This is a genomic window from Palaeococcus ferrophilus DSM 13482 (genome assembly GCF_000966265.1).
Taxonomy (GTDB): Archaea; Methanobacteriota_B; Thermococci; order Thermococcales; family Thermococcaceae; genus Palaeococcus; species Palaeococcus ferrophilus.
Genome location: NZ_LANF01000019.1, coordinates 111,902 through 166,204 on the forward strand (window position 1 = coordinate 111,902; position 54,303 = coordinate 166,204).

The following is a 54,303-nucleotide window of genomic DNA, read 5'->3' on the forward strand; positions in this document are numbered from 1 at the left end:
AACTACGCCCCGGACAAGGTTGATAGCGACCAGACCGCGGGTGGGGCCGGACCGTACAAGATAGCGAAGTGGGTGCGCGATGAGGAGCTCGTCCTCGAGGTCAACGACAACTACTACGGTGAGAAGCCCAAGACCAAGAGGATAGTCATCAAGTTCTACCGCGACGCCTCAACAATGCGCCTCGCCCTCCAGAACGGCGAGATTGACATAGCATGGAGGACGCTCAAGCCCACGGACATAGAGAGCCTCAAGAACGAGGGCAAGTTCCAGGTCATAGAGATACCCGGCGCATTCATAAGGTACGTGTGCCTCAACACTCAGAAGGACCCAACGAAGGAGGTCAAGGTCAGGCAGGCTCTCGCCGCGGCCATAGACAGGCAGGACATCTCAAACAAGGTCTTCAGGGGAACGGTTGACCCGCTCTACTCCCTCATACCCAACGGAATGTGGAGCCACAAGGACGTCTTCAAAGAGGTTTACGGCGATGCCAACCTCGACAAGGCCAAGGCCCTCCTCAAGGAGGCCGGCTACGACGAGGGCAACCCGCTCCAGATACAGCTGTGGTACACGCCAACCCACTATGGAGACACGGAAGCGGATCTTGCCCAGGTTCTCAAGGAGCAGTGGGAGAAGACCGGCGTCATAAAGGTGGACATAAAGAGCGCCGAATGGGGAACCTACGTTGACTACGCGAGGAAGGGCGAGATGCAGGTCTACCTCCTCGGCTGGTACCCGGACTACCTTGACCCGGACGACTACACCACACCGTTCCTCAAGAGCACCGCCAACAGCTGGGCCGGAACCGGCTACGCGAACCCAACGATGGACGAAATCCTAAGCAAGGCCCAGAGCCTCGTTGACCAGAACGAGAGGGCAAAGCTCTACGAACAGGCCCAGGACATACTCGCCCAGGATGTGCCCTACATACCGCTGATACAGGGCAAACTCTACGTCGTGGCCCAGCCCGGCGTTAAGGGCGTCAAGATAGGGCCCGACATGATATTCAAGTACTACACCCTCTACAAAGAGGGCTGACTTTTCTTTTTCCTTTCCATTTGTCCGTTTGCTGTGGGGTGGTAGCATGGCAAGAGGTGTCGGTCAGTACGTGTTAATAAGAGGGCTCATGATAATCCCGACCGTTTTGATTCTCTACACTATAGTTTTCATCTTCCTCAGAATTCTTCCCGGTGATCCGATTTTGGCCGTTGTGGGAACCAAGAACATCGCGCCCGAACAGCTGGAACACCTTCGGGCCATGGCAGGGCTGGACAAGCCCCTCTACGTCCAGTATTTTGACTATTTGTGGAGGATGCTCCACGGGGATTTCGGTGTTACCCTCGCCTTTCCAATGGGGAAGCCCGTCGTCGAGTACCTGAAGCTCCGCTTCCCCGCGACGCTTGAGTTAACGATATTTGGCTTTTCAATAAGCGTCCTGCTCGGAATACTCACGGGTGTCCTCGGGGCAGTTAAGAAGGGAACCAAGGTTGACGGTGCCATGAGGCTCTACAGCATCATCGCCTACACGCTCTTCATACCGTGGTTTGGAATAATGCTTCAGTACCTCTTCGGCGTTCACTTTCACCTTCTCCCAACCTCGGGTAGAATAAGCCCCGGCGCGCACCTCAACTCGATAACCGGACTCTACATCCTTGATAGCATCTTAACCGCCAACTGGACTGCCCTCGTTGATGCCCTCAAGCACATAATACTCCCGAGCTTCACCCTCGGCCTCGTGCTCAGCGGTGCCTACACCAGGCTCGTGAGGAACAACATGGTGGACGTCCTCAGTCAGGACTTCATAAGGGCATACAGGGCCAGGGGTGTGAGGGACTGGAAGATAACGTGGTACGCCCTCAAGAACGCCTTCATACCCATCGTGACCCTCATGGGACTCCAGTTCGCCATACTCCTCGGCGGGGCCGTTCTGACGGAGACGACCTTCAACTGGCCGGGAATGGGTACTTTCATCGTTGACAGGATAGACTACCGCGACTACAACGCCATACAGGGAGCGGTGGTGTTCTTCGCCTTCTTCGTGGGCCTCATCAGCCTCATAGTTGACGTGGTCTACGCGCTCCTCGACCCGAGGGTGAAGTACTGAGGTGGTTAAAATGGAGCTGATAAGAAAAATCTCAAAGCCCCTCTTTGAAAAAAGGCCCGGAAGGGGCATGCTCATCGCGGGCCTTGTGATAGTCCTTTCCGTCCTGATAATGGCAATATTCGCACCTCTCATAGCTCCCTACGACCCGACGAAATCGGGAGACGAGTCCTTCGCACCCCCGAGCGGGGCGCATCTCATGGGGACCAACAGGCTCGGTCAGGACGTGTTCTCGAGGATAGTGTGGGGCTCGAGGGTCGTTATCTACGTCGTTATCGTTGCCACGCTCCTCTCGATGAGCATAGGAATCCCCCTCGGCCTCATCTCCGGTTACTACGGCGGGAAAACGGATAGAACCCTGAGCGTTATAATGGACAGCATCTACGCCTTCCCCGCCCTCATCCTGGCAATAGTCATCGCCGTGGTGTTGGGCCCGAGTCCCATAAACACCGCCATAGCCATAAGCTTCGTCTACGTTCCAACCTACTTCAGGATGGTGCGCGGCCAGACGCTGAGCCTCAAGGGCCAGCTCTTCGTTGAGGCGGCGAGAGCGCTCGGAGCCAAGAACAAGGAGATTATGTTCAAGTACATCCTTCCGAACCTCGCCCCCACCATACTCGTAGTCTTCACACTGAGCGTTGCGGATGCAATACTCACGGAGGCCGGCCTTAGCTTCCTCGGGCTCTCGGTTACGCCGCCAACTCCCGATTGGGGCTACGACCTCCGTGTTGGACAGCCCTTCATTCTCGACGGCTACTGGTGGCTCGTATTCTTCCCGGGAATTATGATAATGCTCTTCGCCATGGGCTTTGCCCTCATAGGTGAGGCCCTCAGCGAAAGGATATCCCTTGGAACGAGGTGATGGGAATGTTGCTGGACGTCAGAAACCTTAGCATTCACTATTTCACGCTCTCCGGCAGGGTTAGGGCCGTTGAGGGTGTAAACTTCAGCATCGGAAAGAAGGAGTGGGTGACCTTCGTGGGGGAGAGCGGAAGTGGAAAGTCAACCGTGGCCCACGCCATCCTCAACGTCGTCCCTTCGCCGGGGAGGATAGTGAGCGGGGAGATAATCTTTGAGGGCAGGAACCTCCTCGAGCTCGGAAAGGAGGAGATGAAGGCCATAAGGGGCAAGGAGATAAGCATGGTCTTTCAGGACCCCATGACGAGCCTCGACCCGCTCAGGAAGGTGGGGGATCAAATAGCGGAGGTTCTCGTGGAGCACGGCGTTTCAAAGGAGGAGGCGTACGAGCGCGCGAAGGAGCTGCTTGAAAAGGTGAACCTTCCTGCTGACAGGCTCAACGCCTACCCCCACCAGCTCAGCGGTGGCCAGAGGCAGAGGATAAGCATCGCCATGGCCATGGCCTTCAACCCCAAGCTCCTCATAGCGGATGAACCCACCACGGCCCTTGATGTCATAGTTCAGGACTCCATAATGGATTTGATAGACGAGCTCAAGGCGGAGGGGACGAGCATATTCTTCGTCACCCACGACATCTCCCTGGCCGTGGAGCGCAGCGACAAGATAGCTGTGATGTACGCGGGGAAGCTGGTGGAGTTCGGCCCGACAGATGCCATAATCGAGAACCCGCTCCACCCCTACACAAAGGCCCTCCTCGAGAGCGTGCCCGACCTGTGGAGCGAGGGGGGAGAGATACGCTCGATACCCGGTTATCCGCCCGATCTGAGGGAGCCACCCGCCGGATGCCGCTTCCACCCGAGGTGCCTCTTCGCCATGGAAATCTGCCGCGAGATGGAGCCACCGTACATTGAGTACGAGAAGGGCCATTTCGTGGCGTGCCACCTCCACGGGGGTGTTTCCAATGAGTGAACCTCTCCTCAGGGTCGAAGACCTCAGGAAGTACTTCCCTGTGAAAAGGGGCATCATCGAGACCCTCAAGAAGGCGCCCCAGAAGTACGTCAAGGCCGTTGACGGGGTGAGCTTTGAGGTTACGCGCGGTGAAACCCTCGCCCTCATAGGCGAGAGCGGCTGCGGTAAGACAACTACCGGAAGGGTAGTGCTGAGGCTCATAGAGCCCACCGGCGGGAGGATAATATTCGACGGGACGGACATAACAACGCTTACCGACGATGAGATGAGGCCGTTCCGGCGGAGGATGCAGATGGTCTTCCAGGACCCCTACGCCAGCCTGAGCCCGCGCATGAAGATAGGTGACGCAATAGCCCACCCCCTCATCATACACGGCCTTGCAGAGAAGGAGGAGGCAAAGGAGCTCGCCCTCAAGATGCTCAAGCGCGTTGGCCTAACACCCGAGGACGAGTTCTACGACCGCTATCCCCACCATCTCAGCGGCGGCCAGAGGCAGCGCGTCGTTATAGCCAGGGCGATGATACTCAAGCCCGAGTTCGTGGTCGCTGACGAGGCTGTCTCGATGATAGACGTCTCCATGAGGGCATCAATCCTCGAACTCCTTGAGTCCTTCAGGAAGGAGTACAACATGAGCCAGCTCTTCATAACCCACGACATAGCCGTTGGAAAGCTAATCGCGGACAGAATAGCGGTGATGTACCTCGGCAAGATAGTGGAGATTGGCCCGACGGAGGAAGTGCTGAAGAATCCGGCTCATCCATACACGCTCGCACTGATACAGGCCGTTCCCTCAATAGCCAAGCGCAGGAGGCACGAGAAGCGAATAGAGATAACGGGAGAAGTGCCAAACGCCGTAAGTCCGCCCCCGGGATGTCGCTTCCACCCGAGGTGCCCCTTCGCGGACGAGAAGTGCAGGAGCGAGGAACCCAGGCTCGTGGAGGTTAGCCACAACCACTTCGTGGCCTGCCACCACCCCCTGGGGAGAGAACCCACTAGTGTTTAGGCTTCTCTTAACTTTTATTTTAGATTGTAATACGAAATAGGCTTATTTTTAACGTTCCGCGTGATATTTTACTTGTTTTTGTGATTCCGGGCCATTCTGTTCCGTTTAAGACGTGCGTTTATATACGATAACAACGTATAATATGTTGAGGTAAACAAAATGAGAAGAGCAATTTCCCTTTTTCTGGCGCTCGTCATGAGCGTCGCGATTATGCCCATTCCCCTCGGACTTTCTCCCGTGGAAGCAGCTCCCGCAGGGGGCTATTCAACGGATGTGGGCATAGCCAACCCCTCCGGGGCAGATATAACGGATTACCAGGTCATGATTGACCTTAACGGTAGTAACATTGATTTCTCGGCCGCAAAGCCCGACGGAAGCGATTTGAGGGTGGTAGATAGTGCGGGCAACCCCCTACCCTACTGGATTGAGAGATGGGACGCGGGGAACCAAACGGCCCGTGTGTGGGTCAAACTGGACATTCCCGCTGCAGGAACGAACATAAAACTCAAGTACGGAAACCCGAGCGCCACGAGCGAGAGCGACGGTGACAAGGTTTTCATGTTCTTTGACGAGTTCATTTACGTTGACGCAAACGGAACCGCCGTACTCGACCCCGGCAAGTGGGACGTTCTCTACGGGACGTGGGCGGTAACGAACGGAACCCTCAGTCCAACAGGATACTACTCCTCCACAATAGACACGGTGTACACCAAGGACTTCGTGATGGAAGACGGCATAATAGAGATGAAGTTCTCCCCCTTGAACACAAGGTGCCCCTACTGCTACAACGTTGGCACGTCCGTCCTTGGAAGGTACGACACGAGTACGAGCAACACATACCTCTTCAACGCAGGCGGCTACGGCTACGCATACGAGATAGCACTGTGGCCGAGGATACCCCAGCCCTACTGGACGGTGCTCGTTAAGACCACCAACAGGTACACAGAACTTGACACGGACATAGACTACCGCTTCAAGGTAACCCTCAACGGCCCCCACCTAAGCTTCGACGTTTTGGAGGGATCCCTCGCGGGAACTCATCTGGAAGTCAACGACACAACCATACAGCGCGGTGCGGTGGGTATAGCCACGTGGCAGATGTCCCGTGTTGACTGGATATTCGTAAGAAAGTACGTCGCCGTTGAGCCCGTCGTGATGGTGGGTAAGATGATCAAGGTGGAGGAAGAGGAGGAGAGCCCCTACCAGACGTACCGCATGCTGTCCCTCTTCTGGTACCTGCGCTACACGAGAATGGAGACGGAGTACGGCCCACTCTACGACGATGCCCTCCAGTACGGCGTGGACAACGAGACACTCGCGAAAAGCCAGATGGAGTTCGACACGGCCAAGGAGTATTTCACAAGGATTGACAAAACGAAGCTCCTCCAGGGCAACATACTAACCCTCCCCGACCTCAGAAAGGCGTACCTTCACATGAGGGAGGCCATAAGAATACTGGAGGAGGCAATGGAGTAGCGTTAGGCCCTCAACCTTTTATCTATTTTCAGCATCTCCCTCCACTGCCTTCCGGGCCAGTAGATTTGACCGCAGTTTTTGCAGACGTAGAACTCGTCGTACCGCTCGTAGACGCTCTCCGGAACTTTGCCTTTGACGTAATCCTTTGAGACCCTTCTTATTGGGCCATTGCACTTGGGACAGCGGGCACTGGGGGGAAAGAGCTCCCTAAATGTCACACCCCTTCTCTTGAGCTCCCCGACCTGTTCCTCGAGGTCGTTTGAGCCGAGAAGAATAACCCTGCCCCCTAGCTTCTCCGCCCTCTCGGCGAGACCGCAATCCCTTGTTAGGATTACCCTGTCCTCTTCAAGGGCTACCCTGATTATCTCGTCGTCCTCCTCCACGCCGTAGAGGGTGTCGTAGCCGTAGAGCCTCAACCACCGCGCTAATCTCCCAAGCATCATGTCCGCTATGAACCTCATCCCAATCGAAAGGTATTAATCCTCCCGGATTAAAGTGTTTCCGGTGGTGTGATGCACTACGAGGAAGTCGAGACCTTGATGAGACGCTCCCATGACTACATGGAGCTCGCTAACTCCGCTTTTGAAGAGGAAAAATACGACGCCGCAATTTTTCTCTCGGAGCAGGCGCTCCAGTTTTATCTCAAAGCTCTGCTGATTAAATACGCCGACCTGAGGCTGAGGACTCACTCGGTAAGGGAGCTTCTGGCGGCCCTTGGGAAAGTCCTTGAAGCGGAAGAGAAGGTTGCTGACTTCACAAGGTCGCACCGGAGCCTCCTCAGGGAGCTTGAGGATGCATACACGGGCACGAGGTACGAGCCGAGGCGCTACTACCGCGAGGACGCTGAGGAGCTTATTGAGTTCGTGGGGGAAGTTATGGACTTTGTGGAGGGCCTTGCAGATGAGTTCGAAAGAAAAGGCACTTGAAGCAATGATCGAGCGCGGTAGAAAGAGGTACCTCATGATAAAGAACTACGGGCGCTATCTCCCCGCGATAAAGAGGGCCTGTGAGGCAGTTTTTGGTGAGTGCGAGCTCTACGTCTTCGGAAGCGTCCTGATCGGGAAGTTCACTGCCGGAAGCGACGTTGACCTGTTGATAAAGGTTAAAAAAGTCCCAAAAAGCCTCCGCAAGAGGGCCGAACTTGAGGCGAGGATAGAGGAGCTCGCGGGCCTGCCCGATTATCACCCCTTTGAGCTCCACATCGTTGATAATGAGGGATTCAGACGGTACAGGGAGCTTTTAAACGTTAAACTCGAGAAGGTTGGATAGCTTGGACGTTGGATCAATCCGAACCTTTTTATCCTGCCCGACCAATACTCGGAGGGTGGTGCCATGCAAGTTCTTGAGCTCGCGAAGCGCAGGAAGACCGTGAGGAAGTTTCTCCCGGATAGGCCCCCAAAAGAGGATATCCTGAAGGCCATAAAGGCGGCAAAGGAGGCCCCCTCCGGGATGAACGCTCAGCCCTGGAAGTTCGTCGTTGTTGACGACGACTGGCTGAAGGCCAAAATCCGTGAAGCCTGCGAGAGGGAGGAGGAGAAGTTCTACTCCCACACCAAAGGAGACCTCATGGCCTGGCTGAACGCCAAGGGCTTTAAGCCAGAGAAGCCCTTCCTGAGCGAAGCTCCTTACCTACTCCTCGTTTTCGGCCACACGAAAGCGCCATACTGGCTCCACTCCACGTGGATAGCCGTTGGGTACCTTCTCCTTGCGCTTGAGGAACTCGGCCTTGGAACCGTGACGTATACACCCCCAAACCCAAAGCCCATCGAGGAGCTCCTCCGGGTGCCAAAAGAGTGGAAGCTCCAGACGATACTTCCCGTTGGCTATCCCGCAGACCCTAAACCGAAGTACGAGAGAAAAAAGCTGGAGGATGTGGTGAGCTTCAACGAGTTTTAGCTTTCTCCTCTCTGTACCATCAGGAGCATCGCCCCGGCCAGGACGAAGAAGGCAAGGCTCACGCCATATGGCAGCGTCGGATGGACGCTCGCAAGGGCCCCGGCCGCGACCGGCGTTACGAGGCCGAGAACCTTCCGGTAGCTTGAAATGGCCGCGTGGAACTCGGTTGTCTTCTCCTTCGGGATGAGCTTGAAGAGCCACGAGCGATAGAATGGGAACCACAGCGCGTTGCCGAAGTCTCCGATGGCGTAAACCGCCAAGGCAAGCCAGAAGGATGGAGAGAGCGCCATCACAAGGGCGTAGAGGGCGTTGAGAAACATCCCAAGGGCTATTGCGTGGAAGCCCTTTCCCTTCGGAACCCTCTCGCTGGCGTAGGTGCCGGCTATTCTGAGAAGGCTGCTCGCAACCGCTATCAGCGTTATCTCGAAGACCGTCTTTTTCAGTACGAACACGACGTAGTTTATGAGGATGAACTCCGGTGCCAGCGCCCAGGCGAGGGTTAAGAGGGTTTCAAACGCGATGAGACGCTTGAACTCACCCGCTTTGAACGTGAACCCTTCCGGGCTTATCCTCTCCTCCTTCCCGACGCTCGGGAGGAAGAGCCAGAGGTATGTAACAGTAACGACCGAGAAGAGGCCGAAGAAGAGGAAGGTCATGCGGTAGTGCTCCGGCTTGTTGTACACATATCCGAGGAGATAGCCCATTATCGGAAAGCTCACCAAGGTCGCTATCTCGGGCAGGCGGAGGTGCCAGGCGAATATCTCCTCGTACTTGTCTTCCGGGTAGATTATCTGTTCGTAGGCCTGGTACAGTGGATAGAGAAGCGTGGAGAGCTTGTCAATCACTTTCCCCCCAAAGAGCATCAGCGGCGCTATTGTTCCTTTAGCGAGGCCGTACATGACGTAGGCTATTCCATCGAGGATGTCTATCGCTATGAGGCCCTTTTTGATGTCCCATCGGTTGAAGAGCCTGCCGAAGAGGTAGGTGAGCGGGATCGAGACGATGTTGACTACCGTGAAGAAGGCCCCGACTTCGAGGACGGAGTAGCCCGTCATCAGGAGGTAGAGCGGGAAGAGCGTCCACGTTATTAGTCCCGGGGCTATGAGCGTGTGGTAGAGCATGTAGGCCTTGGCATCTCTTGGAATCTCGCTCCAGCGCATAAAGGCACCTCCCGAAGGCTTAAAGTGTCGTGCTTTGGGTGAAAAAATTTTAAATAATTTTCGGGGAGAGTAACGGTGGTGCCATGGATGGAAGAAAAGTGAGACTTTGACTCGTGGGCGGAGAGCTACGACGAGGACGTTATGAGCGACGACTGGATACACCGCGATTATGGGAGAGTCCTTCGGCTCGTAGCGGGAAGGGCGAGAGGAGTTGTTGTTGATGTGGGCTGTGGCACGGGCAACATCCTCCGCTTCCTCCGGTGTGAGCGATACATCGGGGTCGAGCCCTCGGAGGGGATGAGAAATGTTTTCCGCGAGAAGTGGGGCTTTGAGCCCATTGACGGCCACTTCCTCGAAATCCATCTTCCGGAGGGGAGCGCGGATACAGTGGTGAGCACCTACGCCTTCCACCACGTCTCGGATGATGACAAGGAGGAAGCGATAAGGGAAATGCTCCGCGTGCTGAGACCGGGAGGTATCCTAATCATAGCCGACGTCATGTTCGAGTCGAAGGACGAGAAAAGGCGCATAGGTGAGGAGGACGGCATACTGGAGGATATCCTCGACGAGTACTTCGCGACCCTCGACCACTTGGGGGCGATTTTTGAAAGGCTGGAAGTTAAGTGGAGGGCTGAGAGGGTGAACAGGTACGTCCGGATAATATCGGCGGAAAAGAGATCCTAACGGAGACTTTTCAAAAAGGAAGGTGGTGCTTTTTCTTTTGAAAGCCTCGCCTTTCAGAGCGGGGAAGAGGTCAGGCACTTCACATAAATCAGCGCCTCCTCGCCCCACTCGGGGTAGGGGTCTATCAGAGCTACCCTCACGAAGCCTTTCTTCTCGTAGAAACGCCTCGTCTCATCGTAGGGCCGGTAGGAGAAATCGCCAGAAGTCTTGACGACGAGGACTTCAAAGCCTCGCTCCCTGGCCAGGCTCTCGGCGAACTTCAGCAGGGCGGAGCCGATGCCCTTTCTTTGGTGTTCCCTCCTTACTGCCATCCAGAGGATTTCCATGGCATTGTCGTTAATCGGTTTTATTGTTATGAAGCCCAGAACGTTTCCGTTTTCTGCCGCCAAGTAGGTCTCCTCTCTCACTAGGTCGCGCTCGATGGCCCTAAGGCCCGCTTCGTTGAACCATTCGGGAAGGCCTTTCGCTATCTCCATGCATGCCAGTCTCTCTTCATCGGTTTCGAGGAGTTTGACGGTCATCAACTTCTCCTCCAGCGCATCGGGCACGGATCGTGCCGGGTGATATTTAAACTTTGTTTGCAACTTGAAATTGGGGGCGAAGATGAAAAAGGCTATCGGCTACTCTACCCTCATCACTGTGTCTATGTACGCCATCTCCGAACTTCTTGTGAAATGCAGTGTTCTCTCAACGCTCAGCGGGAGGCTTGCGGGCATCTCTACCGCGCTTCTCGCTTCGTACCTAGTTTCAAGGGCATTCCATATCAAGTTGCCCGGCCTGAAGTCCAGTGGGGATGGCATTCCCCATGCCCTTGCCCTCATGTTCCCCCTGTATGCCATCTCTATCATCGGAATTCTGTACCTTGGTCCGGCCAAGTTCATGGATGCCGCGAAGCCGGGTTTCGTGGAGGAATGGAGTCCCATTCTCGTGCCGTACTCCCTCGCCTTCTGGGCTCTGAGCGGCCTGATAATGGTGTACTTCTACGATGTAGCTCCCTATGAGCTTTTTAGCGGGCGTGGGAGACTTGCCGGCGTAGTCGGGGCCACCATTGTCTTCTCCCTCAACTACAACCAGCCTCTGATAACGGGCTTCTGGAGCGTGGAGGACATAATCTTCTTTGGCGCGGCCCTTACCTACTCGTATTCCGTCCACAGGGAACCCTCTGCGCTCCTCATTGTGTATCTCCTCTCGGAGGTGCCCCTCTGGTGGTGTCTCTTGGCTCCCTTGGGAGTTTCGGCTTTTGAAGCCTATATTGTCGCTCGCTTCCTGGTCTCAGCGTTTTTCCTTACCGGAATGTTCTTGAAACTGCGTTAACTACTCCATCCATCCTTCAAGGACACGGTTAACCAGCTTAAGGAACTCCTCCTTGCTCCCGCCCTGCCGGTAAAACTCCTCAAGCAGTCCCACGAAGCGCCTTTCTTCTTCGCTGAGCTTCTCGCCCTTCCACTTGAAGATTCTGAAGCGCTCACGAGGAGCTCGACCGTGTAGAACTCCTCCCTTCCCACGGATTTGAGGTCTTTCACGAGCTCAAGGGTGTTTATAGTGTCGTAGCCAAGCCTCTTCCAGAACCCTATCGCGTCCCTGTCCTGAGGGAGGACGAGGGGGTAGAGGGAGGTGTCGTGCTTGAGAACCTCCTTTTCGGCCTTTTCCACGAGCGCTCTTCCAAGACCTCTCCCCCGGAACTCAGGTTTTACGTATATTTCCTCGACCCAGAAGCAGCCTTCTCTATTTGAAAGCCGGATGAATCCTGCTGCTCTTCCATCTTCAAGGACGAGGAATATTATATCATCTCTCCTGAAGTAGCCCTCCGCTTCCTTTCTGTACGATTCCTCATAACTCGTCCTCCAGCCCTGCTTGTCCCTCAGTTCTTTGAAGAACTCGACGTAGAGATTTTGGAAATCCTCCAAACGCCCTTCGTGCAAACGGATGACGTCCATTTCCACCACCCTTACAAAAACAGGGAAATGCGAAAAAATTTGCGGAAATAGAAACGTCAACCCTGAATCGCTCTAAGCCCTTTTCTGAACACCAGCACGTTCGGCTCGTCCGTCTCGTCCCAGAGGCCCAGACCGAGTCTCTTAATGCCGGGTAACACTTCCATCATGCTCGCAGGGAGCATGAGCTCAAATACTTCGTCCCTCTCCTTCGCCACCCAAGCCATAGCTGGAAGCATGGCCCTTATGCACCCGAGGCCGAAGGAGAGCGGCGTGAAAGTGGCCCTTCCTTTCTCAACCAGGAACTTGAAGCCCGATATCTCGTAAACCTCGGCCTTCCTTCTCAGCCACTCAAGGGCCTCCTCGCTCCTGTGGACGAACTTCCAGCCGAGGGGGATGATGCCGAGCGTTAGGTCCTCCATCGTCAGCTCTGCCGGCTCCGGTTCAACCGGCTCAAAGTCCTTAACTTTCGCAGCAAGGCTGAGGAAGCGGATAAGGACTTTAAAGCCGTCCTTCTTCGCCATCGCTATGCTCTCCCTGTTTAGGAAGTAGGTTGCGAACTCGAGGGCGTCTATCCTGCCCTCCTCCGCCAGCTTCCTTCCCATATCCACTATGAAGTTGTGGAGAAGCCTTCCAAAGCCTCTGCCGCGGTAGTTGGGGTGAACCCTCAACCCCTCCATCCAGCCGACTTTGCTGGGAAGAAACGTGAGCTTGGCCGTTCCGATTATCCTTCTATCGAACTCAAGGACGTAGAAGTTCCCGTCTTCGACCCAGCTATCAAACACGCGCGCGAGGTAGTCTTCCCCGCCCCAGGTAAGGCGCGCTATCTCCTCGATGAAGGGTTTATCTTCAGGTTTGGCCTCGCGGATGATGGGTTCCATTGCGGTTCACCGTGATAAACTCTCATTTCTCTATTTTATGCATTATGGCATGAGCGAATATCCCATTTTATCTGCTGGGAAGATGTTCGAAATTTGTTTTTATCTCAATCTTGTATTTTGTCGCTTGCTTTAGAGATCACCCTGTACAATACCATCCCCAGAAAAAACCCGCAGTAAAAAAGGAAGGCAACAACCATCACTCCACCACTCTCATCGTAGTATCTAGGATTCAGCATCCTTGCGATTATGGACTGGGGAAGTATTGTAAGAGGTGTTATCAAAACCGCTAAGGCTCCAAACTCTCCAGCTGGAACATGAAGATATGAAAGAAACAGAAGAGTTGCAAGGGCAGGCACAAAAATGATAATCCCAATGATAGCCAGATCCCCTCTGCCCGCGGTTATTAAATCCCCTACCTTGCTTAGGGAAAACACTGTCAGCTCAATAATCGAGATTATAAAAACAACAGAAAAAGCGTATCCCCTCTTCATCATCGGATTCCTTTGTTCTGTCAGCTTTTCGTTCATGATGTTCCCTCTTTACCTGTTCATCCTGGCATGTCCATTGTTATGAACTCGAACTGCTCTAAGCGCTTGATACAAAGCCGTTCCCATCAGGAATGAAACAACTGGCATAATGTACGCACCAAATATCAGCACCGGATCGTTATCGCTGTAATCGGAATGGCCGGAGAGTGAACTGATGGCAAATGCGAATACTAACGTTATCAATGGGACAGTTAACGCCAAGACTCCGAATTCCAGAGGGGACACTCTCGTTTTCCACAGGAAGGCCAGTGTGAGCACCGAGAGCAAGAGCGTGGGATACACGAGTTCGTAGGCTCCGGAGAGGAGGTACCTTCCTGAAATAGTATCGTAGCTAACCCTCACGAGAGGGAGATTGTCTATGGCATTAGGATAATGCTGGGCAAGCTCGGTGATTCCGAGTATCGTTAAGGTCCAAAGGGGAGAGACAAGGAGTAAAAAGAAAGCTACCTTTTTCATTTTCTCACCCCTTGTTTTGACATGGTTACTTTCTACTGTCTGCAGATTATACTGCTTAAAACTAATTAAACTTTGTTGTTATTGTAGACTAAGGTTAAGTAGAGCAAAACCACCCCCGCAAACGCCAGACCTCCCCCAAGGGCGGCGGAAACCGTGGTACCTATGCCTCCCTCAATCATCCACGCAAAGGTCAACTGCGAGAGCGGAATGACGAGCGTCGCAAGGGCATCGAAGATACCTCTCATTGTTCCGAGGCTTTCGAGGGGGACGTACTTCTGGAAGAGGCTGTCGGCGGAGACGTTAAGGAGCTCCCGACCAAGGCCGAGGACGAAGACCGCTGGAACCAGGAGGTATACTCCGGAAAGGCCAACGAGGAGCAGTGCGATGCTCTGAAGTACCATTCCGGCGAGGAGCGGCTTCCTCACTCCAGCTCCCCTCCTGCGGGCGATGTAGGCTATGAGGCCCACCCCGATAATGCTTCCCACCGTTGTGAGCGACTGCAGAGCTCCGTATAGGAACTCGGCCCTTGCGAGCTCCTTAAGCCGGGCGAACACGAAGATCCTGAAGCTCCCGAGGGCGAAGTTGAAGAGGAGCAGGGACACTAAAACGCCGATGATAAGCCCTCTATTGATGGCGGGGGCTTTGCTTACCTTTTCGCTTCCCTTCGCTGGCAGGGGCGTGGTTTCGACCTCCAGGTAAGGCAACAGGCTCAGCGCTCCCACCATGAGGAGGGCCGCGTCAGCGAGCATCGCCCCCACGCCAAAGCGGTAGGCGAGGGCTCCCGCCACGGGAAAAGCAACCAGGGAAGCGATGTTCCCAACGAGTGAGAGGGTCGCGTTCAGCCCCTGAAGCTCACCCTCCTCAAGGGTCATCGAGGCGATCAGCGAGAAGCCGTAGTAGCGGTGGAGGATATCCAGCGCTGAGATACCGGAAACGATGAGGTAGAAGGCCCATATGTTCGAGGAGAGAGGAACTATCAAAATCACCAGGGATGCCTGGAGGAGGAGCGCCAGAAAGGCGAGCCTCACCTTTTTGGAGGTTCGGTCGAGGGTTCTCCCGAGGAGAGGCGGTAGAAGAACCCACGGAAGGTGCGTGAAGAGGGCGTAGCCGCCCACGCTTACGAGCGAGTTGGTGGTCTTGAGCAGACCCCAGGGTAGAGCGACGGTCTCGATTGCGTCGCCGAACACCCTAAGCCCCGAGGTGAACAGGTGAAGGCGGTAGAGGCGGCGGCTCATGAGATTTAGTGGTCTAGACGTATTAAAAGAGTTTTCTTTGGTCTCTGATCCGCGGGCTCTGATGGCCTTAGTGTTCTTGTGGATAATAACGCGTGAGTCCTCTGAATCTGTTAAGTCCCTTCATTTCGGATTAGCTCGTAGAACAGCTCATCCACGTATTTCCCATCGCTCCAGACGTGGTCTCTAAGTCTTCCCGCTGGGGCAAACGCGTTCTTTTCAAGAACCCTTATCGAGGCCCTGTTGTCGGCGTGCACTTTCGCCAGACCTTGTGAAGGTTCAGGTGGTTGAAGGCGTAGTTTATCAGAAGGGCCACCACTTCGGTTCCGTAGCCCTTACCACGCTCCTCTGGGGCCAGGTACTAGAATACCTCACCCCACCTCGCCTGGCAGTTCACCCAGTTGAAGCCCCCCACACCAACGAACTTTCCGCTCCCGTTTTCAACCACGGCAAAGGTGGGCATTTTGTCTTTGTTCTTCTTCATCTCTTCATAGAACTCCTCTTCTTCCTCCGGAAGGGTGAAGTGGGCTGAGCTGAAGAGTGCCCTGGCGGTGCTCCGCTCGTTGAACCACTCCCAGCTTTTCGGGAGATCTTCCTTGAGGAGAACTCCGAGGGAAACTTTTTCACCTTTGAGAATTATGGGCCGCATCCTCACCACTCCCCAAGTATTTCTAATCCCCTTCGCTCCACTCGTACGCTACTCCACCAGCAAGTTCTATAATCTTCTCAATCAAATCCGGTGGAACCTCCCCTTGCGTTCCAATAAGCTCCTCCCGGAGCTGGAACGCGGTATCCTCTCGTTCTTTCCCACATGATCCGTCAAAGGGGTTCGTAACCACAACCCTTTCGAGCTTCCCGCTCTTCTCATCCACCCATCCTATGACAAACCAGCAGAGGCTCTTCCCGTTTTCGGCGCATTCGAGTTTAATGTCCACCCAGCTCCCGTTGGCCTTAAAGAGGGCAAATGTACTGCTGCACTCTCTGCTCGCGTTCTCTATTCCCAGCTCTCTCAGAAGTTTTTGGCGTTTCTCGTAGGGGAAATGCCCCCCGAGTGCGAACTGCGCCGTGGTTCCCGTAACCCCAAGGACTTCGTGGGTGGTGTGGTTCACCGCGTACTCCACCCATGGAAAGCCCCTCACTGCACTCCAGTTGCTCGGATAGTAGGCTGTAAGCTTAACGTAGACCACGTCATCTTCTTGAGGCTCTCTGAGTTCGTCGTAGTACACCCAGAAACGCCGCTCCCGAGGATCGTAGGAGGCACTGAAACGACCATGAGTTACATGATCCACTTCAATTTTGACGTTATCCCCAAGCTTTTCCACAACATCTGACCTTGTTGCCTTAAAATGGCTTATCGCGGCGTAGATATCGGCCCCGTATTCCACCCAGACAAACCGGGTTATTTCCTCACTCTGATCGGCACACATCTCCAGCTTGTTCTCGAGTTTTCCTATTCTATGGTGGGAGTCAGCGAGGAGAGCTATGAGCACACGGTTACCAGAAGAAATACGGCTCCCCTGAGCTTTTCATCCACTCCAACCACCAAAATTTAATCGAGTTGAGGGTTTATAAAATTACCTTACATTGGTGTATGCTCCTTATACTATGGAAGTAGCTCACTGCCCCCCACTCTCGTCGAAGCCCTTTCGAAGCAGACTCCCCTCTTCACTCATAATTAGGGGGAGCGGCACTTTTTTTACCCATCACGATTGTAGGCTTCGCTCCCACCTTAGCCCCTAAAAGGGCAGGAGTTACGAAAGGATAAAGTTTTTTATTATGTTTGTGCTATAAACTCGATGAGGTGTGGAAATGCCCCCTCAAAAGCACCTCGAAGTCCTCCGCAGGCTCTATGAAAGGTTAAGCCAAAGCGACGTCACATGGGCGGTTACCGGGAGCCTCGGCTTTGCACTCCAGGGCGTTCCCGTTGAGGTTCATGACATTGACATCCAGACTGACGGGGAAGGGGCATACGAAATCGAGAGGCTCTTTTCGGAGTTCGTGGTCGAGCCCGTCAGGTTCAAGGAGAGCGAGAGAATCCGCTCGCACTTCGGAGCGCTGATGATTGATGGGGTTAAGGTTGAGATAATGGGCGAGGTACAGAAGAGGGTGAACGATGAGTGGGAGGAGCCGGTGGACGTAAAGAGGTACAGGCGCTTCGTGGAAGTCGAGGGCATGAAAATTCCCGTTCTCGACTTGGAGTACGAGTATAGGGCCTATCTAAAGCTTGGGAGGATGGAGAAGGCGGAGATACTGAGGAGGTTTTTAGGTAATGGGAAAGAGTAGCTTCCACATTCCCCTCTTTCGATGACAAGCCATTCTCTGCTCTAAATGTGAAGGATTCACAAAGAAAAAGTAACCCCTTGGTCATGTCTCTTCTTTTTCCGCTTTTTGAAGTTACATTTTGAAATTTATGAATATCCACATTTGATATTTATGTATTGCCTGTTAAGGGCCCAAAATTTTTAAATAAATCAAAGTAATATCATGTATTAAATAAGGCCGGCCTTCACAATAACCTACCTGATAGGATTGCGTGCAGATTTCTATTTTTTGAATTTGGGGATACCGGACTCCTGGGTAGATAAAATAAGGGCAAAAGGACGGGGAATACACTCATCTTGGCTGTTAAATTGGAATATCCCAAAAGCCGGGGTGTTGGTGATGTTCCCAAGCAGAAAAAGCAGGCTCCTAAGCCTGTTTTTGATGGGAGTTCTTATACTTGGGGTATTCCAGAGCGGGTGCTTGGGAGGCGGAAACGGAGAAACCGTGGTGCCGGACGAAACATCCGCCGCTGGAGAAGAAGAGTGGGCGGAAACTTCCGGCTCCAGGATTTTAGTCTTAGTGACCCCTCAAGAAGTTGAGCCTGGGGAAAGCGTTCTGATTACCGTGCAGGCACCTGAGAGCACAGAGGTAAGGGTGTCCATTGAGAACGAAAACAGCGGGTACACCAAGACGATTTACGTGGGACCAACTAATACCGATGGCAGTCTTACGCTGGAAGTGCCGATCTCCTCCAAAAACCTCGAAAAAAAGATTGGCAGGAACATTATAATAGTCGAAGCCCCCAGCTTGGGATTATGGGGATCCACTACGTTCGCAATCTCAGGCACCCCATCACCCCCCGTACTTGCCGAGGTACCGATCAAGAGGGGCAACTGGAACCCTGGACAGGATAGAATGGCAGAACTTCAGAAAGGGTTAGTGGAGCTCGCGTACCTGTTCAGCGAGGCAGAGATGGTAACGAACTCCGTCGTCTACGTAGACAATGAAAGGATACCCTATGAAGAGTTCAAGAAGAGAGTGGATGCGGCGATTTATCTATGGGAAGCCGTCCAAAAAAAGGCTAGCGAAGTGGGAGTCTTGGCTGAAGAACTCGCCTCGGAATCGGAGATGCCGACGTCAACCATGGCGCCTTATACTGGGAGCGACTCGTCCGAGGTTCATGCTTTGACTTTTGATGCATACCCAATAACGGGGATTCGGGCTCAAGAAGCTGGGGGAACAATAGACATCGTAGCCCATGCGAGGGACAAAAGGATAGCTGAGATTGTGGAGAACTTCGCCCCAAAGATCGGCGAGTCCGCGGCCCGCAGGAGAGCGGCCCTTATGTGGTTCAACGAATATATTCAGGACGAGGCGGCTTATCAGGCGAAGTTCTACGACGTGGCTTATAAAGTACTTCTGACCCTTGAAACCGCGGGGAAGTTCGCAGAAGGAGCCATAAGCCTGTATTCTGGGTATACAGGACTTCTCAGCGCCAAAACTACCGGAGAGGCCGCATTTAAACTTGGAACGCTCATACTTACAAAGTTTGGTGTCGTCTTCTCCCTTACAGAGCAGGGGGTCAAAATATACACTGGAGGTACCCTTTCAGACGAGAGCTACGCAATCTTTACACCTGGACACTACCTAAACGAAGCTATTGGGATAATCGGAGTCACCACGGGGGAACTCAGCGATCCCGATAACGTTGTTTACATCGCCGGTAAGGTCGGTAACTTGGTGTCCCCACTGGTATCCGAGGGGATAGAGTGGATAATACAAATGGATCTTGACCCTGAAAGCCACAAGCTCATCCTCCACTACTCCGAACTTCTAACGACGTCACCGTGGTCATCCGGTTCATCCTTTGAGGACATGGCTCCCAACATATTCCTTCCGGGGTTCTACGTGACGCCTACGGGGGAGCGCTTTAAGGTTGAGTGGACGTATCCAATTTTTGTGGAGAACCTGAAGAAGCACCTTTCCTCTGAATACGTGGTCATAACCCCCGAAGGCAAGATTAAAGAAGAAAAGACTTCGTCCACTGTATTTGACCCAAGCAAAAAATACAGGGCTGGTTATGTATTCACAATAGAACTTATGGACGGGGGAGTATACGATGTTATCTTTAACACTAGGGATTATGGCGACGGGGTATCTGCCGGTGGCACATACAATGTAAAATACACACATGATATCCTATGGGCAATCCAATACGCAGAGCTGACGGTTACCTTCGATGAAAACTATAGGATCACGTCTTTGAGGTCATGGTATAGGCTGGTTGACAAGGATGAGGGGGTACGTGAAGAGACCACATTATCGTGCAGTGACCTTAGTTTAGAACCCATTCCTGGCAAAGACCATGTGGTATACACCGGTGAAGGGGACGAATTGTCCTCATGCATATTGACTACGACTAAGAGTGAACTGCAGATGAGAAGACCACTCCGTCTACACATTGAGTTTGAGGAGTTGGAGGGGGGATGATGATTTGGTCATAAACTAGGCAGGAAAGTGAAAGCTAAAATCCTACCGCCAGAAGAGGGAAAAGAGGAGACACAGAATGCATACCCCATTGACCTGAACAGAGGAATCGATGCAGTGAGAAACCTGTGGCTGTCTCCTCCCGATGCGGAAATCCCCGAGATGATAGGCTTTGTGGGCGGAAGGGCCTTCATCAAGTTCACAAGGCTCCCCAACGGCTACCAGGTGAGGTACGAGAGTCCTGAGGAGGACAGGTACCCAATAGGAGAACTCACCGAGGAGGAGGCGGTGGAGTGCCTTGAGGACTTCTTTGAGGGGAGAAGCCCGAGGTGGGAGAACAAGTTAGGGGAGTACTGAGGGGTTGGGATGACCTCGTGGAAGAGGGGGGCGCTGGTATCCCTGAGGGCAGTCCTCCTGGTTTCCATTATTTTTGGGGCGTACGCCTACAGGGAGGCGGAGAATCTAGTCCCTGGAAGCGAGCTTCCGGCGGCCACCACCGAAGTTGAGACGGTGAACGGCTGGATCTGCAGTCTGCCCCTGGGGGTAGATGATCGAGCTGAGGGTTATTAATCCTATTCGGGGATGGCGTGAATGAGTAAGCTTAGGTTTTTCCTGGTGGCTGTGCTCCTGGTGCTTTTACTTGGGTGCATTGGCGGAAGGCCCGGAGTAACAAGGGTGGACTTTGAGCTGATAACGGTGATGAAAGAGGGCTCCACGTACAGGGCGGTCGTGTTCGTCAGGTCGGTTGAGCCAAGGGAGTCCATACCGGCTTCGGCTTTTTCAGTGGCCACAAGAAACGGGATATTCTTCCTTGATTCAGAGAACGTTTCATTCCTTGGCTTGGAGGGGGCACCGTACATCGAAGAGGGCAGGATTTTCGTCATCACCCTAAGGAAAGGAGACGGGTACTTCTGGATATACCCAACTCACTACGACGTTGCAATCGAGGGGCACCTCCTGGTGGTCGTGGGCAATTTGACGGAAGAGGAAGCCGGGGAGATGTCCCATTCTCTAAAGCCCCCCATCTTTCCAAAGCATTCCGTGGCCTACAAGGACGGGAGGCTCTTTCTTCTTGAGGACACGGGTTTTGGAAAAGCCGGAGAAGTCATTTCAGGCTTCAAAGAGGAGGAAGCAACGGGGATGGGCAATTTAACCCTGAGAGAGGGTTACTCCCTCAAAAGGATAACCATTGAAGGTGAAGGGGGTAGCGTGCAGGAGATTACGGTTGCCGTGTACAAAGGAAGCCGTGGCTTCTGGGTCGAGCCAGGGAACGAGGAGCAGAGGTCCTTTTTATTCCCGGGGGCCGAGGGCTCCTAAGAGAATGGGAGCGAGAGAGTAGGCTTTAATCTCCAAGAGTCCTGGAGACGGCCTTCGACGTTTTAGAGCGTGTGGGTTTATTATTTCCCTGTCGATTCAACTACCATGATCACCTTCCCGTCTTCCTCCTTCACCCCCTCAACGAGGTCTTCGCTCAAGACCTCCACCCAGCCGCGCTCCCAGAGGAGCCTCTTCCAGAAGACTCTCCCTTTAGAGTCGAGCTTCATAACGAAGGCCCTCCCCTCAACCTCTCCCCCAACGAGAAGGCCATCTCCAAGCGGGAGGAGTGACGTGGCGGCGCCGTTCGGGAGGGTTACCTCCCATTCTTTGCTCCAGACCCAGAGGTCGTCTCCCTTGTAGCCGGCTAAAATGAGCCCGCCGTTCCAGAGGGTTGCAGTGAGGGCTATCCCCTCCTCCACAAGGGTCTCCTTGCCCAGAAGGTTCCCGTCGGAATCGAAGTCAAAGGCAAGGACTTTCCAGCGGTCATCCTTAACGCTCCCGATGAGCATCGGCCTTTCTCCGGGGAGAAGGGATGCCGGAACAACCTCCTCCCAGTTGCCAAAGTCCTTCAGCCACTTCAGTTCGCCGTCCATCGAGAGCTTCCCAACGAAGAAGCCCATGTTTCCGGGCCGTCCCGTGTCGCCGGCTATGAACACTGAATCTCCCGCGGGAAGAATGGAGTAGGTAGTCTCGTTGCCCCGTATCTCAATCTTCCGCTCCCAGAGGACGTTTAACTCCTCATCAAGCCTTGCGACGTAGGCCTTCCAGCCCTCCCCGCCGTCGGGTGTTGCCCTCCCTTCAACGGCCCCTCCGATTAGGTAGCCGCCCTCAATTCTCGCTATCGAGTGCCCTTCCCAGTCGTCTTTTCCACCCAAAAAGCGGGTTTCGAGGATTTCTTCGCCCTCAACCCTAGCCAGCATGATTCTGTAGTTCCTCCCGTCGTGGACGCTCCCGATTAGTAGATCGCTGGCCAAAGCAACCGGAACCGTCTCGATGCCGAATGAGTATCTCTCCATCCTTCGCACCACCCAAATTACAACTTCACGTGGTCTTAAATAGTTTTTGTCGGAGATAACGTCTGTTGGAGAACGTGAGAGAACGCACACGTGTACCATGATAACAACAATAAAAATGAAGTCAGCAACATACGTCTAGTGTTTAAGCAAAATTAAAGAAGAAAGGCCAATCCTCACTTTTTGGCCATTGCGAGCAACATCCTCCATACCCTGACGGTGTACTCCGGTGTGGGCGGGTAGCTCTGCACGACCTCCACTATCTCCGCGTTCTTCTTAAACGTCGGGGAGTCCTCCAGCAGTTTCTCAATTGTCTCTTTGTTCGGTGCTCTCCACATCGTATAGGCTCCGAAGTCCGTGTTGTAGCTTGCAAGAAACTCTACGCCTTCCGGCAATGAGGGTATCCGCTCAAAGAAGTCTGCAGCCTCTTTCACAGCGCTTAGGAGCTCTTCGTCTGGGTACCTGTGGGTTACGAGGTACATCGGCATGGAAACACCTCCAAGCGTTCATTAATATGTTATACGGTGCCAGAGGGAGCATCCAGAAGAGGAGAATCCTCCCGTAATCTTGTGCTCCAGGTATCCTAACACTCCCCTTCTTGTGGGACTTTTATTTGGAACTTGTCCTTGTCATATATAAATTTTTTCATTGATCTACTTGTTACTTTTTCGTATATAATTTTCACATATAACAGCTTTCTGCGGGCTCTGGGAGAAACTTGGGCATGCTTAAAACTTGGCTCTTTCTGGAGTATCCTTAAAGTTTTCTATGTGGTTAACCTAGGGCTTTTACCGGAAGCCTTCTGTGGACATGTATGCGATGCATCTGCGGTTCTAGCCGATGCGGATAATGCCATGCTTGAAGCGCTTCCTAAAACTGGTAAGCTAAGAAGTTTCAAGGAACAGTTAATAGATGCTGAGGGAGTCGAAGGAAAAGATAAAAGAAACAATATTAACCTTGTACTAGCCCTACAACTTTATTGATGTTTTTTGCATAACTCGCAGCGCGGATATATAGGGCATAAGCTAATCTCAGTGCTTCAGTGTTTTCAAATCTTTCAGACTCTATGCTCCTTTTTACTAAGGAATCTGCCGTTTTTATCTCTGAATCAACGAATCTTAAAAGGTACAGAGACAATACGTTACCATTTGCGTTTTTGATAGCCTCATTCAGTGCTTGAACTGCTTGTTTTTTGGCTTGATAAATATCACCGGCAGTTATTGTAGCGTTTGCATACCATGGATCGGGGACCTTTGAAAGGGTATCCAGGCTTTCTGCTAGAACAAATGCATGTATAACGTCTATAGTTGCCGATGCCCTAAATCCCTTGTCAAATCTTGACTCTGCTCTTTTAATAACTCCTTTTGCCTCACGCAAAGTTAGATTTGCAAAGGATTCTTTTGGATAAGTGCTAGTATTAAGCTTCAACATCACTTCTTTATTGAACCTTGTGTAGATCTCCATGATATTCCCTTCTTGACCAGTTCCATCTTTTTGAAGTGAATTTAGCAAGAATTCTGCGTCCTCCAAGTTTCCACGAACTGCTTCTAAAGCGCCCAGTGAATAGGCAATTCTAAGCTCCCTTGGTCTATTGTTCAGGTTCAATATTTCCTGAGCTTGGCTTAGCCAGTTCTCAGCAGACTCAAGACTCCTCTCGACTTCTGCCGTAATAATTAAGGACTGTTCTAGATTCTCTCCATTATACTTTAATCTGGCCTTTAGAAGCTGTATCTTGCTCCCCCAGTTTGGAACTTCGTTAAGAACATCTTTTTCGCTTAATTCTCCTTCCTTAGCTTGAGTATATGCTATGACTGTTGTTGCCTCTACTGAGGCCTCTCTAGCACTTATTAATGCTCTCCATGAGTCCTTTTCAGATTTGGAGATTTCAAGTTTTTTGATGGCACTCTGCATCACTCTTTGGATTTCTCTGTCATTTAATGTGGTTGACTGGGCCTGAGAGATTAAATATTCTGCACGATTAACAGTGGCCTCAAGGAGTGCGTTATCTACGGCAACGGGGCTTGGAATTGTTGGGGTTTCTACTTTTAATGTGGACTCCAATATCTCCTTGTTGTCCTTTGTACTCACGGCATATATGCTTACACTTAATAAAAGAACAAAAACCAATCCGATACCTATAACTTTTTTAATATCCATGACCTCCGCCTCCTTTCACCGATAAATTTCAAAATCCGCGAAAAGCCATATATCAATATCATCTACATGGATAAAGGGGTAATAATTGAATCCTGCTTCAGCAAGAGCATGTACATCCACAAGGTACCATCCTGTGTTTACTGGTGAATCAATATACCAAAGCCAATCTGCTCCTTGTAAACTTGGTTCAGCGTTATATCTAAATATCCCACCTTTCAAATCATTATCTCTTGTAATTTCTATCCTATCTCCTTCATCTAACTTAATTAAGCCCCATGGAGATGGGAAGGGTAAACCAACTTGAGAAATTACAAAATCCCAAAGGACATCTAAAGCATATTGAAGCTCATCAGGTAAATTACTTTGAGTTTGTCCGTTATCAAATCCGACTGGATCCGTAAATCTAACACTAGATGGAGTATTGACTGCTCTTACTGTTATTTTGTGATTTCGTGAGTTTGGATTATATGGTTGCCTTCCATCCCATCGAGTATCATCGTAACTCAATCCAAATGTGGTTGCTTGATGAACCTCAACAGTACTATCCGGAGAAGGAGCTTGTTTTCTTGCTTCACCAGCAGCATCTGCATATGCCTGTACAATAAGCCAATTTTCTCCATTCCAATCATAGTAAACATTCTGACTGTACGGACCGCTAAGTGTCTCTAATGCAGTGGCAATAACAGAACAAAGAGGTAATAGTATTAATATGGCCGCTACTAACATATTGCTTTTACTAACAATTTTCATCCCTCCCTTGGGTTTTCATAACTATTATTGTAATTCCAATTATTTAACCTTTTTGGTTTATAATAGTAAATTTGACTTTGAAAAAAAAAGTAAGCACTAAAAATGCTCATTCCAGAGATTAAAGGAACTTAAAACTTTAGAACTTCAAAAGGTAACCAAATTTTTAATTATTTTTCTAGAATTTAAAAGGATTATTAAAATAAGTTTTCTAAACATTGTCAAAGCAAGTTGAGAAATGAGATTCAAAAGGGGACTAAAACGTAACATTTAACTATCTACAATCCTCCCCCAATCGAAACCACAAATTTTTCGTTTATCCTGAATGAAACAACCATCGTCCTGAAGGAGAGGTAGTCAAGAGGAATGTCAAAGTCCCCGGTTTTTCTAAAACCTGCCCTTATCCTTCCGTTGTGGTTTCTGGATAGTCTTAAAATTTGTTTCTCAATGAGAACCTCCAGACCTTTTGGGTTTAAAGGCTCAACCTCAAAGCTTGAGTCTTCGCCGTGGTTGAAGATTTCGAGCTCAAATGGATTTTCATGGGCAACCAGATCAAAGGCTCTTTCCCCCTCCATGAAGGATACGCCTGCAATCCTCGGCATTGTCCCCTCCTGCCCTGGCTGTCCTCTGAAGTAAATTCTTAGACGGGCACCGCTCGTTATATCCTCAAAAGAAGCTCTGTAGAAGTCCTCCCCATGAAAGCTAACCCTCTTTCTGGAAACTCTGAACTCGAAGAGGGGATGAGCCCTGATAAAGTCCTCGACAAAGCTGCCCCTTCCAAACCTGAAAAGCCAGAGCTGCTTCCTTTTGGAGAGTATCGCCGGATAAAAGTTAAACTTTTTATAGAGGTTCAGCGCTGCGGTATTGTCGTAATCTGTCATCAGGAACTGAATATTGTGCCCTTTGCTCTCGGATATTTTAATGCACTCCTCTACGAGCTTTGTCCCAACGCCTTTTCCCTGGTATTCTGGATGCACCACCAGATTGACGATCTCCGCATAGGGCGGAAAGGCCGTATCAAGGGTCACCTTCCCAACGACCCTGCCGTCGAACAGTGCTACCAGAACTTTTGAATACTTCTCCATGCTTTTCCAGATGTCTACAAGCTTTGGACTGAACTTCCAGCCTAATGTGTCGTAAAGCTCCTCAACGCCATCCGCAAACTCCTCCTTAAACTCAAGGACTTTGAGCTTCATGTGCACCACCAGTTTGATTTTTGAATATCTACTTTTAATGTAGCAGATTTAAAGAGTTGGCATTTTGAGGTCTGTATTCTCTGGAGAGGGATGTTCTGAATGTCCCATTCCCATCGCAACGTTTTAAATTTTTATTCATTGGTGGTAAACGGGCGGTACTGATGAAAAGGAAAGACTTCCTAAAGCTCGCCGCACTCTTGCTGGCCGTCGGTTTTATTACCTCCACCTACGCGTGGTGGGAGTGCAGAAATAATGAAAGGGCCCTTCTTGTGATGGTTTATAGTGATGGTCTGAAGGACGCAAGGGGGCTGTCTGATGCAGGAGTTACTTTCGAGTACCTGCTGAAGGAGAACGCCTCAGACAACCTTATTCTAACCTACGCTCACACCTACTCTGTTAGGGCCGAGCATTTAAAAGACACCGTTGGTGCCCTTTACGCCGTTACTAAAGACGAGAAGTTCTACCCGGCTTTTTCGGCGATGTCTAACGTTCACCTCTTTTTCCAGATCCTCAGCTTCAGCAACTCAACCGAGAGGAGCGCCCTCATCGAGAACAACCTGGAGACGCTCAGGGAGCTTGATGCCCTTTTTAAGGCACTAGCCACCTATCAATACCCAGATGATTTGCCTAAGGAGCTTACGGAGGAATTATTTAAAAAATCTGAGGAGCTGTTGGAACCATGAGGGTAGTCCTAATCCCAATGCGCGTTGAGGACGGAAACTTTGAGAGCAACTGGGAGGAATTCAAAAGGCGTTTTGACGAGGCCTTGGAATACAGCCCCGACTTTCTCGTTTTTCCTGAATACTGCCTTACCGGCTTTGAGGAGTGGGACTTTTTCGGGGCGGAGCTTTACGATGAGATTCTCAGGAGGGTGAGTGGGCTCGCGAGGGAGAACGGCGTTTATGTGGTCTTTGGCTTGCTTGAGCCCTACAAGCACTGTGTTTACAACTCGGCCCTGCTCATCGGGCGGAACGGCGAAGTCCTACTCAAGCACCGCAAGTTCCAGGAACCCTACAAGTTCTGCACGGGCAACACAGTGAAAACTGCCAAGACCGAGTTCGGCAAAGTTTCTATTATCATCTGCGGCGACCTCTACAACAAGCGCATAGCCAAGTGGGTAAGGCGGAAGAAGCCCGACTTTCTCTTCGTGCCCATGGAGTATTCGCCCGAATACGGGGAGCCCAATGAGGAGGACATCGAGGCCATGTCGGAGCGGGTTAGGCTCCTCGGGGTTAGAACGTTCATCGTAAACAGTTATCCTCCGGGCGGTGCGTGGGTATTCGGAAATAATGGTACCCTTGTGGCCCAGAGCGTTGGGGACACGCCCTTAATTTTTAATCTCGTTTAGCACTTTGCTTTTTGTATGCCACAGTGCCCTGCGTGTTTCCTTTGTCTAGAGTGATAAAAATAAAGTCAAGCGAGGAGTATTACAAAACTTAAGATGAAAGCCACAAAATAAAGTCCAAATGCTTTTAACATCGTTCCCTTTTCTTCGGGATAAAATCCTGCAATAGTGGTTTTGTAGAGAAACCAGCCAATGTACGCTAAAAGACCAGCAACAAAAACCAACGCTGCAAGTGTGGTAGTAACATCATTCCTCGGCCCTGCAGTGATTATTGTCTTCGTTATAATGGCTCCAATCGGGGGGAGAATGGCAAGCTTATACGCAATGTTCACTCTCGTCCCCTCCAATTGGACTAGTGGACTATATTTGCTATTTATCCTCTATGACTTATAAAATTTTCCCAAATTGCGGAGAAATATTTTAAATAAGTCAAAACTTTTAGGGGAGTATATGGACCCAAAAGTATTTATAATGTAAAGCTATACCCCACCATTAGGGTGGGCTGGATGGCTGAATTAAAATTCTGCCCGAACTGCGGCCATCCTGTGGAGCCGGGCGACAAATACTGTGCCAACTGTGGCTACCATCTGGAGGAAGCTATTACACGAAGGGAAATCACTGAAACTCCAGGTGAAGAATATGTTATAGGTGGCATTTCGAGCGGTGATCTCCGGAGGGGGCTTCTTGCAGGTTACAGCCTGTACGTCACCAACATGAGGGTCGTTGGGGTCAAAAGCAAGAAAGCGGCTCTTCTGGATTTTGTAAAAAGTGGGGGTTTAGGTGCAATTCCTGCCACTGTGGCGGAGATCAAAAAGGATCCAAACAGAGAAAAGCTTCTCAGAGAACTTGAGAAGGCCAAGAAAGACTTTGAGCTCTATAAAGACAACATAGTGAGCATTGAGATTAAGAAACCTGGCTTCATAAAAGCGGGACACATAATTTTCAGGACAAGATCAGGGGAGGAAGTGAAAATTCAGCTTCTCTCATCGCTTGGGGACAGAGAATACAAGTACTTGGTAGAGCTGTTAAAGCACTTTAAACCCGAATCATTGCTCCTAGCCTAAGGGTTGACCCACGTCCCGGAGGAAGTCACCATGGGGGGCTTCTTCAAGAGGGAAGAGGTTGTTGGAAAACTCGTGATTACACCCAGGGCGGAGGTTATTGGCAAAGTTACAGACATAGCTATAGGTTTAGACGGAAGAGTGGGGCTGAACGTTAGGACGAAGTCGGGAGAGGAAATTATAGTAACATTGGACGAGGTAGATGCCATAGAAGATGTCATCTTACTTAAACTGAAAAAAGAGGGGGAAGTGGATGTTGCAAAAACCAAAGGTAAGATATGCCCGAACTGTGGAAAGTTGAACAGAGAGACTGCGAAGTTCTGCACGAACTGTGGATACCCGCTGGAACCAGAATCTGTGGAATCAACAGCGGGAGTTCAGGATGGACTCGTGGGAATTCTTTGTGAGATAGAGCTCAGTGGCATTTCTACTGATTTAAAAACGTTTACCACGAATAAGGACTCAATAAAACTGGGTAGAAAGTCCCTTAAGGATGCTCTGGCAATTTTTGATCGGTTGCCGAAAGCGTATCCCAAAGGCTACGAAAAGAAAGTTAAGAAGCAGAAGGCCCTTCCACTGAGCCTGACTATTGATAGAGATGAGGGGACGCTTTTCATAACACTCCAGTTTGACGGGACGTACTACGTGGAGGTCGGTGTAAGGGCCTTGGGGGAGGCGATAGCAGTAGCCCCTGAGGCAAGAACCGATGAGGTCAGAGAACTGATACACCGCTTTTATTCCGATCCGTCCTTTTTCAAAGAGGTTGAGGAAATGATAGCCGAAGCCAAAAGGGAGCAGGAGAAAGAGCGCGAAAAAAATGCGCGTTCTGGCCGAGACCTCATACTATGAGGAGGGGGACAGATACCACCTGTGCGTGACGAGGGAAGGCGTAGTCGACACTCGCTCGACTCTTGACTACGAGCACATTATCTGGGGCATGAGGGCTTTCTACCCTTTCAAGGACATCGAGCACATTGTGTTAAAAAAGGGCTTCTTAGGGGCCGACATGGAGATAAGGTACTTTGATAATAAGGGTAAAGTCCGCAAGATTAAGTACTCCATAGAAAAGGGGGACTACGAGGACATCAAAAACGTGCTCCTCCAGCTTGTCCCTAAGAAGGTAATGGTGAAGTAGCTGCCTAAAAGAAAAGGGTAAATACCCCTTTCCCCAAATTTTTCTGGTGGTCTTGTGGAGCTCTACGACGTTAACGAGTTCTGGAAGTTTGACATGCGCGTCGGCCTCGTGAAGAGGGCCGAAAGAATAAAGCGGACACGGAAGCTCATCAAGCTGGAAGTTGACTTCGGGAACGAGGAGCGGACGATAATAACGGGCATAGCCGACCAGTATTCGCCGGAGGAGCTTGAGGGGAGGAAGTTCGTCTTCGTTCTCAACCTCAAGCCGAAGAAGCTGAGCGGTGTTGAGAGCCGGGGAATGCTCCTCCTTGCGGAGAGCGAAGATGGGAGGGTTTACCTCCTCCCGATTCCGGAAGGGGTACCTGTCGGAACGAGGGTGTGGTGAATGCTCTTCGGAATTTCGGGATCTAACACCCCAAACCTTTTGCTCTTGGGAATCAGGTGGGACGGCTCTTCCTCCTACCGAAAGGGCGCGAGGGAAGGGCCGGGAGCCATAAGGGAGGCCACCTCCGGGGAGCTCTACAACAGCTACACAGAGAACCTCGTCAACCTTGCGGAGAAGTGGAGGTACAGAGACCTCGGCGACGTGGATGGGGAATCCTTCGCGGAGGTTCTTAAGAAGGTGAGGAAGCTCGTGGGGGAGAACTACAGCGGTGGGAGGTTTCTCTTCCTCGGCGGCGACCACTCCATAACCTACGCCACCTTTAGAGCCCTCAGGGAGGCGAGCGGTGAAGAGTTTGGACTGATATACTTCGATGCCCACCCCGACCTCTATCCTCATTATGAGGGCGACCCCTACTCCCACGCCTGTCCAGTGAGGCGCCTCGTGGAGGAAGGGTGGGTTAAGGGCGAAAACGTTGTGCAGGTGGGGATAAGGGCTCCAACTACTGAACAGCTCGACTTCGCTAGGAGGGAAGGAATAAGGATTTACTCCGCCTCAGACGTGTGGAGAGGGATTGAGGTGGAGGTGCCCTTCGAGAGGGCTTACCTCTCCTTCGACCTCGACGTACTCGATCCAGCATTCGCCCCTGGCGTTGGAAACCCGGAGCCCGGCGGACTGAGCACGAGGGAGCTCGTGGAAATAATAAAAAGCATTGACGTCGAGGTTGTAGCCTTCGACGTGGTCGAGCTCAACCCGCACTATGACGTGAGCAACGTAACGGCCTTCGCCGCGGCGAAGATAATCAGAGAGGTTCTCGGGAGGTGAGAGGATGTGGCGTCACGCGGTTTTCGTGGATGAGAACGTTGCCTTCTCAAGACGGCCCAGAGAAAAGGAGATCACCGAAATTTCAAAGGATTTCAACGCGGTAGTTGTCCTTTTGGAGGAGGACGAGTTCCCTTACCCTCTCGAGGAATGGGAGGAAAGGGGTGTTGATGTTTTGCACAGCCCCATCCCGGACTTTACTGCTCCCTCCATTGAGCAACTCCTCGAAATCCTTCGGTGGATAGACGAGCGCACCGGGGAAGGAAAAAGGGTTCTAATTCACTGCTGGGGCGGCCTGGGAAGGAGTGGCACGGTAGCAACTGCTTGGCTCATGTACTCCCAGAGGCTTTCTCTTCGCGAGGCACTTAGGGAGGTCAGAAAAAAGAGGCCCGGCGCCGTTGAGACGCGGGAGCAGATGGAAGTTTTGGAAGAGCTTGAAAATGTTTTGAGGGGATGGTAAAATGCTGAAGTGCACGTCCTGTGGAAGGGAGTACTCCATGAGAAAACCCCACCAGAGGTGCGAATGTGGGGAACCGCTTGAATTCGAGCTGATGAAGGGCCTTCCGGGAATAGGAAGGCGGGTTTGGGAGCGATTCTCGGAGTTCTTCCCCTTTGAGCTTGAGCCGGAGCTGAGCCTCGGTGAGGGGGATACGCCGCTTGTGAAGTCAAAGCTCTCCGGGGAGCTTGGAGTGAGGCTCTACCTCAAAAACGAGACCTTAAACCCCACGTGGAGCTTCAAGGACAGGGGTACCTACGTAGGAATTCACAGGGCGCTCCAGCTCGGCTTTAAAAGAATAGGCACGGTCTCGACGGGCAACATGGCGGCGAGTGTGGCGGCCTACGGCGCCAGGGCGGGATTAAAAACGTACCTCCTTGTTTCATCCACCATAGCAGAGGAGAAGCTCAAGGCCTTAGCCCCCTACGGAGCTAAGGTCATCAAGGTTCGCGGCGATTACGGCGAGCTCTACCGCAGGAGCCTCGAACTCGGGAGGGAGAGGGGAATATACTTCATCAACTCCGACGACCCCTTCCGCGTTGAGGGCTACAAGAGCATAAGCTTTGAAATTGTTGAGGAGCTCACACCAGACTATGTCATCATCCCGACGAGCTCTGGAGGACTCTTCAGGGGAATAGTGAAGGGATTTAGGGAGCTCGCGGAGAGCGGTTTGATAGATGCCCTTCCACGTTTCGTGGTGGTGCAGGCGGAGGGATGCTCCCCTATATGCAGGGCCTTCGAGAGTGGAGCGGAGAGAATAGAGCGCTTTGAGAACCCAAGAACCATGGCCCATGCCATAGAGAACCCCCATCCCCCGAGCGGAAACGCCGTCCTGAGGCTCCTGAGGGAGCTGGACGGCCTCTGCGTGAGCGTGAAAGATGAGGAGATACTCGAGGCCCAGAGGGAGCTCGGAAGGGAGGGCCTGTTCGTCCAACCCGCCTCCGCCACGGTCGTGGCTGCCCTAAGAAAGCTCGTGGAAAGTGGAGTGGTTGAGGAGGGCTCCAGAGTGCTCGGGATACTCACGGGCTCGGGCCTCAAGGTGCTCCCCCGGGAGAAGGCATTTGGGGAGGAGGTGGACATCAAAGACCTCCTGAGAAGGGCTGATTTATGGTGATGAACTCCCTCTGGAGCAGGTGAAGTGTTTTTTCGTCAAGGGCTCTCTCGTCAACATAGACCACCATTAGTTTTTTCTCCCTTATCACCCTGTCTTTCAAATCCATGAGGAACCTTACTGTGGTCTCGGGGCCGTTTTCCACGATGGAGTACTCGACGGCGTCAATGAAGACCGCATCGTAACCGGAGTGGATGTGGGACGTGATTATATCGAGCAGTATGCCGAGTTTGGTGGGTGAGATTGCCGTAACGCTTTCTTCCTCTCCCTCCTTTGCCCTCGTGAGCCAGAAAACTCTTCCATTGTTTATCTTGGCCTTCGTTCGGGTTATCAAAAGCACGTTTTTCGATCCCTTCAGGAGCCTCTCAAACAGCTTTCTGCTGGTTACCAGGAAAGCACCGCTTATTATCAGCTCTGAAGGGGTCGCCCTTCCCAAAAACTGGGTTCCAAAGAGGCCCGTGGCCAGAAGAATCTTACCCGCCGTTTCAAGAACGTAGATATTTTCCATCGCCCCGAGATCCTTGAGGTAGAGGAGCTTCAGAAGTGAAGAGAGACCGAAAAGAAACGCCCCCCCTGCCAGGGTCAGCGAGTATTTCCTTTCTGTACGGCGGGGGAAGAATACGGTGAGACCCAGGAAGAAGAGGCCCGCCACCTTGGCTATGACGGCAACTTCGTATGGACGGAGGGGAGGAAGGATCTGGGCCACTGCAAGCGCCATTAGGGCCATCTCGAGAAGGTAGAAGAGGATAACCACCGCGTATCCCATAAAGAGCCACTGGGGATATCTAATCTCCATCACGCTACGGTATATGAAAACGCTCTGTACAGCCACGAGGAGGGCCGCGAAGACGAGGAGAACGTTCAGATAGACGATTATGTACTGGGGAGGGAGTGGCACGTTCGGGAGTACGATAAGCTGGAAGTACGGGGGGTCAAGAAAGGGCACAAAGAGCTCGAATAGGAACGCGAGCGTAAGGTAGGAATACGCCGAATTCCTGCGGGACAGTGTGATGTAGGCGGTGGAGAGAAACAGGAAAACTGTGGCGGCAACGTTCACCAGGAGGTATCCAATCATAAGCGCCCTTTATTTAATAGGCTGCCGACGTTTATTAATCTTTCCGGGGGTGTCGAATTCCTGCCACAGCCGCGAAGTTTATTAACCCACCCGGCGAGGAACTTGCATGAAGCTCATACACGACCCTATTCACGGTCATATAGAGCTCGACGACTTCGCGCTCAAGCTGGTGGACACGCCTCAATTCCAGAGGCTCAGGCGAATAACCCAGCTTGGCCTCGCCTACCTCGCGTACCCCTCCGCCAGGCACACGCGTTTCGAGCACTCCCTCGGGACCTTCTACATAGCTAGGGTACTTGCCTCCCATAATGGAAGTATGGAGGAGGGGGTGGAGTACGCCGCCCTGCTCCACGACATAGGGCACTACCCTTTCTCGCATACGCTGGAGGCCATCTACCCGCGGCACGAGGACAACACGAGGCGTATTCTCGCGGAGGGCGAGATAAGGGACGTCATCGAGGAGCGCTACTCCCTTGGTGAGTTTTTGAAGCTCCTGAAGCACCCGGCGGTGAGCGGCGATATTGACGCCGACAGGATGGACTACCTAGTCCGCGATGCCTACTACACCGGGGTTGGCTACGGGGTGGTTGACCTCGAGAGGCTTATAAGAAACCTGATCTATGACGGCAGGAGTCTCCTGATAGGGCAAAAGGGAATTATGGCGGCTCAGTCCCTCCTTCTCGCGAGGAGCATGATGTACCCGACCGTCTACCAGCACCACGTCTCGAGGATAGCCAGCGCCATGCTCGTGAAGGCCGTTGAGCTCGAGGGCATCCCCTACGAGGAGATACGCTTTATGGACGAGGTGGACCTGATAGCGAGGCTCAGGGAAAGCGAGCGCGAGGAAGTGCGGGAGCTTGTGAGGGCTGTAGATGATAGGAAACTTTACAAGCGCGTCCTTTACTCTCGGGAGGAGCTTGGGAGGCTGGAGGAGCTGAGGGCACTCCTGGAGGACGAGTTCGGCCATCTGGCCCTCCTCGACTATCCGCCAAAGCCGAAGTTCGAGGAGAGAAACGCCCATGTGGAAGGGGGAGGTAGGCTCAGCGAAGTCTCACCCCTCGTGAGGGCCCTCGTCGAACTCAAGGACACCCACTGGCGCTGGGGTGTCTACGCGAGGGAGGACGTGGTTGAGAGGGTCAGGGAGTGCTTAGAGCTTTAACTTTATCCCTCCCCTTTCTATTGAGAAGGGAACGGTCCGGAGAACGTGATGCGTCCGGTTCATTCCGTAAACCCTGAGGTAGCGCTGGGGTTGCGGCTCTTCACTTATGCCCAACTCTATGACTCCATCGGCCATGGCACTTATGAGGGTCTCCACGGACTCGTTCTCTATCCCCCAGTTCATCTCAAGAATCCACACCTGCCTGCTTTTCCGGGCGAAGTCCCTTAGCGAGACGAGAAAGTCGTAAACAAGGGAGCGCCTCATACCCCTGAAGAGGGAGTTTACAGAGGACACGAAGCCGAGCATGTAAGGGGGGCTGTGGTCGAGCATCGCCCGGAGCGTCATCCCCTGAAGGGCCTGAATGAACGAGCCAACGTCGTAGGGATCCTCTATTACGGGCTCTGCACCGGGTTTTGAGTTCAGCCTGCGGGTGAAGATATCCACGAGGTATAGATGGCTTTTATAGGGCTGGAAATCAAAGCCAATCCCCCTCCAGTCTTCGAGTGTCTCCTCCGGTGATTGGTCCGCCGCGAGTCCTATGACGGGTATCCCCATTTTGACATGGTTGTACAGTGTCTGGCCCGTAAAAACGCTCTTTCCGGCCTTGGGGGCCCCCTTCAGAAGTACGATGCTCCCCAAGGGGATGCCACCCATGATAAGGTCATCAATGATTCCCGTTGGTACTCTGACGGGGGCTTCATGTTCCATAGGCCTCACTGGCGCAGGCTATATTTTCAGTGTTTTATAACCTTTTTGTCAGTAGTATTATTGTGTTTTGGAAAAGTTTACAACAATTTTGTAACGTTTGGTAGTTTCATGGTCATTAAATAGTTCGGCATGGTTGATTTGCGATTCTTTTCGACCACCATCTAAGCGAAAAGATTTTTATACTTTAGGAAGCACTATTCTATGCAGTAAACCGAGGTGGTGTGCATGCATGAACTCCTAGATTTCGCCGTTGAGAAGGCCCTCGAACTGGGGGCGGATTACGGGGAGGCGCGCTTCGAGGAGAAGAGCGGCACCTCTCTGGCAATGAAAAACGGAAACCCGGAGGGTCTTTCGGTAGAGGCGGAGAGGGGCATAGGTATTAGAGTTCTCGTGAACGGTGGCATGGGCTTCGCATCAACCAACGTTCTAACCAGGGAAAGCGTTGCCGAGGCCGTCAAGAAGGCCGTGAAGTTAGCTAAGGCCGCATCTAAAGTGAGGAACGAGCCGATACGCTTCAGCGAGGAGGACTTCCACGAAGTTTACTACGAGGTCAGGATGAGGAAGGACTTCCGCGACGTCTCCCCGGAGGAGAAGCTCGAACTCCTAAGGAAGATCGAAGAGGAGGTAAAAGCCACCGGCGTCAACGTGCCGATGCGCTATCTGATGTATTCTGACGAGGTGTGGCACAAGATCATCGTCAACAGCGAGGGGGCCCTGGTTGAGAGCGTTATCCCGCGCGTTTCCACCGTTTACAACCTCGTCGTCTTCGAGAACGGCCAGATGGAACAGGCCCCATTTGTTAAGAGGGCCTTCGCCGGCGGCCTTGAGCTGATCGAGAAGGACGAACCCTGGGAGTGGGCGGTCAAGGACGTGCAGGCCCTTAAGAAGTTGATCTACGAGGGACAAACACCGCCGGAGGGGAAGGTAGACCTCGTGATAAGCCCCGAAGTAGCGGGCATAGCCGTCCACGAGAGCGTTGGGCACCCCTACGAGGCCGACAGAATTTTCGGAAGGGAGGCGGCCCAGGCGGGGGAGAGCTTCGTGAAGCCCGACATGCTCGGCGAGAGAATTGGAAGTGAAGCCGTTACCGTCATCGAGGACCCAACACTCCCGAACAGCTGGGGCTTCTACCTCTACGACGACGAAGGAGTGAAGGCCCGCCCGAGGTACCTCATAAGGGACGGAATCATCACCGAGTTCCTCACCAACAGGGAGTACGCGGCGAAACTTGGCCAGCGCTCAAACGCGGCCGCGAGGGCAATCAACTACAACCGCGAGCCGATAGTCAGGATGGCGAACACGTATTTGGCTCCCGGCGATTATTCCTTCGAGGAGCTCATCGAGGACGTCAAGCTCGGCGTCTACATGGTGAGCTTCAACGAGTGGAACATAGACGACAGGCGCTACCAGCAGAGGTACATCGGCAGAGAAGCCTACCTCATCGAGAACGGTGAGATAAAGCACCCTGTTAGGAGGCCCATCCTCGAGATAACGACGAGAGCTTTGTGGAGCAGCGTTGATGCCGTTGGAAAGGAAGTCGAGTACTATCCGGGAACCTGCGGCAAGGGCGAGCCCGGACAAGGAGTCCCAGTCTGGATGGGCGGAGCGCACGCGAGACTGCGCGATATCCCGCTGAGGAGGCCGTGAGGTGGTGGAGATGTTTGACGTTAACGAACTCATCCTTAAGAAGGCGAAGGAACTCGGCTTTGGAGACGTTGTTGTCCTCGGCTACGAAAAGGACCGGAGACAGGTCCGCTTCGCCAACAACGAGATAACCGTCGCCAAAAACTGGCACGAGAGGAAGGTCGAGCTCTTTGTGGAGCTTGAGAAGAGGGTCGCCGGAACGACGATAACCGAGCTGAGCGAGGAGAACATCGAGAAGACCCTCAAAACGCTCCTCTCGAACATGAAGGGCATGGCCCCGAAGGAGGACTACTACGGCATAGCTGAGGGCCCCTTCGAGTACAGAGACATCCCTGAGACGTTCGACAAGGCGATAGTTGAGCTCGATGAGCCGAACGAGTACGTCGAGAGGGCCATAAACGCGGCCCTTGAGGAGGGTGCCAAGAGGGTAGCTGGAGTGCTCTACACCGACCACGACAAAATATACCTCACAACGAGCAACGGAGTGGAAGCTTTCGACGAGGGAACGGGGATAGAGATAAGCGTCAGGGCATTCATCGGCGACCTCGAGAGCGGCCACGGGACGAACTCCGTAAGAGTCCTCAAGAAGTTCGACCCAGAATCAGCTGGGCGAAAAGCGGGAGAGATTGCCAAGCTTGCCCAGAGCCCGGAGCAGGGGCCGGAGGGGAAGTTCGACGTTATCTTCGACCCGCTGGCCTTCGCCAACCTTCTCAGCTACATGAGCTTCATGACGTCCGCCTATGCCGCCGAAGCTGGTTTCTCCTTCCTCGTCAACAAACTCGGCCAGAAGGTCGCGAACGAGATAGTAACGATAAAGGACGTCGGCAACATGCCGAACGGCTACGGCACGAGGAAGTTCGACGACGAAGGCGTGCCGACGAGGGAAACGACCATAATCGAGAACGGAACGTTCAAGACCTTCCTCCTGAACACGAGCATGGCGAGAAAGTACAAGGTCGAGACGACAGCCAACGCCGGGCTGATAATGCCGCAAGCCTGGAACATCGTCCTTGAGCCGGGCGACTACTCAAAGGAGGAGCTGTTCAGCGAGGTCAAGCACGGCATCTACATAACCAACGTCTGGTACACACGCTTCCAGAACTACGTGACGGGGGATTTCTCAACGATACCGAGGGACGGCATATTCCTCGTGGAGAACGGCGAGCTGAGGCCGATAAGGAACATCCGTGTAAGCGACAACCTCCAGCACATACTGGAGAGCATAGCTGCACTCGGAAAAGAGTCTCACCACATCCACTGGTGGGAGGTTCAAACACCTGTCTCAACACCCTACGTTCTGGTCAAGGACGTCGGGATAACGAGGGCGACGAAGTGAAGCCCTTTCGGGCTCCCTCCACTTTTTTAACTCTATGAAGGATTAAAGGGAGGTATTCCCCTAAGTTATGCTGGAGATCATAGGGTATCTCCATGGAACCCGTTTTCCTTAATCATCCACTTGAGGCAAGTAACAGGCATAACAAACTGGAAGGCCGAGAAAACGCTTAAAACTTCTTTCACGTTTACCAAGAGTGGGGTGGAAAAATGGAGGCCATTGAAAACTCCCGCTTGAATAAGTTTCACTACAAGCTTTTAGCGATCCTCGGAACCGTGTGGGCCTTCATAGCGGTCAACACCATAGCGGCGAGCTTCGTTATTGCTCTGCTCAAGAAGGAGCCGGCATTCCGGGGAAGCCTGACGAAGCTTGGCTCCCTCGGCTCGGCGGCGCTGTTCGGCATGCTCTTCGGGGCGTGGCTCTTCGGCTACGCCTCCGACAGAATTGGGAGGAAGAAGGCACTGATTCTGGCGGTCTCGACTTTCTCGCTCGGCTCAATAACCAGCGCCTTTGCCGCTAACCTCGACCAGCTCATAGCCCTCCGCTTCATTGTAGGCCTCGGCCTGGGCGGCTCCCTGCCGGTTGCGAGTTCATACTTCGCCGAGTTCATGCCCCGTTCGGTGAGGGGGGCGATGATTTCCATCCTCGAGAGCTTCTGGGCGGTAGGGACGATAATAATCGGCGTCGTTGCCCTTCTCGTCAAGGCGGACTGGAGGAGCATACTCCTCTTTGGAGGTGCAGTGGTGCTCCTCGTTCCGGTTCTCCTAACGCTGCCAGAGTCTCCGCGCTTTCTCCTGTCCAAGGGCCGTGTTAAGAACGCCGAGGAGACCCTCATGAAAATCTTCGGCGTCAAAGTGAAGCTTGAGAAGCCCGAAGCCGGCAGAAAAGTTTCAGTAGGGGATCTTTGGAGGCGCTACGGGAAGAGAACACTCATGCTGACCATCGCCTGGTTCAGCATAGCCTTCGCCTACTACGGGTTTTTCATCTGGCTCCCGAGGTTCCTCTCCGCCACCCTTGGAATAACGGTCTTCAGGAGCTTCCAGTACTTCATAGTAACGGCCATAGCCCAGCTCCCCGGCTACTGGAGTGCGGCTTACCTCCTTGAAAGGATAGGGAGGAAGAAGACCCTTTCCTACTACCTCCTGCTCTCCGGCCTCGCAGGACTCGGGTTCTACTTTGCCGCCAGCTCCGGAAACGAGGGGGCGATAATAGCGAGCGCGATAGCCTTCAGCTTCTTCAACCTCGGCGCGTGGGGAGCCATCTACGCCTACACACCGGAACTTTACCCGACCGAGGTCAGGGGCACCGGCACAGGGTGGGCCGGAGCGATGGCGAGGATAGGAGGCGGAACCGCACCAATAATCGCAGGAAAAATCATGGAGGTTAGTGGTGCGGCCCTGGCGGTGCTGGTGATAGCCGTGGTGGCGATAATCGGAGCGCTGGACGTGCTGGCCCTGGGAGAGGAGACCATGGGGAGGGAGCTCGCGTGAGCCTCCCCTCTCCACTCTATCCAAACACTCCCAGCGCCGGCCCTATGGTTATCCCCATGCTCAACAGTCCGCCGAGGATTAAAGCTGGAACTGTCTGTCTCCTCTCGATGGCAAAGAGGTAGGCTGCTAGAGAGCCTGTCCAGACGCCAGTTCCCGGCAGGGGGACGGCAACGAAGATTACGAGACCTATGAACCCCCACCTCTCCACGTAAGGATGCGCCTTGATTCTAACGCCCTCAAGGTAGTACAGGTAGAGGGGGGCCACCTTTCTGAGGGGCGTTCCCTCCAGCCAGAGCATGAACCTGTCTATGTACGGCAGAACCGCCGGGAGAACGAAGGAAAGGAGCAGAACACCGAGGGTGGCCGCTAGAAGGGTTCCCCAGAGAGGATACCCCTTCCCGATGCCGTAGACTATCGCGTAGCGCCCCTCAAAAGTCGGAATCAGCGAGAGCAGGAAGACCTCACTGAGATTATTCAACGTCAAACACCCCCAGTTTGAGACCTCTGACTATCCGCCGGTAGTAGGGGAGCCACAGGCTTTCGGTGAGTTCCACGGCCATGCCCGTCCACGGGCCGAGCACCAATGAAAAGAGGACGTCGCTGAACCAGTGCACATGGAGTAGGAGCCTTGAGAGGGCTATGGCCAAAGCCCAGCCCCACCAGAGCGGCCAGAGCTTCTTCCAGCGCCCGGCAAAAAAGTAGGCGAGCACCGCGGCCCTGGCCGTGTGGCCTGAGGGGAAGGCAAAGTAGTCGGCGTTCTTCAGGGATTCTAGCAGGTTCCAGTGAACCTGGGCCTCACCCGGCCGGGGGACGCCGGTCAGAACCTTGAGCAGGCCCACCGCAACCATCGAGGCCACTATTGTAATGCCCACCTCAAGGGTGAAGCGGCTCAGCTTTCCCCGCTTTACAACGTCCCAGGCAATAAATACTAGGATGTAAAGCACAACTGCGGCGAAGCTCCCCGTATCGGTGAGAATGTTAACAAGGGAGCCTCCGTGGGGAAGCGCAGAGTTCGCCCATGCGTTGGCCCCATTGAACGAACCGAGCCATTCCATAAGGAGCAAGATTATCAGGAATGCCGTTAAAGTTAGAAAACTCCAAGAGCCGGGGCGTTCATTCATCCTCTCTTCCCTCCTTGATGGCAACCGCGGCGAAGAGCGGTGCTATTGTAAGAAACTCCACTGGATTTCCTCTTATCTTTCTACAAAGTCCTACAGTGCATAGAGCAAAAAGGTCGACGATACTATAAGAGACTTTCTGAACCTGTCCGCCGGTATGCAATTACAATGCTCCTAGACGTGAAGGTTGATGCCGGAAACGGAAAGGTGCTCCACATTGAGAACGGCGACGAGAGGGAGAAAGAGGACACTGAAGGCGGCGAAGAGAAAGAACCCGGAAAAGAGCTTGAGAAGGATGAATCCGCTAACTCAGTGGACAACGACACCATAAACGAGGAAGTGCAACAGGAAGGTGAGAACTGAGCGTGCCTCATATTCTTATCTTTACATTTTGAAAAACGTACCAGATAGCTTTTAGAGATTGCGTGGTAGGAGAGTTGGGAAGTATGATGAACATAGCCAGCTATATCTCCGTTATTAGGTCGTTGGACGGCAGGGCCCTGGAGCTCCTGGGGATGGCGGTGGCCACTTATTACCTCAGTGTGCTTATCTACGCCCTTCGGTGGAAGATAGTGCTAAACGGCATGGGAAGGAGTATCCCCCTAATGGAGCTGTTGAAAATCCATCTCTCCTCGATTTTCGTTAACAACGTAACCCCAATGAGCCGCGGGGGCGGCGAGATTCTAAGGGTCACATGGGTTTCAAAGAAGCACAAAGTGCCCGTAGCCCTCTCAACTGCCAGCATACTCTACGAGAGGATCTCAGAAGTGATACCCCTGCTTATACTCACCCTTTTGGGGGCTTCATACTTTGCAACGCATATTGTGGCATTTGTAGTGCTTGGAGGGATCGCTGCGGTACTGCTGTGGTTCAAATGGGACGGAGTAGTGATGCTCTCGGTCAGGCTCTTCAGGGTCAGCCTAAGACAGGATGACCTGGTTAGGATGCTCGAACTCAAAAAGAAACCAACCGTGAGCATACTTACCGTCGGCCTGAGTTCGGCCGTGTGGCTTTTGGATGTTACCCGGCTGAAGCTTATAGCGATGGCCTTCGGCTGGGATCCACCGCTCACATTTCTTGCGATAGTCTCGCTGGCCAACCTGCTCTTCGGCCTGATGGCGTTCACACCTGGCGGAATTGGGATAGTTGAAGGAGGGCTTCTTGGAACCCTTACCTACTTCGGAATCCCATCAACGCTGGCGCTCTCGGTGACGTTAATCGAGAGGTTCATCTCGTACGTATCGAGTACGGTAGTCGGTTTCATGGCCCTGGTAGCTTCCGGAGGTGTTGAAGTATGGAAAGCCTTAAGATCGCACTAGTCTCAGACTGGTTCTTTCCAAGTGTGGGGGGCATAGAATATCACATCCACGACCTCGCCACTCACCTGGTGGAAATGGGTCACGAAGTCCACGTAATAACGAGGTTTGGAAACTATCCCGACGAGAAACTCCCCTATGATGTTCACCGGTTTAGGGGTAGGGTAACGATGGATAGCTTCCACGTGAGCATTGGAACGGATGCGTTGAAACAAATAAACGAGCTATACAAAATGGAGCACTTTGACGTAACCCACGGACACAGCATATACTCACCCCTGGCCGTCGGTGTTGCCAATCTCTCAGCTGGGATAAGGGGGATTCCAAGTGTTATAACCAATCACTCTCTTCTTGGGGACTCAATTTTAAATCCAGCGTACATCACTCTCCTGCGCATCTCCCTCCGTAAGGTCAGTTCGTTCATCGCCGTTAGCAGGGCGGTTGAAGGGGACACGCGCTCAATCCTCGGCAGGAACCTTGGAAAGAGGGAAATTTACACCATCCCCAACGGGATAGATGCAGATTTCTGGGAGCCACCGGAGGATAAGGAGGAACTGAAGGAATCCCTCGGCCTAAAAGGAGTGGTCGTAGCCACGACCTCCCGTCTGACGAAGAGAAAGCGGGTTCATGTGATTCCGGCGATTGCAAAGAGTGTAAAAGAAGAACACGGCGAAAACATGACGTTTCTGATAATTGGAGATGGACCCGAAAGGGAGACTATCGAACGGCTCATCAGGCAGTACCGCGTTGAGGACACCGTGAAACTCCTCGGAAGACAGCCGAGGGAGAAAGTACGGGAGTACCTACAGGCTAGTGACGTATACCTATCGCCCACAATTTATGAGGCCTTCGGAATAGCCGCGCTTGAGGCACTGGCCTGCGGCGTTCCGGTGGTTGCAAACAACCATGGGGGAATAAGCGAGGTCGTAGAGCACGGAAAGACGGGTCTGGTGTCTCAGGACGACGGTGAACTGGTGCAAAACCTAATGGCTCTGATTGACGATGAGGAAATGAGGGAGGAAATGGGCAAAAACGCAAGAAAGAGTGTGGAAGACCGCTTTAGCTGGGAGGCTGTAATTCCAGAGGTGCTGGACGTTTATGAGAGAACAATGAACCGGGGAGGTGGAAATCCGTTTCTCCTTTACAGGTTCCACCAGGCACTCAAGAGGGGGGTTGCAGATGCTGGTGTCTTTAACCTTTGATGTTGAGCAGGACTGCCCGCCCTACCTGAGCACAACCAGGGGAATGGAAGAAGGTCTTCCAAAAATCCTTGACCTGCTCGAAGAGAAAGGCGTAAGAGGGACATTCTTCTTTACCGCGCGGATGGCGAGGGAGTACCCCCATTTAGTAAGGCGCGTTGTTGATGAGGGTCATGAACTGGGAAGTCATGCCTACAACCACGAACGGCTGGACAGACTTTCAAAAAGCGATGCCGAAAGGGCCGTAAAAAAATCCCTAACTGTGCTGCGAGAGTTTGGGGATGTTGTCTCGTTCAGGGCTCCCAACCTTCAGTTGCCTTCCTGGCTCTATGGAGTGCTGAATGAGAACGGAGTACTCGTTGACTCCTCCGCTGCCCGCTACAAAGGATATCTGGAGGGCGTGCATTATGTGAACGGCGTTCTTGAGGTGCCAGCGTCGGTAACCTCCTCAGTTCTTCGCCTTCCGTGGAGCATTCAACGCGCGATACATTCTCACCTCCGGGAACCAAGGGTTTATTTTGCCCATCCCTGGGAATTCGTTCCGATGGGAGGGGTACGCTTTGACTGTCGTTTTAACACAGGTAATAAAGCCCTTTTGTTGCTTGAAAGGCTTATAGACCACTATAAACGGGAGAACGTGAAATTTTTATTAATAGGGGAATATCCCGGTATCTTCGCTGATGTGGAATCCGCAAAGGGTTAGAACTCCATATTCATTGTGACGGATAAATCAGGGTATGGGCCCGGGTTGTGCCCCGAAACAGTTACTGGAATATGGGTTTTGAGAAAGAAAAATGCTAGGGGCCTCCCGATTAATTGGCCAAAATGTTTATAGCTCTAATCCTAAACCTCCAATGGTGAGGTATGTGCTGGAAATATTGAACGTTGTAATGCGGTTTTTCACCTGGGGATTCTCCTTCTACAAGTGGGTGAAGAAGCGCGAGGAATTCATGCTCTTCTTGAGCGTGGCCCTGTGGATAGACTTTCTGGCCGTCCTTACCCAGAAACCAATCCTGGCGCATTTGGGGTGGGTCCCTGAAGTAGCGGTTTTAATACCCCTCCTAAGCACGTTTGCGGTGATAGAGGGAACCCTCCTGATAGCAGCGGCCCTCCTTGTTCTCGATAGTCTTAAAACGCCATGGGGACAGCTTGTGGTCGTTCTCAGTGTCGTCCTCGGTTCGACATACGTTCTTGTGGGGACTCTCCTCAACGAGCCCCCTACGGTTCTCTTCGCGTTCCCCCTTCCCTTCATGGGGGCCTCCCTCATTCTTGTGGGATACGCCCTTATCAAAGAGGAGGTCGGCGTTAAAAACGTGGCAACGCTGTTCCCCCTCGGACTGATTCTCTTGGGGAGCATTAACGCTACTTACCCCCTTACAATAAAAACCCCTCTCGCCCCCTACCTCTACGGCGCGGGAGCGGTTTTTAGGGCCATGGTTTTCGTGGGCATGGCGAGGTACGCCCTCTTCCACGTGGTTCCCCCGAGAAGCACGAGCGTGAACCTGCCGCCCGGAGCGTTCTACGTGGAAACCCGGAGGGCTCTAAGAGCACTGGTTCATAAAATGCAGCGTTCTGGAAACGGTGTCCTCATAACGAGGAACTCACCGCAGGGAATAACCCCCACGTTCCCGGTTTTCTGGATTACCAGGGTCATTTCCGGCAGGATACGCGAGAACACGACGGCAATTTCCCCCACTGACATCGGCATCCTCCTCGACCTCGTGAGGAGGCACCTTGAGAAGGGCCATTCACTCGTGGTGGTTGATAGCTTGGAATACCTTGTGGTGGAGAACGGCTTTGAAAACGCGTTTAAGTTCCTGCTCTCCCTGAAGGATAACATCATGCACTTCCACGGCACGCTTATTGTGCTAACATCGCCCTCCATGTACTCGGAAAATCAATGGGCGTTGATTTCAAGGGAGCTGGAAAGGCTCGACCTCGAATGACGGGACCCGCTACGACCTCCTAACTTCAACCCACGTTGAGTGATAGGCGGAGCCGTTTCCGTAGCCATTAACTGTCTCATCTGTCGTGAGGAAGTTCGCGTTCCAGCCAAGGAGCCTCGCCCAGAAGGCTTTGTAGAGGAGGACAACTCCCCTTGGGACATCCTCTGTGAGCTTTGCCAGGGTTTTCACTCTTCCGTTGTCGTTGAAGACCTCCACCTCGTCGCCTTCTTTTATCCCTCTCCCCTCCGCATCGAGCGGGTTGATGTAGAGGCGGGGATCAACCATCCCGTAGGTGTTGTGGTACTGGCTCGTTATCGTCATCCTGTATGTCGGGGTCAAAAGCCTCAGAGGGTACTTGCCCTCGCGCTTTCTGTACTCCGGGAACGGTGAAAGGCCGCGCTCAACGGCCCGCTGGGAGTAGAATTCTATCTTCCCGCTGGCCGTCTCCCATTTCTGCGGTTTTTCCGGCACTCTGACGAAGCCCTTTCTCTTCAGCTCATCCCAGCTCAGGCCGTTGAGCTCGAGGATTTTCCTTATTACTTCCTCGTCGCTCTCGTGGAGGTGGGGGTTCTCTATCCCCAGGGCCCTCGCGAGGAGCCTCGTTACCTCGCTGTTGCTCTTCCCGTAAAGCTTCGCAACCGGCTCGTTTAGAGCTACGTAGCGGTGGTAGTAGGAATCAACGATATCGAGGCGCTCGAAGAATGTATTGGCAGGTAAAACAACGTCAGAGTAAAGGCCAGTGTCGGTCAAAAAGATGTCGTGGGTGACAACGAAGATGTCGTTCTCCTCCAGCACCTTCCTCAGGCGGTTCTGGTTGGGCAGGCTCGCGAGAGGGTTGGAGTTGTAGACGTAGAGGAACTTTATCTCGCCCTCCTCGATGTATTCTGCCAGCTTCATCTGGGGGACTCTCTTGGCGGGTTTGGTCCTTAGAAAGGCTCCTTCCGCGTAGGACTTGTCTACGGTTTTCATGTCGTAGATGAAGCCGAAGCTGTGTCCAACTAAGGCCGGGAGGATCGCTATCGCCCTTATCGCATCCCCTCCTGCCAGGGAACGCTGGAAGCCGTAGCCGATGTGAATAACGCCCCGCTTTTCCGCGTAATTCCTCGCGAAAGCCTCTATCTCCCCAACCCGCAAACCGGTTTCCTCCGCGATAAAGTCCATTTCGAGGTTCCCAACGTACTCCCTGAACTCCCCGAAGCCGTGGACGTTCTTCCTCACGAAATCCTCGTCATAGAGGTTCTCTTCGATTAGAGTCTTTGCAACTCCCAGGGCAAAAAGTACGTCCGTCTCAGGCCTTATCTGGAAGAACCTGTGGGAGCGCTTTGCTGTTTCAGTTCTCACCACATCAACTGTCCAGGTCTCAAGACCGTATCGTTTTGCGAGCATGAAGCCGTGAAGGTTCGTCCAGAAGGGATTCACGCCCCAGTAGATTATTAGCCTCTGGTTCCTCAGCTCCTCGGGATCGAGGCCAACTGCGGTGCCGTAGACGTCCCTCAAAGCCTCCTGTCCCGCTCTATCGCATATCCCGTGGTCGAGCATCGCCGTGTTCAGGTAGTGAAAGAGCCTCAGGGGGAAGGCGTAGTTCACAACCCCCCTATCGCCGGCGTACTGATAGACAAGAACTCTCTCGCTCCCGTAAGTCTCTATAGTTTCCCTCAGCTTACCTGCCACGAGCTCTATCGCATCATCCCAGCTCGCCTCTCTAAATTCCCCACTTCCCCTCTCGCCGGTTCGTATGAGTGGAACCTTTAACCTCTCCGCGGAGTGGAACCACTTTGGGAGAAGGGCGCCCTTTGGACAGAGAAAGCCCCTTGTTATCGGGTGGGAGGGGTTCCCCCTCACCGACAACTTCCCATCTCTTAACTCGCTCACCATCGAGCATGTATCGTAACAGTCCCGGGTGCAGACACTGAACATCGCCATCCCTATTTAAGTTCAGAGTGCCTAATTTAAACGTTTTTGCACATACCGCTGGCTCAACATTGAATCTTTTGTTAGATTGCTGTCCTATTGTTGCAGGAATTACACGCCTTTCCCCACCATAGCCAAAAATTTTATAACACTCTACCGCGAAGTAGAGAGATAGAAACGGTGTCCTTTCATTACGGTCACTGTAGGATGGTGATAATGATGATGCCAGTGGATAGGAAGTCTCTCTTTAAGAGAGTGCCGAGCGGAATTCCTGGTTTTGATGACCTAATCGAGGGTGGCTTCCCCGAGAACACCACGGTTCTAGTGGCGGGTGGAACCGGTACAGGTAAAACCACGTTCGCTGCCCAGTTCATATACAGGGGTGCTGAACTCTACGACGACCCTGGAGTCTTTGTAACCCTCGAGGAGAGGGCAAAGGACATCAGAAGGGAGGTTAAATCCTTCGGATGGGACTTTAAGAAGTACGAGGATGAGGGCAAGATCGTTATAATAGACGGTGTTAGCTCTTCTGTTGGCCTTCCATCAGAGGAAAAGTTCGCCCTCGAAGACAAGTTCAACGTGGACAACTTCCTCCGCTACGTTTATCGCGTTGTCAAATCAATAAACGCCAAGCGCCTCGTGATAGACTCTATACCCTCCCTCGCCTTCAGACTTGCCGAGGAGAGGCAGATCAGGGAAGTGCTCCTTAAGCTCAACACCATACTCCTTGAGATGGGCGTCACCACGGTGCTGACCACGGAGGCCCCCGCCCCCCAGGAGGGCAGGATCAGCCGCTACGGTATTGAGGAGTACATCGCGAGGGGTGTCGTCCTTCTCGACCTCCAGGAGAGGAACATAGAACTCAAACGCTACCTCCTCATAAGGAAGATGCGTGAGACCAAGCACTCCATGAGGAAGTACCCCTTCGAGATAACCAGTGATGGAATAGTCGTGTATCCGAGCGGAGAGATATACTGAACCGGGTGATATAGGTGCTCCCCCTTGACGGCGAGGAAGTTGAAAGAGAGGTCACTCGAGTTGCTACGGGCGTAATTGACGACCTTATTATGGGGGGTGTTCCCCGGGGAAGTGTTATCCTCGTTATAGGCGACCCCAAGGCGGGCAAGACGACCTTCGTGAGCCAGTTTATGCACAACCAGCTGCACTACGGTATCCCAGTAATCAGCATCTTTACGGACATCTCGCGCTACGAGTTCGTGAGCAACGCGATGGACTTTGGCTGGGACTTTGAGAAGTACCTCGACGAGGGACTCTACATAATAGACGCCTACACTACCAGGCTCCGCGGGAAGCCGAAGTTCGCCTTCGATGAGGCCATGGTAACCAACGTAAGCGACACAACCCAGATAATAAGCGCCATAAAGGACATGACGCTCAACATAATGACCAGCAGGAACCCGCCGTTCATAACCGGCGTTATCTCCTCCCTCACCCCCATATTCTTTGAGGCGGACAGGAAGCAAATCTACAAGTTTCTGGAGGACCTTAAGGAGCTAGCCCACAGGCAGAAACAGGTGTGGCTGCTCGAGATGAACTCGGGGATAGAGGCCCCCCACGTGGAGATGATGGTCAAGGCCATAGTTGACGGCATCATCGAGTTCCGCCTCATGGAGGAGGGAAAAACGCTCAGAAGGTACCTGCGCGTCTACGGAATGCGCAGAACAAAGCACGTACTCTCGTGGATTCCCTACGAGATAACGTCGAGGGGTATAAAACTCAATCTTTAATCCCGAGCCCCTCTATTTTTCTGCATACCTCCAGGTGGAAGTTGAACTCCTCGAACCACTTTCTCGGGTAAACCTTGAGCTCGTCGAGGCGGGACTTTCCGCCGAATTCGCCGAGGATGTAAACGTTGTTTACGCTCACCACCCCAAACACGGCCGCGAGGTTGAATATCAGGGAGCGCAGCCCGTAGGCACTCGCAAAAACTTCGTCCGGCTCCTCGTGGGGGTACTTAAAGAGAAAGTACTCCACCCCCTCCATTCTCGCTATGTCAGTCATCGCCACGTCCGCCGTGAGAAGGACGGTGAGGGGCGCGTTGTTCTTATCGAAGTTCTTTATGGTCTTCACGATGCGTTCGTCGTTGGAACGGCCGGAGTTTTCCACTGCCTGAACCTCTATGGCCCTGTACTTCAGCTTTTCAAACTCTCTAAGGGCCACGTAAGCTGCTTTCCTGGAGCGCTTCTTTCTCCTGTTGTGGAACTCGTCGAGGAGCTCTCCGTGGGGGAGAACCTTTTTCAGGGCCTTAATCTCGGAGGGGCGGTACTTGAAGTTCATGGCGTTCTCTATCTCCGCCTTGACGAGGTCAACGATTATTATCTCGTGGCTCTTTAGCGGCTCGAAGTTCGAGATGAAGGAGTGGTAGAGGACGTTGGTGTCGGGGGCGAAGACCACCCCCTTGGTGAGGGACTCGTAGAGCCCCAGCTTCTCCTGGAACTCATCGGCGTTGTCGTAGGTTATTATACCAGCCGCGAGGAAAGCCTCGTGGAAATCGCGGTACTGGGGGAGTTCGTCGTAGAATTCCCTCTTGTCCCGCAGAAACTCCGAGAACTCCCTCCTCCCAGTGAGAACTTTTATGTGGTAGCCGCCTTCCACAGGGCGTACCTCAAGGAGATGCATCCCGTAGAGGGGGTACTCCACCCTCAAGCCATTCCTCTGGAGGAGGTTTATGAGCAGCTGAAGTTCCGCCTTCCGTATTATGAGCTCCCTCATGTCATCTCCCTCATGAAGTCCCTCAAATGCTGAACGTGGAGGGGGATCATCATGTAGGGCCTGTCTGCGAAGGACAGCTCCGTTATGGCGAGGTAGTAGACATGGTCTATCCCCTCGTGGAGGCCCTTTATCAGCGTGCCAACGACGACGGCCTTTCGTCCGCCTGTTATGTCTACCGCGACCTCAAAACCCTCCGACTTGAGTTTTCTTATGATGGGAACCACCCGCTTTTCCGCCTCCAGAAAGCTGGCGTTTTCGATAACGACGCTCTCAATCTCGGGGTTGATTCCGAAGGCCTCGGAGATTATCCTGAGTGCCTCCTCGGTCTTCTCGAGCTTTGATCTGTAGGCTTCCTCAACAACGATGTAGATGCGTTCGGGGCGGTAGTTCTCCCTCATCAGCACCGCGTAGTAGGAGTTGATGGTCGCCCACGAGGAGCGCCCGAGCATTGTTATGTAGGCCCTCATACTACTCTATCATGACGAGCCCGTACAAAACACTTTCGGAGAAGTTAATCTCCGTGATGCTCGAGAGCTCTATCCCCACCGCATCTATGCTGGGCCTCACCTTCTCTGGCATCCTGCATTCACCTGTTCTTTCGAAGGGGCAGTCAAGGCAGAGGTTGCAGTTGCCGGGGAAGAGGGCAAAGGCGTAGGCTTTTCCCTCCCTGAAAAGCTTGTTCTCAAGCTCGAGGAGGTGATTGAGAACCTCACGCTTCTCCTCCTCGAAACGGGAGTAGTCCACCTCGAACTTCACGAGGAGGGCCCTTCTGTAGCTCCTCACCCACTCCCTGGCCTCACCCCACGGGGGAGCGTGGGGAGGGCACGAGGGCCTCTTCCCGTACATGGGACAGGAGCGGCACTTCCACACGGGGCGGGGCGAGACGGTGATATCCTCCGCCTCAACCTCCCTTGTGAGGATTACTCTCATTCCTCTCCCTCGAGCTCATAAACGACCACGCGGACGCGCTTCCCCTTTAGGGCCTCCTTGAGCGTCCACCAGAGCTCGGTTGGCCTTTCCTGTCGGTGTATAATCTCGTCGTTCTCCCTTATTTTGACGCGCTCCACTTTCACCTCGTAGAAGACACCCTCCCTGTTGAAGAGCTCCTTCATGATTCATCCCTCCTTAGGATTCTCATAAGCTCCGTGAGGGTTCTCAACTCGTAGTCGGCAAAGTGGTAATCTTCTTCACCGGAGCGGTTTATCCACACGGCCCTCATGCCAACGTTCTTGGCGCCCATGACGTCCTGCGTTAGCGAATCTCCCACCATCATGGCCTCCTCGGGCTCAACCCCGAGGCGCTTGAGAGCCTCGAGGAATATTCTGGGCTCGGGTTTTATGGCCTTTACATCGTCGCGGGTTACGATGGTATCGAAGTAGCCGTCGAGTCCCACCACCCTGAGCTTCAGGCGCTGGTACTCGGGCCCGCTCGTTATTATCCCCAGCCTGTAGCCGTGTTCCCTGAGCCACTCGAGCATGGGTTTCGTGTCAGGGAACACGGTTATCTTGTGGGGATAGGCCCTCAAAAGCTCCTCGAACCTCAAGTCAACGTTGAACATCCGGAAGAAGAAGTTCCAGTCGTGCCAGTCGTAGGTGTCCCTCCTTCCCATAATCTCGGCAAGAAAACGCTCCCTGGCCTCTCCCTTCGTGATTCCAAACTTTCTGGAAATCTGCTCGTAGACCTGGGGCAGAAAGAGCATTATGAGGGACCTCTCGGATAGGAGCGTTTCGTCAATGTCGAAGAAGAGGGCCCTTACGCTCATCCCAATCACCACTTCTTGATTAGAAGCGCGAGGACTTCAACGTCATCGGCGACCTCTTCGTCTATCTGGACGCCCCATATGACGTCCTTCTCCTTTAGTATCTCCTGGAACCGGTGGAGCACCGTGTGGGCATGCGTAAGCGGAACGTTCTTCCCGGCGCGGATGCTTATCAGTCCCCTGTCCCATATTCCCCAGTGCCAGCTGAAGTCCACTTCATGAAGAAGCCTTATTATGCCGACGTTCCCGCCTCTGACCATGGCGAAGAAGTCCGCGTAGTCAACGTTAACGAGCATATCGTTCTCGAGGTAACGGTAGAGCTTTGAGAACATCCCGCCTATTCTCTTTCCGGCGTACTGGAAGGCTTCTTTTATCGAGGCCTCGCGGTACTCGTTGAGGACCTCCCACAGGGAGTCGTAGAACACCGTCTCAAAGTGCCTCGTCCAGGCCGGCCGCTTCATCGTGACGAGCTCCATGTAAGGGCTCAGCACATAGGCGAAGCGTACAACGTCCCGGGGTGCATAGAAATCCATGAGTTGGGCAATCTCAATATTCACGGGCTTGTTCTCAAAGACCAGCCACATTATGGCGTTCTCGGGAATGTTCTTGAAGAACTCCGCGACGCCTTCCACGAAGGTTCTCTTGTCGAGGAGGTAGTCGGAGGTGTCAACGATAACCCTCTGGGCGTCATTGACCTCGATGTTTCGCACGATGAGGGAGCCATTGTTCCCTATTCCTATGAAAATATGATTGAAAGGAAGCATGCAAAATCCCCTACTCGAGGGTAGCGTGCTTCCTCTTCATATCCTTTTCGGTCTTCTGGAAAGTCGCCATGAGGAGCGCTATGATTCCGTCGAGGAACACCATGGTGGAATCTTCAAAGAGCGTGCCCATAGGTGCCGTCCACTTGTACTCCGTGAGCATCTGCCTCGCGATGTAGTCGGTTGGAACGTCCGTCTTGGCCCTTCCGGGGATCGTCACCACAACGTCCGCTATCTTTCCGAGGGTCGAGTTGGCGTAGGAGGTTATGGCCACGACCTTTCCGCCCTGCTGCTTGGCTATCTCCGCGGCGTCAACTATCGTCTTGGTCTCTCCCGAACCGCTGATGGCTATGAGGAGGTCTCCCTCGCCGAAGGCAGGAGTTATGGTCTCACCCACGATGTAAACGTTGAAGTCGAGGTGCATGAGCCTCATCCCGAAGGCCTTGCCGACGAGACCGCTCCTTCCGGCGCCGTAGATGAATATCTTGTTCGCGCCTATCATGGCGTCAACCATTCCCCTGACCTCTTCGAGCTTGAGGGACTCTGAGACGTGCTCGATGTGCTCCGTTATGTCTTTCATCGCCTTCCTCACGGTCATCATGTACTCTCCCCAGAAGAGGTCTATAATCTGCCTCGTCACCTTTTCAGGGTCCTGGGCCTTTGTTATGGCACCGCCGACGATGATTATAGTGGCTCCAAGCTCTATGACCTTCGGTATCGTCTCGAGGTTGAGCCCTCCCGCAACTGCCACGGGGATTTTAACGGCCTTGATGACCTTCTCGAGGTCTTCGAGGGGGCTCTTGCCCTGGAGCTGTTCGTCTATCCCCGTGTGCACTAGGATGTAGTCAACGCCCATCGCCTCGAGCTCCTTGGCCCTCTTGACCTTGTCCTTGACGCCTATGAGGTCAACCATGACCCTGACGCCGTACCTTCTGGCGACCTTGACGGCGTCCTTTATGGTCTTATCGTCGGCGACCGCGAGAATAGAAACGACATCGGCGCCGTGTCTCGCCGCTATCTCCACCTCGAGGGCACCTGTGTCCATGGTCTTTAAATCGGCCACTATCTTCCTGTCCGGGAAGCGGCGCTTCATGAGTTCAACCGCCCTCATGCCCTCCGTCTTCACGAGGGGAGTTCCCACCTCGAGCCAGTGGGCGCCGCCGCGTGCCGCCTTTTCCGCTATGCTCATAGCCGTTTCGATATCCGTTAAGTCGAGCGCAACCTGAAGTATCATCTTTAGTACCTCCAGAGGCTGTCGGCTTAACATCAATAGTCCACTTCTTAAGCTTAACCCTTGGACGTTTTGCCATGAAAGTGGCAATCAGAAGAGACCTATCTCCATGACCTCCTCCTCGCCCTAAAGGATGGGGTTTTCACAGAGGAAACCCCTACCCCAAGGGCGGAGAGGTTCGAGGGGTCTTCATTA

Annotated in this window: 66 protein-coding genes and 1 pseudogene (2 of these 67 only partly in view); 36 read left to right on the forward strand and 31 right to left on the reverse strand. The window is 52.9% G+C overall.

What is annotated here, in order from left to right; genetic code table 11:
• The 6 genes from PFER_RS10435 to PFER_RS10460 all read left to right on the forward strand — a co-directional run.
• On the forward strand, positions 1-1,035 hold the 3' portion of the coding sequence (locus PFER_RS10435) for an ABC transporter substrate-binding protein (protein ID WP_048151995.1). 543 nt of this gene lie to the left of the window's left edge; the window shows 1,035 of its 1,578 coding nt (coding positions 544-1,578); its start codon lies off the left edge, out of view; the stop codon is at positions 1,033-1,035.
• A gap of 46 nt (positions 1,036-1,081) precedes the next feature.
• The gene (locus PFER_RS10440; RefSeq protein ID WP_048151997.1) at positions 1,082-2,101 is read left to right on the forward strand and encodes an ABC transporter permease; all 1,020 of its coding nucleotides are present in this window, start codon (positions 1,082-1,084) and stop codon (positions 2,099-2,101) included.
• Positions 2,102-2,111: 10 nt separating this feature from the next.
• A complete protein-coding gene (locus tag PFER_RS10445; protein WP_048152000.1) occupies positions 2,112-2,960 on the forward strand; it encodes an ABC transporter permease in 849 nt (282 codons plus the stop codon).
• Between the two features lie 5 nt (positions 2,961-2,965).
• A complete protein-coding gene (locus PFER_RS10450; RefSeq protein WP_048152003.1) occupies positions 2,966-3,925 on the forward strand; it encodes an ABC transporter ATP-binding protein in 960 nt (319 codons plus the stop codon).
• Entirely contained in the window at positions 3,918-4,928 is a 1,011-nt protein-coding gene (locus PFER_RS10455) for an ABC transporter ATP-binding protein (protein WP_048152005.1), read from the forward strand. Before PFER_RS10450 ends, PFER_RS10455 begins: the two co-directional genes overlap by 8 nt.
• A gap of 159 nt (positions 4,929-5,087) precedes the next feature.
• The gene (locus tag PFER_RS10460; protein WP_048152007.1) at positions 5,088-6,404 is read left to right on the forward strand and encodes a DUF2341 domain-containing protein; all 1,317 of its coding nucleotides are present in this window, start codon (positions 5,088-5,090) and stop codon (positions 6,402-6,404) included.
• Between the two features lie 2 nt (positions 6,405-6,406).
• On the opposite strand, the gene PFER_RS10465 is transcribed toward PFER_RS10460, so the two are convergent.
• Positions 6,407-6,865 (reverse strand): Mut7-C RNAse domain-containing protein, encoded by a 459-nt coding sequence (locus tag PFER_RS10465; RefSeq protein ID WP_048152010.1) that lies wholly within the window; start codon positions 6,863-6,865, stop codon positions 6,407-6,409.
• A gap of 51 nt (positions 6,866-6,916) precedes the next feature.
• On the opposite strand from PFER_RS10465, the gene PFER_RS10470 reads away from it, so the two are divergent.
• The 3 genes from PFER_RS10470 (at position 6,917) to PFER_RS10480 (ending at position 8,300) form a co-directional block, all read left to right on the forward strand.
• Positions 6,917-7,330: a HEPN domain-containing protein gene (locus PFER_RS10470; RefSeq protein WP_084593961.1), complete on the forward strand. Its 414-nt coding sequence runs from the start codon at positions 6,917-6,919 to the stop codon at positions 7,328-7,330.
• Positions 7,305-7,673 carry a nucleotidyltransferase domain-containing protein gene (locus PFER_RS10475; RefSeq protein ID WP_048152012.1) on the forward strand — a complete coding sequence of 123 codons (369 nt, stop codon included), beginning with the start codon at positions 7,305-7,307 and terminating at the stop codon, positions 7,671-7,673. Before PFER_RS10470 ends, PFER_RS10475 begins: the two co-directional genes overlap by 26 nt.
• Before the next feature lie 63 nt (positions 7,674-7,736).
• A complete protein-coding gene (locus PFER_RS10480) occupies positions 7,737-8,300 on the forward strand; it encodes a nitroreductase family protein (RefSeq protein WP_048152014.1) in 564 nt (187 codons plus the stop codon).
• Here the strand turns inward: PFER_RS10480 and PFER_RS10485 are convergent.
• Positions 8,297-9,460, reverse strand: a complete 1,164-nt coding sequence (locus PFER_RS10485) for an MFS transporter (RefSeq protein ID WP_048152017.1) — start codon at positions 9,458-9,460, stop codon at positions 8,297-8,299. The two genes, PFER_RS10480 and PFER_RS10485, sit on opposite strands and share 4 nt — an antisense overlap.
• Before the next feature lie 117 nt (positions 9,461-9,577).
• Here PFER_RS10485 and PFER_RS10490 point away from each other — a divergent pair.
• Positions 9,578-10,144 (forward strand): annotated as a pseudogene (locus PFER_RS10490) (class I SAM-dependent methyltransferase); the annotation flags it as partial.
• Between the two features lie 53 nt (positions 10,145-10,197).
• Here the strand turns inward: PFER_RS10490 and PFER_RS10495 are convergent.
• A complete protein-coding gene (locus PFER_RS10495; RefSeq protein WP_245612542.1) occupies positions 10,198-10,692 on the reverse strand; it encodes a GNAT family N-acetyltransferase in 495 nt (164 codons plus the stop codon).
• 55 nt (positions 10,693-10,747) lie between these two features.
• On the opposite strand from PFER_RS10495, the gene PFER_RS10505 reads away from it, so the two are divergent.
• On the forward strand, positions 10,748-11,458 hold the full coding sequence (locus tag PFER_RS10505; protein WP_157255221.1) for a hypothetical protein: 711 nt from the start codon (positions 10,748-10,750) through the stop codon (positions 11,456-11,458).
• Here the strand turns inward: PFER_RS10505 and PFER_RS10510 are convergent.
• The 9 genes from PFER_RS10510 to PFER_RS10540 all read right to left on the reverse strand — a co-directional run bounded on the left by PFER_RS10510 (position 11,455) and on the right by PFER_RS10540 (position 16,685).
• A complete protein-coding gene (locus PFER_RS10510) occupies positions 11,455-12,081 on the reverse strand; it encodes a GNAT family N-acetyltransferase (protein ID WP_245612563.1) in 627 nt (208 codons plus the stop codon). The genes PFER_RS10505 and PFER_RS10510 overlap by 4 nt on opposite strands.
• A 56-nt stretch (positions 12,082-12,137) precedes the next feature.
• Positions 12,138-12,959: a GNAT family N-acetyltransferase gene (locus PFER_RS10515; RefSeq protein ID WP_048152028.1), complete on the reverse strand. Its 822-nt coding sequence runs from the start codon at positions 12,957-12,959 to the stop codon at positions 12,138-12,140.
• A 104-nt stretch (positions 12,960-13,063) separates the two neighbouring features.
• Positions 13,064-13,486 (reverse strand): hypothetical protein, encoded by a 423-nt coding sequence (locus PFER_RS10520; protein ID WP_048152032.1) that lies wholly within the window; start codon positions 13,484-13,486, stop codon positions 13,064-13,066.
• A gap of 12 nt (positions 13,487-13,498) precedes the next feature.
• A complete protein-coding gene (locus tag PFER_RS10525) occupies positions 13,499-13,963 on the reverse strand; it encodes a hypothetical protein (protein ID WP_048152034.1) in 465 nt (154 codons plus the stop codon).
• Positions 13,964-14,028: 65 nt separating this feature from the next.
• Positions 14,029-15,198, reverse strand: coding sequence for an MFS transporter (locus PFER_RS10530; protein ID WP_048152037.1), 1,170 nt, complete (start codon positions 15,196-15,198; stop codon positions 14,029-14,031).
• A gap of 110 nt (positions 15,199-15,308) precedes the next feature.
• On the reverse strand, positions 15,309-15,452 hold the full coding sequence (locus tag PFER_RS12470) for a GNAT family N-acetyltransferase (protein WP_245612543.1): 144 nt from the start codon (positions 15,450-15,452) through the stop codon (positions 15,309-15,311).
• Positions 15,425-15,514, reverse strand: coding sequence for a hypothetical protein (locus PFER_RS12475; protein ID WP_342666400.1), 90 nt, complete (start codon positions 15,512-15,514; stop codon positions 15,425-15,427). The genes PFER_RS12470 and PFER_RS12475 overlap by 28 nt, the downstream gene beginning before the upstream one ends.
• Before the next feature lie 42 nt (positions 15,515-15,556).
• Complete coding sequence (locus PFER_RS12480; protein ID WP_245612544.1) at positions 15,557-15,844, reverse strand: hypothetical protein; 288 nt, start codon at positions 15,842-15,844, stop codon at positions 15,557-15,559.
• Positions 15,845-15,866: 22 nt separating this feature from the next.
• Complete coding sequence (locus tag PFER_RS10540) at positions 15,867-16,685, reverse strand: hypothetical protein (RefSeq protein ID WP_048152040.1); 819 nt, start codon at positions 16,683-16,685, stop codon at positions 15,867-15,869.
• 319 nt (positions 16,686-17,004) lie between these two features.
• On the opposite strand from PFER_RS10540, the gene PFER_RS10545 reads away from it, so the two are divergent.
• The 5 genes from PFER_RS10545 (at position 17,005) to PFER_RS10565 (ending at position 21,261) form a co-directional block, all read left to right on the forward strand.
• Positions 17,005-17,478 (forward strand): nucleotidyltransferase domain-containing protein, encoded by a 474-nt coding sequence (locus tag PFER_RS10545; RefSeq protein WP_048152042.1) that lies wholly within the window; start codon positions 17,005-17,007, stop codon positions 17,476-17,478.
• A gap of 378 nt (positions 17,479-17,856) precedes the next feature.
• Positions 17,857-19,947, forward strand: coding sequence for a hypothetical protein (locus PFER_RS10550; RefSeq protein ID WP_048152044.1), 2,091 nt, complete (start codon positions 17,857-17,859; stop codon positions 19,945-19,947).
• A 27-nt stretch (positions 19,948-19,974) separates the two neighbouring features.
• A complete protein-coding gene (locus PFER_RS10555) occupies positions 19,975-20,301 on the forward strand; it encodes a hypothetical protein (protein ID WP_048152046.1) in 327 nt (108 codons plus the stop codon).
• A gap of 9 nt (positions 20,302-20,310) precedes the next feature.
• A complete protein-coding gene (locus tag PFER_RS10560; RefSeq protein WP_048152049.1) occupies positions 20,311-20,514 on the forward strand; it encodes a hypothetical protein in 204 nt (67 codons plus the stop codon).
• 21 nt (positions 20,515-20,535) lie between these two features.
• The gene (locus PFER_RS10565; protein ID WP_048152052.1) at positions 20,536-21,261 is read left to right on the forward strand and encodes a hypothetical protein; all 726 of its coding nucleotides are present in this window, start codon (positions 20,536-20,538) and stop codon (positions 21,259-21,261) included.
• A gap of 80 nt (positions 21,262-21,341) precedes the next feature.
• Here PFER_RS10565 and PFER_RS10570 read toward each other — a convergent pair whose 3' ends face one another.
• From PFER_RS10570 to PFER_RS10585, 5 genes are all read right to left on the reverse strand, one after another.
• Entirely contained in the window at positions 21,342-22,289 is a 948-nt protein-coding gene (locus tag PFER_RS10570) for a hypothetical protein (RefSeq protein ID WP_245612545.1), read from the reverse strand.
• A 161-nt stretch (positions 22,290-22,450) separates the two neighbouring features.
• Complete coding sequence (locus PFER_RS10575; protein ID WP_048152059.1) at positions 22,451-22,762, reverse strand: hypothetical protein; 312 nt, start codon at positions 22,760-22,762, stop codon at positions 22,451-22,453.
• Between the two features lie 463 nt (positions 22,763-23,225).
• Entirely contained in the window at positions 23,226-24,431 is a 1,206-nt protein-coding gene (locus PFER_RS10580) for a hypothetical protein (RefSeq protein ID WP_048152062.1), read from the reverse strand.
• A gap of 15 nt (positions 24,432-24,446) precedes the next feature.
• On the reverse strand, positions 24,447-25,181 hold the full coding sequence (locus PFER_RS12235) for a hypothetical protein (protein ID WP_157255223.1): 735 nt from the start codon (positions 25,179-25,181) through the stop codon (positions 24,447-24,449).
• 275 nt (positions 25,182-25,456) lie between these two features.
• Positions 25,457-26,374 carry a GNAT family N-acetyltransferase gene (locus PFER_RS10585; protein ID WP_048152065.1) on the reverse strand — a complete coding sequence of 306 codons (918 nt, stop codon included), beginning with the start codon at positions 26,372-26,374 and terminating at the stop codon, positions 25,457-25,459.
• A 161-nt stretch (positions 26,375-26,535) separates the two neighbouring features.
• Between PFER_RS10585 and PFER_RS10590 the strand changes: the two genes are divergently transcribed.
• The gene (locus PFER_RS10590) at positions 26,536-27,057 is read left to right on the forward strand and encodes a hypothetical protein (protein WP_048152068.1); all 522 of its coding nucleotides are present in this window, start codon (positions 26,536-26,538) and stop codon (positions 27,055-27,057) included.
• Positions 27,054-27,722, forward strand: coding sequence for a carbon-nitrogen hydrolase family protein (locus PFER_RS10595; protein WP_048152070.1), 669 nt, complete (start codon positions 27,054-27,056; stop codon positions 27,720-27,722). The genes PFER_RS10590 and PFER_RS10595 overlap by 4 nt, the downstream gene beginning before the upstream one ends.
• A gap of 65 nt (positions 27,723-27,787) precedes the next feature.
• Here the strand turns inward: PFER_RS10595 and PFER_RS10600 are convergent, their stop codons facing one another.
• On the reverse strand, positions 27,788-28,051 hold the full coding sequence (locus PFER_RS10600; protein ID WP_048152073.1) for a hypothetical protein: 264 nt from the start codon (positions 28,049-28,051) through the stop codon (positions 27,788-27,790).
• 174 nt (positions 28,052-28,225) lie between these two features.
• Between PFER_RS10600 and PFER_RS10605 the strand changes: the two genes are divergently transcribed.
• Genes PFER_RS10605 through thrC form a run of 7 tightly spaced genes read left to right on the forward strand, consistent with a single transcriptional unit; the run spans position 28,226 to position 32,728 of the window.
• Positions 28,226-28,783: a zinc ribbon domain-containing protein gene (locus tag PFER_RS10605; RefSeq protein ID WP_048152077.1), complete on the forward strand. Its 558-nt coding sequence runs from the start codon at positions 28,226-28,228 to the stop codon at positions 28,781-28,783.
• Positions 28,784-28,786: 3 nt separating this feature from the next.
• Positions 28,787-29,629, forward strand: a complete 843-nt coding sequence (locus tag PFER_RS10610) for a zinc ribbon domain-containing protein (protein ID WP_157255225.1) — start codon at positions 28,787-28,789, stop codon at positions 29,627-29,629.
• Positions 29,598-29,915, forward strand: a complete 318-nt coding sequence (locus PFER_RS10615; protein WP_048152082.1) for a hypothetical protein — start codon at positions 29,598-29,600, stop codon at positions 29,913-29,915. The genes PFER_RS10610 and PFER_RS10615 overlap by 32 nt, the downstream gene beginning before the upstream one ends.
• A gap of 54 nt (positions 29,916-29,969) precedes the next feature.
• A complete protein-coding gene (gene metG / locus PFER_RS10620) occupies positions 29,970-30,299 on the forward strand; it encodes a methionine--tRNA ligase subunit beta (protein WP_048152084.1) in 330 nt (109 codons plus the stop codon).
• The gene (gene speB, locus PFER_RS10625) at positions 30,300-31,121 is read left to right on the forward strand and encodes an agmatinase (RefSeq protein WP_048152086.1); all 822 of its coding nucleotides are present in this window, start codon (positions 30,300-30,302) and stop codon (positions 31,119-31,121) included.
• A 4-nt stretch (positions 31,122-31,125) separates the two neighbouring features.
• Entirely contained in the window at positions 31,126-31,578 is a 453-nt protein-coding gene (locus PFER_RS10630; RefSeq protein WP_048152088.1) for a protein-tyrosine phosphatase family protein, read from the forward strand.
• Position 31,579: 1 nt separating this feature from the next.
• The gene (gene thrC / locus PFER_RS10635; protein ID WP_048152091.1) at positions 31,580-32,728 is read left to right on the forward strand and encodes a threonine synthase; all 1,149 of its coding nucleotides are present in this window, start codon (positions 31,580-31,582) and stop codon (positions 32,726-32,728) included.
• Here the strand turns inward: thrC and PFER_RS11930 are convergent.
• Entirely contained in the window at positions 32,694-33,800 is a 1,107-nt protein-coding gene (locus PFER_RS11930) for a DUF835 domain-containing protein (RefSeq protein WP_052696235.1), read from the reverse strand. The genes thrC and PFER_RS11930 overlap by 35 nt on opposite strands.
• A gap of 106 nt (positions 33,801-33,906) precedes the next feature.
• On the opposite strand from PFER_RS11930, the gene PFER_RS10645 reads away from it, so the two are divergent.
• Entirely contained in the window at positions 33,907-34,959 is a 1,053-nt protein-coding gene (locus PFER_RS10645; RefSeq protein WP_048152094.1) for an HD domain-containing protein, read from the forward strand.
• Here the strand turns inward: PFER_RS10645 and PFER_RS10650 are convergent.
• The gene (locus tag PFER_RS10650; RefSeq protein WP_048152097.1) at positions 34,948-35,667 is read right to left on the reverse strand and encodes an RAD55 family ATPase; all 720 of its coding nucleotides are present in this window, start codon (positions 35,665-35,667) and stop codon (positions 34,948-34,950) included. The two genes, PFER_RS10645 and PFER_RS10650, sit on opposite strands and share 12 nt — an antisense overlap.
• Before the next feature lie 225 nt (positions 35,668-35,892).
• Here PFER_RS10650 and PFER_RS10655 point away from each other — a divergent pair, with 225 nt between their 5' ends.
• The 3 genes from PFER_RS10655 to PFER_RS10665 all read left to right on the forward strand — a co-directional run bounded on the left by PFER_RS10655 (position 35,893) and on the right by PFER_RS10665 (position 40,134).
• The gene (locus PFER_RS10655; protein WP_048152100.1) at positions 35,893-37,314 is read left to right on the forward strand and encodes a TldD/PmbA family protein; all 1,422 of its coding nucleotides are present in this window, start codon (positions 35,893-35,895) and stop codon (positions 37,312-37,314) included.
• 10 nt (positions 37,315-37,324) lie between these two features.
• Positions 37,325-38,647, forward strand: a complete 1,323-nt coding sequence (locus tag PFER_RS10660) for a TldD/PmbA family protein (protein WP_048152103.1) — start codon at positions 37,325-37,327, stop codon at positions 38,645-38,647.
• A gap of 206 nt (positions 38,648-38,853) precedes the next feature.
• Positions 38,854-40,134, forward strand: a complete 1,281-nt coding sequence (locus PFER_RS10665) for an MFS transporter (RefSeq protein WP_048152105.1) — start codon at positions 38,854-38,856, stop codon at positions 40,132-40,134.
• A 16-nt stretch (positions 40,135-40,150) separates the two neighbouring features.
• On the opposite strand, the gene PFER_RS10670 is transcribed toward PFER_RS10665, so the two are convergent.
• Both PFER_RS10670 and PFER_RS10675 read right to left on the reverse strand, forming a co-directional pair.
• Positions 40,151-40,612, reverse strand: coding sequence for a COG2426 family protein (locus PFER_RS10670; protein ID WP_048152109.1), 462 nt, complete (start codon positions 40,610-40,612; stop codon positions 40,151-40,153).
• A complete protein-coding gene (locus PFER_RS10675) occupies positions 40,605-41,189 on the reverse strand; it encodes a phosphatase PAP2 family protein (RefSeq protein ID WP_245612547.1) in 585 nt (194 codons plus the stop codon). Before PFER_RS10675 ends, PFER_RS10670 begins: the two co-directional genes overlap by 8 nt.
• 231 nt (positions 41,190-41,420) lie before the next feature.
• On the opposite strand from PFER_RS10675, the gene PFER_RS10680 reads away from it, so the two are divergent.
• The 5 genes from PFER_RS10680 (at position 41,421) to PFER_RS10700 (ending at position 45,713) form a co-directional block, all read left to right on the forward strand.
• Positions 41,421-41,615 (forward strand): hypothetical protein, encoded by a 195-nt coding sequence (locus tag PFER_RS10680; RefSeq protein ID WP_048152112.1) that lies wholly within the window; start codon positions 41,421-41,423, stop codon positions 41,613-41,615.
• Positions 41,616-41,698: 83 nt separating this feature from the next.
• Positions 41,699-42,571 (forward strand): lysylphosphatidylglycerol synthase transmembrane domain-containing protein, encoded by an 873-nt coding sequence (locus PFER_RS10685; protein WP_048152115.1) that lies wholly within the window; start codon positions 41,699-41,701, stop codon positions 42,569-42,571.
• Positions 42,547-43,770 carry a glycosyltransferase family 4 protein gene (locus tag PFER_RS10690; protein WP_048152118.1) on the forward strand — a complete coding sequence of 408 codons (1,224 nt, stop codon included), beginning with the start codon at positions 42,547-42,549 and terminating at the stop codon, positions 43,768-43,770. Before PFER_RS10685 ends, PFER_RS10690 begins: the two co-directional genes overlap by 25 nt.
• Complete coding sequence (locus PFER_RS10695) at positions 43,748-44,470, forward strand: polysaccharide deacetylase family protein (RefSeq protein ID WP_048152121.1); 723 nt, start codon at positions 43,748-43,750, stop codon at positions 44,468-44,470. Before PFER_RS10690 ends, PFER_RS10695 begins: the two co-directional genes overlap by 23 nt.
• A gap of 154 nt (positions 44,471-44,624) precedes the next feature.
• Complete coding sequence (locus tag PFER_RS10700) at positions 44,625-45,713, forward strand: DUF835 domain-containing protein (RefSeq protein WP_245612549.1); 1,089 nt, start codon at positions 44,625-44,627, stop codon at positions 45,711-45,713.
• Positions 45,714-45,722: 9 nt separating this feature from the next.
• Here PFER_RS10700 and PFER_RS10705 read toward each other — a convergent pair whose 3' ends face one another.
• Positions 45,723-47,630 carry a molybdopterin-dependent oxidoreductase gene (locus PFER_RS10705; protein ID WP_048152126.1) on the reverse strand — a complete coding sequence of 636 codons (1,908 nt, stop codon included), beginning with the start codon at positions 47,628-47,630 and terminating at the stop codon, positions 45,723-45,725.
• Between the two features lie 216 nt (positions 47,631-47,846).
• Here PFER_RS10705 and PFER_RS10710 point away from each other — a divergent pair, with 216 nt between their 5' ends.
• On the forward strand, positions 47,847-48,602 hold the full coding sequence (locus tag PFER_RS10710; RefSeq protein ID WP_048152659.1) for an ATPase domain-containing protein: 756 nt from the start codon (positions 47,847-47,849) through the stop codon (positions 48,600-48,602).
• A gap of 89 nt (positions 48,603-48,691) precedes the next feature.
• Positions 48,692-49,372 (forward strand): RAD55 family ATPase, encoded by a 681-nt coding sequence (locus PFER_RS10715; protein WP_084593967.1) that lies wholly within the window; start codon positions 48,692-48,694, stop codon positions 49,370-49,372.
• Here the strand turns inward: PFER_RS10715 and PFER_RS10720 are convergent.
• The 8 genes from PFER_RS10720 to PFER_RS10755 all read right to left on the reverse strand — a co-directional run.
• Positions 49,362-50,357: a PIN domain-containing protein gene (locus PFER_RS10720; protein ID WP_048152133.1), complete on the reverse strand. Its 996-nt coding sequence runs from the start codon at positions 50,355-50,357 to the stop codon at positions 49,362-49,364. The genes PFER_RS10715 and PFER_RS10720 overlap by 11 nt on opposite strands.
• On the reverse strand, positions 50,354-50,824 hold the full coding sequence (locus PFER_RS10725) for a hypothetical protein (RefSeq protein WP_048152135.1): 471 nt from the start codon (positions 50,822-50,824) through the stop codon (positions 50,354-50,356). The genes PFER_RS10720 and PFER_RS10725 overlap by 4 nt, the downstream gene beginning before the upstream one ends.
• 1 nt (position 50,825) lies before the next feature.
• Complete coding sequence (locus PFER_RS10730; RefSeq protein ID WP_048152137.1) at positions 50,826-51,287, reverse strand: DUF2284 domain-containing protein; 462 nt, start codon at positions 51,285-51,287, stop codon at positions 50,826-50,828.
• The gene (locus PFER_RS10735; RefSeq protein WP_048152140.1) at positions 51,284-51,469 is read right to left on the reverse strand and encodes a hypothetical protein; all 186 of its coding nucleotides are present in this window, start codon (positions 51,467-51,469) and stop codon (positions 51,284-51,286) included. The genes PFER_RS10730 and PFER_RS10735 overlap by 4 nt, the downstream gene beginning before the upstream one ends.
• The gene (locus PFER_RS10740; RefSeq protein WP_048152143.1) at positions 51,466-52,119 is read right to left on the reverse strand and encodes a TIGR02253 family HAD-type hydrolase; all 654 of its coding nucleotides are present in this window, start codon (positions 52,117-52,119) and stop codon (positions 51,466-51,468) included. Before PFER_RS10740 ends, PFER_RS10735 begins: the two co-directional genes overlap by 4 nt.
• Before the next feature lie 5 nt (positions 52,120-52,124).
• Complete coding sequence (locus PFER_RS10745; protein WP_048152145.1) at positions 52,125-52,880, reverse strand: FtsZ/tubulin family protein; 756 nt, start codon at positions 52,878-52,880, stop codon at positions 52,125-52,127.
• Between the two features lie 10 nt (positions 52,881-52,890).
• On the reverse strand, positions 52,891-54,111 hold the full coding sequence (hxlAB, locus tag PFER_RS10750; protein WP_048152148.1) for a bifunctional 3-hexulose-6-phosphate synthase/6-phospho-3-hexuloisomerase: 1,221 nt from the start codon (positions 54,109-54,111) through the stop codon (positions 52,891-52,893).
• A gap of 154 nt (positions 54,112-54,265) precedes the next feature.
• Positions 54,266-54,303, reverse strand: the end of a protein-coding gene (locus PFER_RS10755; protein WP_281175732.1) for a zinc ribbon domain-containing protein. Its footprint extends 298 nt past the window's final position; only the last 38 of its 336 coding nucleotides appear in the window; its start codon lies beyond the right edge, outside the window — the gene reads right to left on this strand; it ends in the stop codon at positions 54,266-54,268.

Bases quoted from the DNA above. Each gene is read 5' to 3' on its own strand.
- PFER_RS10690 (WP_048152118.1), top strand. From the start codon at position 42,547: ATGGAAAGCCTTAAGATCGCACTAGTCTCAGACTGGTTCTTTCCAAGT.
- PFER_RS10525 (WP_048152034.1), bottom strand. From the start codon at position 13,963: ATGAAAAAGGTAGCTTTCTTTTTACTCCTTGTCTCTCCCCTTTGGACC.
- PFER_RS10720 (WP_048152133.1), bottom strand. From the start codon at position 50,357: ATGAGGGAGCTCATAATACGGAAGGCGGAACTTCAGCTGCTCATAAAC.
- PFER_RS10735 (WP_048152140.1), bottom strand. From the start codon at position 51,469: ATGAAGGAGCTCTTCAACAGGGAGGGTGTCTTCTACGAGGTGAAAGTG.
- PFER_RS10580 (WP_048152062.1), bottom strand. From the start codon at position 24,431: ATGGATATTAAAAAAGTTATAGGTATCGGATTGGTTTTTGTTCTTTTA.
- PFER_RS10560 (WP_048152049.1), top strand. From the start codon at position 20,311: ATGACCTCGTGGAAGAGGGGGGCGCTGGTATCCCTGAGGGCAGTCCTC.
- PFER_RS10725 (WP_048152135.1), bottom strand. From the start codon at position 50,824: ATGAGGGCCTACATAACAATGCTCGGGCGCTCCTCGTGGGCGACCATC.
- PFER_RS12480 (WP_245612544.1), bottom strand. From the start codon at position 15,844: ATGCGGCCCATAATTCTCAAAGGTGAAAAAGTTTCCCTCGGAGTTCTC.
- PFER_RS10440 (WP_048151997.1), top strand. From the start codon at position 1,082: ATGGCAAGAGGTGTCGGTCAGTACGTGTTAATAAGAGGGCTCATGATA.
- PFER_RS10465 (WP_048152010.1), bottom strand. From the start codon at position 6,865: ATGAGGTTCATAGCGGACATGATGCTTGGGAGATTAGCGCGGTGGTTG.
- PFER_RS10675 (WP_245612547.1), bottom strand. From the start codon at position 41,189: ATGGAATGGCTCGGTTCGTTCAATGGGGCCAACGCATGGGCGAACTCT.
- PFER_RS10590 (WP_048152068.1), top strand. From the start codon at position 26,536: ATGAAAAGGAAAGACTTCCTAAAGCTCGCCGCACTCTTGCTGGCCGTC.
- PFER_RS10615 (WP_048152082.1), top strand. From the start codon at position 29,598: ATGCGCGTTCTGGCCGAGACCTCATACTATGAGGAGGGGGACAGATAC.
- PFER_RS10645 (WP_048152094.1), top strand. From the start codon at position 33,907: ATGAAGCTCATACACGACCCTATTCACGGTCATATAGAGCTCGACGAC.
- PFER_RS12235 (WP_157255223.1), bottom strand. From the start codon at position 25,181: ATGAAAATTGTTAGTAAAAGCAATATGTTAGTAGCGGCCATATTAATA.
- PFER_RS10705 (WP_048152126.1), bottom strand. From the start codon at position 47,630: ATGTTCAGTGTCTGCACCCGGGACTGTTACGATACATGCTCGATGGTG.
- PFER_RS10605 (WP_048152077.1), top strand. From the start codon at position 28,226: ATGGCTGAATTAAAATTCTGCCCGAACTGCGGCCATCCTGTGGAGCCG.
- PFER_RS10630 (WP_048152088.1), top strand. From the start codon at position 31,126: ATGTGGCGTCACGCGGTTTTCGTGGATGAGAACGTTGCCTTCTCAAGA.
- PFER_RS10660 (WP_048152103.1), top strand. From the start codon at position 37,325: ATGTTTGACGTTAACGAACTCATCCTTAAGAAGGCGAAGGAACTCGGC.
- PFER_RS10665 (WP_048152105.1), top strand. From the start codon at position 38,854: ATGGAGGCCATTGAAAACTCCCGCTTGAATAAGTTTCACTACAAGCTT.
- PFER_RS10565 (WP_048152052.1), top strand. From the start codon at position 20,536: ATGAGTAAGCTTAGGTTTTTCCTGGTGGCTGTGCTCCTGGTGCTTTTA.
- PFER_RS10515 (WP_048152028.1), bottom strand. From the start codon at position 12,959: ATGGAACCCATCATCCGCGAGGCCAAACCTGAAGATAAACCCTTCATC.
- PFER_RS10455 (WP_048152005.1), top strand. From the start codon at position 3,918: ATGAGTGAACCTCTCCTCAGGGTCGAAGACCTCAGGAAGTACTTCCCT.
- speB (WP_048152086.1), top strand. From the start codon at position 30,300: ATGCTCTTCGGAATTTCGGGATCTAACACCCCAAACCTTTTGCTCTTG.
- PFER_RS11930 (WP_052696235.1), bottom strand. From the start codon at position 33,800: ATGATTGGATACCTCCTGGTGAACGTTGCCGCCACAGTTTTCCTGTTT.
- PFER_RS10715 (WP_084593967.1), top strand. From the start codon at position 48,692: ATGGGGGGTGTTCCCCGGGGAAGTGTTATCCTCGTTATAGGCGACCCC.
- thrC (WP_048152091.1), top strand. From the start codon at position 31,580: ATGCTGAAGTGCACGTCCTGTGGAAGGGAGTACTCCATGAGAAAACCC.
- PFER_RS10530 (WP_048152037.1), bottom strand. From the start codon at position 15,198: ATGAGCCGCCGCCTCTACCGCCTTCACCTGTTCACCTCGGGGCTTAGG.
- PFER_RS10695 (WP_048152121.1), top strand. From the start codon at position 43,748: ATGCTGGTGTCTTTAACCTTTGATGTTGAGCAGGACTGCCCGCCCTAC.
- PFER_RS10655 (WP_048152100.1), top strand. From the start codon at position 35,893: ATGCATGAACTCCTAGATTTCGCCGTTGAGAAGGCCCTCGAACTGGGG.
- PFER_RS10480 (WP_048152014.1), top strand. From the start codon at position 7,737: ATGCAAGTTCTTGAGCTCGCGAAGCGCAGGAAGACCGTGAGGAAGTTT.
- PFER_RS10710 (WP_048152659.1), top strand. From the start codon at position 47,847: ATGCCAGTGGATAGGAAGTCTCTCTTTAAGAGAGTGCCGAGCGGAATT.
- PFER_RS10520 (WP_048152032.1), bottom strand. From the start codon at position 13,486: ATGAACGAAAAGCTGACAGAACAAAGGAATCCGATGATGAAGAGGGGA.
- PFER_RS10730 (WP_048152137.1), bottom strand. From the start codon at position 51,287: ATGAGAGTAATCCTCACAAGGGAGGTTGAGGCGGAGGATATCACCGTC.
- PFER_RS10745 (WP_048152145.1), bottom strand. From the start codon at position 52,880: ATGCTTCCTTTCAATCATATTTTCATAGGAATAGGGAACAATGGCTCC.
- PFER_RS10575 (WP_048152059.1), bottom strand. From the start codon at position 22,762: ATGCCGATGTACCTCGTAACCCACAGGTACCCAGACGAAGAGCTCCTA.
- hxlAB (WP_048152148.1), bottom strand. From the start codon at position 54,111: ATGATACTTCAGGTTGCGCTCGACTTAACGGATATCGAAACGGCTATG.
- PFER_RS10595 (WP_048152070.1), top strand. From the start codon at position 27,054: ATGAGGGTAGTCCTAATCCCAATGCGCGTTGAGGACGGAAACTTTGAG.
- PFER_RS10475 (WP_048152012.1), top strand. From the start codon at position 7,305: ATGAGTTCGAAAGAAAAGGCACTTGAAGCAATGATCGAGCGCGGTAGA.
- PFER_RS10470 (WP_084593961.1), top strand. From the start codon at position 6,917: ATGCACTACGAGGAAGTCGAGACCTTGATGAGACGCTCCCATGACTAC.
- PFER_RS10740 (WP_048152143.1), bottom strand. From the start codon at position 52,119: ATGAGCGTAAGGGCCCTCTTCTTCGACATTGACGAAACGCTCCTATCC.
- PFER_RS10650 (WP_048152097.1), bottom strand. From the start codon at position 35,667: ATGGAACATGAAGCCCCCGTCAGAGTACCAACGGGAATCATTGATGAC.
- PFER_RS10545 (WP_048152042.1), top strand. From the start codon at position 17,005: ATGCCCCCTCAAAAGCACCTCGAAGTCCTCCGCAGGCTCTATGAAAGG.
- PFER_RS10680 (WP_048152112.1), top strand. From the start codon at position 41,421: ATGCTCCTAGACGTGAAGGTTGATGCCGGAAACGGAAAGGTGCTCCAC.
- PFER_RS10460 (WP_048152007.1), top strand. From the start codon at position 5,088: ATGAGAAGAGCAATTTCCCTTTTTCTGGCGCTCGTCATGAGCGTCGCG.
- PFER_RS10550 (WP_048152044.1), top strand. From the start codon at position 17,857: ATGTTCCCAAGCAGAAAAAGCAGGCTCCTAAGCCTGTTTTTGATGGGA.
- PFER_RS10585 (WP_048152065.1), bottom strand. From the start codon at position 26,374: ATGAAGCTCAAAGTCCTTGAGTTTAAGGAGGAGTTTGCGGATGGCGTT.
- PFER_RS10445 (WP_048152000.1), top strand. From the start codon at position 2,112: ATGGAGCTGATAAGAAAAATCTCAAAGCCCCTCTTTGAAAAAAGGCCC.
- PFER_RS10505 (WP_157255221.1), top strand. From the start codon at position 10,748: ATGAAAAAGGCTATCGGCTACTCTACCCTCATCACTGTGTCTATGTAC.
- PFER_RS10485 (WP_048152017.1), bottom strand. From the start codon at position 9,460: ATGCGCTGGAGCGAGATTCCAAGAGATGCCAAGGCCTACATGCTCTAC.
- PFER_RS10510 (WP_245612563.1), bottom strand. From the start codon at position 12,081: ATGGACGTCATCCGTTTGCACGAAGGGCGTTTGGAGGATTTCCAAAAT.
- PFER_RS10450 (WP_048152003.1), top strand. From the start codon at position 2,966: ATGTTGCTGGACGTCAGAAACCTTAGCATTCACTATTTCACGCTCTCC.
- PFER_RS10685 (WP_048152115.1), top strand. From the start codon at position 41,699: ATGATGAACATAGCCAGCTATATCTCCGTTATTAGGTCGTTGGACGGC.